Source organism: Pseudomonas sp. NPDC086581 (assembly GCF_044746165.1).
Taxonomy (GTDB): domain Bacteria; phylum Pseudomonadota; class Gammaproteobacteria; order Pseudomonadales; family Pseudomonadaceae; genus Pseudomonas.
The window spans coordinates 168935-225108 of the sequence record NZ_JBIVBR010000002.1 but is presented as its reverse complement, the minus strand read 5'-3'; the positions used below and the strand labels follow the sequence as shown (position 1 = coordinate 225108).

Annotated in this window: 48 protein-coding genes (2 of these 48 running past the window's edge); 17 read left to right on the top strand and 31 right to left on the bottom strand. The window is 65.9% G+C overall.

Annotation, left to right across the window (positions count from 1 at the left end; all coding sequences use genetic code 11):
- A protein-coding gene (locus ACIPK7_RS05190; RefSeq protein ID WP_401085991.1) for an OprD family porin crosses the window boundary here: on the bottom strand, nucleotides 1–684 show its 5' portion. 567 nt of this gene lie to the left of the window's left edge; 684 of the gene's 1251 nt are visible here — the first part of the coding sequence; it begins with the start codon at nucleotides 682–684; its stop codon lies beyond the left edge, outside the window.
- Nucleotides 685–1201: 517 nt separating this feature from the next.
- Here ACIPK7_RS05190 and ACIPK7_RS05185 point away from each other — a divergent pair.
- Complete coding sequence (locus tag ACIPK7_RS05185; protein WP_401085988.1) at nucleotides 1202–2086, top strand: DMT family transporter; 885 nt, start codon at nucleotides 1202–1204, stop codon at nucleotides 2084–2086.
- 48 nt (nucleotides 2087–2134) lie between these two features.
- Here ACIPK7_RS05185 and ACIPK7_RS05180 read toward each other — a convergent pair whose 3' ends face one another.
- A complete protein-coding gene (locus ACIPK7_RS05180) occupies nucleotides 2135–2953 on the bottom strand; it encodes a helix-turn-helix domain-containing protein (RefSeq protein ID WP_401085985.1) in 819 nt (272 codons plus the stop codon).
- 168 nt (nucleotides 2954–3121) lie between these two features.
- On the opposite strand from ACIPK7_RS05180, the gene ACIPK7_RS05175 reads away from it, so the two are divergent.
- Nucleotides 3122–4564, top strand: a complete 1443-nt coding sequence (locus ACIPK7_RS05175) for an alanine/glycine:cation symporter family protein (protein ID WP_401085982.1) — start codon at nucleotides 3122–3124, stop codon at nucleotides 4562–4564.
- Nucleotides 4565–4653: 89 nt separating this feature from the next.
- On the top strand, nucleotides 4654–5643 hold the full coding sequence (locus ACIPK7_RS05170) for an asparaginase (protein WP_401085979.1): 990 nt from the start codon (nucleotides 4654–4656) through the stop codon (nucleotides 5641–5643).
- Nucleotides 5644–5676: 33 nt separating this feature from the next.
- Here ACIPK7_RS05170 and ACIPK7_RS05165 read toward each other — a convergent pair whose 3' ends face one another.
- A complete protein-coding gene (locus ACIPK7_RS05165; protein WP_401085977.1) occupies nucleotides 5677–6303 on the bottom strand; it encodes a response regulator transcription factor in 627 nt (208 codons plus the stop codon).
- Nucleotides 6304–6585: 282 nt separating this feature from the next.
- Here ACIPK7_RS05165 and hpaC point away from each other — a divergent pair, with 282 nt between their 5' ends.
- Nucleotides 6586–7107, top strand: a complete 522-nt coding sequence (hpaC, locus tag ACIPK7_RS05160; protein ID WP_081519852.1) for a 4-hydroxyphenylacetate 3-monooxygenase, reductase component — start codon at nucleotides 6586–6588, stop codon at nucleotides 7105–7107.
- A 33-nt stretch (nucleotides 7108–7140) separates the two neighbouring features.
- A complete protein-coding gene (gene catA, locus ACIPK7_RS05155) occupies nucleotides 7141–8073 on the top strand; it encodes a catechol 1,2-dioxygenase (protein WP_401085973.1) in 933 nt (310 codons plus the stop codon).
- A 255-nt stretch (nucleotides 8074–8328) separates the two neighbouring features.
- Here catA and fhuB read toward each other — a convergent pair whose 3' ends face one another.
- The 5 genes from fhuB to ACIPK7_RS05130 all read right to left on the bottom strand — a co-directional run bounded on the left by fhuB (nucleotide 8329) and on the right by ACIPK7_RS05130 (nucleotide 16997).
- Nucleotides 8329–10338 (bottom strand): Fe(3+)-hydroxamate ABC transporter permease FhuB, encoded by a 2010-nt coding sequence (gene fhuB / locus ACIPK7_RS05150; protein WP_401085971.1) that lies wholly within the window; start codon nucleotides 10336–10338, stop codon nucleotides 8329–8331.
- Nucleotides 10331–11236: an ABC transporter substrate-binding protein gene (locus ACIPK7_RS05145; RefSeq protein WP_401085968.1), complete on the bottom strand. Its 906-nt coding sequence runs from the start codon at nucleotides 11234–11236 to the stop codon at nucleotides 10331–10333. The genes fhuB and ACIPK7_RS05145 overlap by 8 nt, the downstream gene beginning before the upstream one ends.
- Nucleotides 11237–11362: 126 nt before the next feature.
- Entirely contained in the window at nucleotides 11363–13759 is a 2397-nt protein-coding gene (locus ACIPK7_RS05140; RefSeq protein WP_401085966.1) for a TonB-dependent siderophore receptor, read from the bottom strand.
- A 162-nt stretch (nucleotides 13760–13921) separates the two neighbouring features.
- Nucleotides 13922–15610, bottom strand: a complete 1689-nt coding sequence (locus ACIPK7_RS05135; RefSeq protein ID WP_401085963.1) for a cyclic peptide export ABC transporter — start codon at nucleotides 15608–15610, stop codon at nucleotides 13922–13924.
- A gap of 352 nt (nucleotides 15611–15962) precedes the next feature.
- Complete coding sequence (locus ACIPK7_RS05130; protein WP_401085961.1) at nucleotides 15963–16997, bottom strand: FecR family protein; 1035 nt, start codon at nucleotides 16995–16997, stop codon at nucleotides 15963–15965.
- A gap of 126 nt (nucleotides 16998–17123) precedes the next feature.
- Here ACIPK7_RS05130 and ACIPK7_RS05125 point away from each other — a divergent pair, with 126 nt between their 5' ends.
- From ACIPK7_RS05125 to fhuF, 4 genes are all read left to right on the top strand, one after another.
- Nucleotides 17124–17630, top strand: coding sequence for a sigma-70 family RNA polymerase sigma factor (locus ACIPK7_RS05125; RefSeq protein ID WP_401085958.1), 507 nt, complete (start codon nucleotides 17124–17126; stop codon nucleotides 17628–17630).
- Between the two features lie 335 nt (nucleotides 17631–17965).
- On the top strand, nucleotides 17966–19300 hold the full coding sequence (locus ACIPK7_RS05120) for a lysine N(6)-hydroxylase/L-ornithine N(5)-oxygenase family protein (protein ID WP_192431308.1): 1335 nt from the start codon (nucleotides 17966–17968) through the stop codon (nucleotides 19298–19300).
- A 98-nt stretch (nucleotides 19301–19398) separates the two neighbouring features.
- Nucleotides 19399–20385 (top strand): GNAT family N-acetyltransferase, encoded by a 987-nt coding sequence (locus ACIPK7_RS05115; RefSeq protein ID WP_401085955.1) that lies wholly within the window; start codon nucleotides 19399–19401, stop codon nucleotides 20383–20385.
- Between the two features lie 31 nt (nucleotides 20386–20416).
- On the top strand, nucleotides 20417–21172 hold the full coding sequence (fhuF, locus tag ACIPK7_RS05110) for a siderophore-iron reductase FhuF (protein WP_401085952.1): 756 nt from the start codon (nucleotides 20417–20419) through the stop codon (nucleotides 21170–21172).
- A gap of 48 nt (nucleotides 21173–21220) precedes the next feature.
- On the opposite strand, the gene ACIPK7_RS05105 is transcribed toward fhuF, so the two are convergent.
- Nucleotides 21221–21988, bottom strand: a complete 768-nt coding sequence (locus ACIPK7_RS05105) for an ATP-binding cassette domain-containing protein (RefSeq protein WP_401085949.1) — start codon at nucleotides 21986–21988, stop codon at nucleotides 21221–21223.
- 166 nt (nucleotides 21989–22154) lie between these two features.
- On the opposite strand from ACIPK7_RS05105, the gene ACIPK7_RS05100 reads away from it, so the two are divergent.
- A complete protein-coding gene (locus ACIPK7_RS05100; RefSeq protein WP_401085947.1) occupies nucleotides 22155–24131 on the top strand; it encodes a UvrD-helicase domain-containing protein in 1977 nt (658 codons plus the stop codon).
- A 15-nt stretch (nucleotides 24132–24146) separates the two neighbouring features.
- Here ACIPK7_RS05100 and ACIPK7_RS05095 read toward each other — a convergent pair whose 3' ends face one another.
- The 3 genes from ACIPK7_RS05095 to gcvA all read right to left on the bottom strand — a co-directional run bounded on the left by ACIPK7_RS05095 (nucleotide 24147) and on the right by gcvA (nucleotide 26621).
- On the bottom strand, nucleotides 24147–24488 hold the full coding sequence (locus ACIPK7_RS05095) for an FKBP-type peptidyl-prolyl cis-trans isomerase (RefSeq protein WP_192431313.1): 342 nt from the start codon (nucleotides 24486–24488) through the stop codon (nucleotides 24147–24149).
- Nucleotides 24489–24575: 87 nt separating this feature from the next.
- A complete protein-coding gene (locus ACIPK7_RS05090; protein ID WP_401085943.1) occupies nucleotides 24576–25592 on the bottom strand; it encodes an SLAC1 anion channel family protein in 1017 nt (338 codons plus the stop codon).
- Nucleotides 25593–25709: 117 nt separating this feature from the next.
- Nucleotides 25710–26621, bottom strand: coding sequence for a transcriptional regulator GcvA (gcvA, locus tag ACIPK7_RS05085; RefSeq protein ID WP_401085941.1), 912 nt, complete (start codon nucleotides 26619–26621; stop codon nucleotides 25710–25712).
- Between the two features lie 139 nt (nucleotides 26622–26760).
- Here gcvA and ACIPK7_RS05080 point away from each other — a divergent pair, with 139 nt between their 5' ends.
- Nucleotides 26761–27576: an aminotransferase class IV family protein gene (locus ACIPK7_RS05080; RefSeq protein WP_401085938.1), complete on the top strand. Its 816-nt coding sequence runs from the start codon at nucleotides 26761–26763 to the stop codon at nucleotides 27574–27576.
- An 85-nt stretch (nucleotides 27577–27661) separates the two neighbouring features.
- On the opposite strand, the gene ACIPK7_RS05075 is transcribed toward ACIPK7_RS05080, so the two are convergent.
- A complete protein-coding gene (locus ACIPK7_RS05075) occupies nucleotides 27662–28438 on the bottom strand; it encodes an NAD(P)H-dependent oxidoreductase (RefSeq protein ID WP_192431317.1) in 777 nt (258 codons plus the stop codon).
- A gap of 90 nt (nucleotides 28439–28528) precedes the next feature.
- On the opposite strand from ACIPK7_RS05075, the gene ACIPK7_RS05070 reads away from it, so the two are divergent.
- Nucleotides 28529–29422, top strand: a complete 894-nt coding sequence (locus ACIPK7_RS05070; protein ID WP_401085935.1) for a LysR family transcriptional regulator — start codon at nucleotides 28529–28531, stop codon at nucleotides 29420–29422.
- 262 nt (nucleotides 29423–29684) lie between these two features.
- Here the strand turns inward: ACIPK7_RS05070 and ACIPK7_RS05065 are convergent, their stop codons facing one another.
- From ACIPK7_RS05065 to ACIPK7_RS05035, 7 genes are all read right to left on the bottom strand, one after another.
- Nucleotides 29685–30575 (bottom strand): alpha/beta hydrolase, encoded by an 891-nt coding sequence (locus tag ACIPK7_RS05065; RefSeq protein WP_192431319.1) that lies wholly within the window; start codon nucleotides 30573–30575, stop codon nucleotides 29685–29687.
- A 16-nt stretch (nucleotides 30576–30591) separates the two neighbouring features.
- Nucleotides 30592–32826: a TonB-dependent siderophore receptor gene (locus ACIPK7_RS05060; RefSeq protein WP_192431320.1), complete on the bottom strand. Its 2235-nt coding sequence runs from the start codon at nucleotides 32824–32826 to the stop codon at nucleotides 30592–30594.
- Nucleotides 32827–32898: 72 nt separating this feature from the next.
- Nucleotides 32899–34275, bottom strand: coding sequence for a sensor histidine kinase (locus ACIPK7_RS05055; RefSeq protein WP_192431321.1), 1377 nt, complete (start codon nucleotides 34273–34275; stop codon nucleotides 32899–32901).
- Entirely contained in the window at nucleotides 34275–34976 is a 702-nt protein-coding gene (locus ACIPK7_RS05050) for a response regulator transcription factor (RefSeq protein WP_401085930.1), read from the bottom strand. Before ACIPK7_RS05050 ends, ACIPK7_RS05055 begins: the two co-directional genes overlap by 1 nt.
- A 96-nt stretch (nucleotides 34977–35072) precedes the next feature.
- Nucleotides 35073–35522, bottom strand: a complete 450-nt coding sequence (locus tag ACIPK7_RS05045; RefSeq protein WP_401085929.1) for a methyltransferase family protein — start codon at nucleotides 35520–35522, stop codon at nucleotides 35073–35075.
- A 65-nt stretch (nucleotides 35523–35587) separates the two neighbouring features.
- Nucleotides 35588–36238 (bottom strand): glutamine cyclotransferase, encoded by a 651-nt coding sequence (locus tag ACIPK7_RS05040; protein WP_401085927.1) that lies wholly within the window; start codon nucleotides 36236–36238, stop codon nucleotides 35588–35590.
- A 41-nt stretch (nucleotides 36239–36279) separates the two neighbouring features.
- Nucleotides 36280–37476, bottom strand: coding sequence for a helix-turn-helix domain-containing protein (locus tag ACIPK7_RS05035; RefSeq protein ID WP_401085924.1), 1197 nt, complete (start codon nucleotides 37474–37476; stop codon nucleotides 36280–36282).
- 95 nt (nucleotides 37477–37571) lie between these two features.
- Here ACIPK7_RS05035 and ACIPK7_RS05030 point away from each other — a divergent pair, with 95 nt between their 5' ends.
- On the top strand, nucleotides 37572–38321 hold the full coding sequence (locus tag ACIPK7_RS05030) for a DUF899 domain-containing protein (protein WP_401085921.1): 750 nt from the start codon (nucleotides 37572–37574) through the stop codon (nucleotides 38319–38321).
- Between the two features lie 3 nt (nucleotides 38322–38324).
- Here ACIPK7_RS05030 and ACIPK7_RS05025 read toward each other — a convergent pair whose 3' ends face one another.
- From ACIPK7_RS05025 to ACIPK7_RS04995, 7 genes are all read right to left on the bottom strand, one after another.
- On the bottom strand, nucleotides 38325–39017 hold the full coding sequence (locus ACIPK7_RS05025) for an amino acid ABC transporter permease (RefSeq protein ID WP_401085918.1): 693 nt from the start codon (nucleotides 39015–39017) through the stop codon (nucleotides 38325–38327).
- Nucleotide 39018: 1 nt separating this feature from the next.
- Nucleotides 39019–39732 carry an amino acid ABC transporter permease gene (locus ACIPK7_RS05020; RefSeq protein ID WP_192431328.1) on the bottom strand — a complete coding sequence of 238 codons (714 nt, stop codon included), beginning with the start codon at nucleotides 39730–39732 and terminating at the stop codon, nucleotides 39019–39021.
- A gap of 80 nt (nucleotides 39733–39812) precedes the next feature.
- Entirely contained in the window at nucleotides 39813–40619 is an 807-nt protein-coding gene (locus ACIPK7_RS05015; RefSeq protein WP_192431329.1) for an ABC transporter substrate-binding protein, read from the bottom strand.
- 581 nt (nucleotides 40620–41200) lie between these two features.
- The gene (locus tag ACIPK7_RS05010; protein ID WP_401085914.1) at nucleotides 41201–42151 is read right to left on the bottom strand and encodes a sulfonate ABC transporter substrate-binding protein; all 951 of its coding nucleotides are present in this window, start codon (nucleotides 42149–42151) and stop codon (nucleotides 41201–41203) included.
- Nucleotides 42135–43178 (bottom strand): L-glyceraldehyde 3-phosphate reductase, encoded by a 1044-nt coding sequence (gene mgrA, locus ACIPK7_RS05005; protein WP_401085912.1) that lies wholly within the window; start codon nucleotides 43176–43178, stop codon nucleotides 42135–42137. The genes ACIPK7_RS05010 and mgrA overlap by 17 nt, the downstream gene beginning before the upstream one ends.
- Before the next feature lie 47 nt (nucleotides 43179–43225).
- Nucleotides 43226–44548, bottom strand: a complete 1323-nt coding sequence (locus ACIPK7_RS05000) for an LLM class flavin-dependent oxidoreductase (RefSeq protein ID WP_401085910.1) — start codon at nucleotides 44546–44548, stop codon at nucleotides 43226–43228.
- Nucleotides 44549–44648: 100 nt separating this feature from the next.
- Complete coding sequence (locus ACIPK7_RS04995; RefSeq protein WP_401085908.1) at nucleotides 44649–46907, bottom strand: TonB-dependent receptor; 2259 nt, start codon at nucleotides 46905–46907, stop codon at nucleotides 44649–44651.
- A gap of 232 nt (nucleotides 46908–47139) precedes the next feature.
- On the opposite strand from ACIPK7_RS04995, the gene ACIPK7_RS04990 reads away from it, so the two are divergent.
- The gene (locus tag ACIPK7_RS04990) at nucleotides 47140–48180 is read left to right on the top strand and encodes a LacI family DNA-binding transcriptional regulator (protein ID WP_192431334.1); all 1041 of its coding nucleotides are present in this window, start codon (nucleotides 47140–47142) and stop codon (nucleotides 48178–48180) included.
- A gap of 58 nt (nucleotides 48181–48238) precedes the next feature.
- Here the strand turns inward: ACIPK7_RS04990 and ACIPK7_RS04985 are convergent, their stop codons facing one another.
- The 4 genes from ACIPK7_RS04985 to ACIPK7_RS04970 are packed head-to-tail and all read right to left on the bottom strand — an operon-like array spanning nucleotide 48239 to nucleotide 52593.
- Complete coding sequence (locus tag ACIPK7_RS04985; RefSeq protein WP_401085906.1) at nucleotides 48239–48880, bottom strand: phosphoribosyltransferase; 642 nt, start codon at nucleotides 48878–48880, stop codon at nucleotides 48239–48241.
- A 19-nt stretch (nucleotides 48881–48899) separates the two neighbouring features.
- On the bottom strand, nucleotides 48900–51107 hold the full coding sequence (locus tag ACIPK7_RS04980; RefSeq protein ID WP_401085903.1) for a xanthine dehydrogenase family protein molybdopterin-binding subunit: 2208 nt from the start codon (nucleotides 51105–51107) through the stop codon (nucleotides 48900–48902).
- The gene (locus tag ACIPK7_RS04975; protein ID WP_192431337.1) at nucleotides 51104–52090 is read right to left on the bottom strand and encodes a xanthine dehydrogenase family protein subunit M; all 987 of its coding nucleotides are present in this window, start codon (nucleotides 52088–52090) and stop codon (nucleotides 51104–51106) included. Before ACIPK7_RS04975 ends, ACIPK7_RS04980 begins: the two co-directional genes overlap by 4 nt.
- Entirely contained in the window at nucleotides 52087–52593 is a 507-nt protein-coding gene (locus tag ACIPK7_RS04970) for a (2Fe-2S)-binding protein (protein ID WP_192431338.1), read from the bottom strand. Before ACIPK7_RS04970 ends, ACIPK7_RS04975 begins: the two co-directional genes overlap by 4 nt.
- 160 nt (nucleotides 52594–52753) lie before the next feature.
- Here ACIPK7_RS04970 and ACIPK7_RS04965 point away from each other — a divergent pair, with 160 nt between their 5' ends.
- From ACIPK7_RS04965 to ACIPK7_RS04955, 3 genes are all read left to right on the top strand, one after another.
- Nucleotides 52754–55303 (top strand): EAL domain-containing protein, encoded by a 2550-nt coding sequence (locus ACIPK7_RS04965; RefSeq protein ID WP_192431339.1) that lies wholly within the window; start codon nucleotides 52754–52756, stop codon nucleotides 55301–55303.
- 384 nt (nucleotides 55304–55687) lie between these two features.
- Nucleotides 55688–56080 (top strand): response regulator, encoded by a 393-nt coding sequence (locus ACIPK7_RS04960; RefSeq protein WP_192431340.1) that lies wholly within the window; start codon nucleotides 55688–55690, stop codon nucleotides 56078–56080.
- Nucleotides 56081–56141: 61 nt separating this feature from the next.
- Nucleotides 56142–56174: the beginning of a hypothetical protein gene (locus tag ACIPK7_RS04955; RefSeq protein ID WP_192431341.1), read on the top strand. 141 nt of this gene lie beyond the right edge of the window; 33 of the gene's 174 nt are visible here — the first part of the coding sequence; it begins with the start codon at nucleotides 56142–56144; its stop codon lies beyond the right edge, outside the window.

Below are 56174 nucleotides of genomic sequence, written 5' to 3'. Positions count from 1 at the left end.
GATGTCCTTTAGTTGCGCATTCCACAGACCAACCAGCGTGCGGTCGCCGTTGAAGCGGTACTCGCCGCCGGCGAAGTTGAAGCGATCCGAGGTGAAGGCCGGGCGGTTGAACAGTGCCATGTCTTCCATGCTCGCGTCGTTGCGCGGGCTGTTCTGGCGGAACTGGCCTCCGTAGAGGGTCAGGCCGTTGATTTCCTTCGAGGTGACCTGCGCGCCCTGGAAGGTCTGCGGCAGCGAGCGGCCGTCGTCCGAGCGCAGGATCGGCAGTACCACCATCCATTCACCAGCCTTGAATTCGGTCTTCGAGACCTTGGCCTTGCCGGCGACCGCCAGGCGACCGAAGTCGTCGGCGGGGCTACCGTCGCCGTGGGTTGGTAGCAACTGGGTGCCGGCGGTGCCCTTGCCGCCGTCGAGCTTCAGGCTGTACAGCCCAAGCACGTCCAGGCCCAGCCCGACCGTACCCTGGGTGTAGCCAGAGCGGGCGTCGAGGATGAAGTTCTGGGTCCACTCCTCAGCCTTGTTCTGCCGGGCTGTGCCGACGTAGTCGCGGTTCATGTAGAAGTTGCGCAGCAGCAGGCTGGTCTTGGCGTCTTCGAGAAACCCGCCTTCCTCGGCGTGGGCCAGGGCGGGCAGGGTGGGTAGAAGGCAGGCGCTGATGGTGAAGTGGGGCAGGTGGCGGAGCATGGGTGTTCCCTCGGCATTCTTGTCGTTGTTCTAGGCGAACGGGGTCCTCCGCGCGGCTCTGTCGGGAGCGGCGGATGCTGAACGATGGTGATCAGCTGGCGTGGATCAGGCGATCAGCCAGGCGCGACGGGAATGGGGGGAGGGTCGGTATGGGGGATGCACGCGCGCAGGCGTGCCAGGGAGAGCATGAGCATGTGAACGGTCCTTTCTTATAGTTGTTGGCGCCGCATCGAGGCGGCGGCTTGGACCATAGTGGTGGTCCGTGACGGCTCGCCGCAATTCACCCAAGGCTTAATTGTTCGCTGTTCGAACATGAATTAACCAAACGGAACATTTCTCCGCCAGCATTGCGGTTAGGATGCCTGCAACAACGCCGTGCGGGACTCTTATTGCCCGGCCTTCCAGCGGACCCGCGAGGTGTTCCCGGCGCGGCGTGGCGGATTCTTTCTCCGGTGCGTCCTGCTAGGCTTTCGAACTCCCCGCGCCAGCCGCATCTGCCGATTGAATCCGTGAGTCGATGAGTACCAGCCAATCGCCGCTGTCCGGCGTCCACCAGCCCTTCAAGGGCATCCTGCTCATCGTCCTGGCGACCTTCCTGTTCTCCAGCCACGACGCGCTGTCCAAGTACCTGGCGAGCATCTATCCCATCGTCATGGTGGTGTGGGCGCGCTATGTGGTGCACACGCTGCTGATGGCGGGCATCTTCCTGCCGCGCGCCGGCCTCGCGGTGCTGCGTACGCGCCATCCATTCCTGCAGACGGCCCGCGCGCTGTGCTTGCTGGGCACCAGCTTCCTGTTCACCACGGGCTTGCAGTACATCCCCTTGGCCGAGGCGACCTCGGTGAACTTCCTCGCGCCGTTGCTGGTGACGGCGCTTTCAGTGCCGCTGCTGGGCGAACGTGTCAGCGCTGGCCAGTGGGCTGCGGTGCTGGTGGGATTTGTCGGCGTGCTGATCATCGTTCACCCCGGCGGCGATCTCTTCACCCCGGCGGTGCTGCTGCCGTTCGGCTCGGCGCTATGCTTCAGCTTCTACCAGTTGCTGACGCGCAAGCTCAGCCAGGTGGACAGCCCCACCACCAGCAACTTCTTCGCTGGGCTGTGCAACACCCTGATCGTCAGCGCGCTGGTGCCGTTCTTCTGGCAATGGCCGGGGTTGGTGCATGGCCTGATGATGCTGGCCCTGGGTACCTGCGGGATGACCGCGCACCTGTTCCTGACCCAGGCCTTCAAGCATGCCGCGCCGGCGCTGCTGGCACCCTTCAGCTATTGCCAGATCGTCTTCGCCGGGCTGCTGGGCTTCGTGATCTTCGGCCATACGCCGGAGCCGTCGGCGCTGCTGGGTATCGCGGTGATCTGCGGTAGCGGTTTGGCGGCGGCGTGGTTGCAGAGTCGCAAGCGGTAGACGCGGACTTTTCCGCGATCACGCGCGTGGCCCGCTACACGGGCCTCATCATTCGATTTCGAACAACCCATGGCGGATCGGCCCGACCTGCAGGCGCTGGCGCACGTCATCGTCGATGCGCGGATCGTCCGGCTGGTACAGCTTCACCTGGCGATAGGCGCTGATGCGGTTGATCTCCGGGCCCAGGTATTCCCAGACCACGCGGGTGCAGGCCGGGGTGCGGCGGTCGCCGCTGGAGACGCCGGTCTTCAGGCCGTTGAGGCGGGTGATGCGGCTCTTGAAGCTGGGGATGAGGATGGTCTGGCTCATCTCGTTGACGGTGAGCGACTCGTAGTCCAGCAGGAAGACCCGGTCCTGCAGCTGGAAGGCCGCGCCCAGGTAGCGGCAGCGCACCCAGTCCTCGGCCTGCACATCGGTGCTGCTGGAGCGCTCCTGGCGTTCCTGGCGCTCGAAGAGGAAGTTGCCGTCCTGCTCGTACAGGTGCACCAGCGAGAGCAGGATCGAGCCCGGCACTGACATGCAGTTGGAATACTCGAAGTAGTAGCCGCAATAGCGCGACAGGTTGCCCGCGTGGTCGCGCAGCGGGCGGAGCATTTCCATCAGCGGGTCGTCGCGCTGCACGTGGGCCGTCGAGGTCCCCCGTGCGCCGATCAGGCGGGTGAACTGATCCGGCGGCAGTTGCAGCTCGTAGTCCTCCACGCCGAAGAAGTCGCCGATGCGCTTGAGGTTGTACGTGGTGGGCTGGCTCTGCCCGCTCAGGTACTTGTTGAACTGCGCGCGATTGATCGAAAGCTTGCGGCAAACCTCCGAGATAGAGCGGTAATGCGCGCACAGCAACTTGAGGTTGGGGCTGAGGTTCTCGGACATTCGTGCCAGGTCCAGGTGATGCGAGTGGAGCCATTATAGCGTCAGCTAGCATCAATTCGTAACAAGCCGCGAAATTGTTTCGAGACGCTTCGGGCGCAACCATGCGCCCCCAGTGAGCGGGCCAGCCCCAGGTCCGTGCTCCCACAATAACAATCGAGGCCCCAGCACATGCTCGACGCGATCAACGATTTCCTCTCCGGGAAAGTCCTCATCGTCCTCATCGTAGGACTCGGTGCTTACTTCACCATCCGCTCCCGCTTCGTCCAGTTCCGCCATTTCGGCCATATGTTCGGCGTGTTCAAGGAGTCGATCCGCGGCCAATCCGGCCAGCTGAGCTCGTTCCAGGCCTTGATGCTGAGCCTCGCCGGCCGCGTGGGCGCTGGTAACATCGCCGGTGTCGGCATCGCCGTGACCTTGGGTGGTCCCGGTGCCGTGTTCTGGATGTGGGTCACCGCGCTGGTGGGCATGTCCAGCAGCTTCTTCGAGTGCACCCTGGCCCAGGTCTACAAGCGCAGCGACGGCGACGGCCTGTACCGTGGCGGCCCGGCCTACTACATCCAGCACGGTCTGAAGCTGCGCTGGATGGCCATGACTTTCGCTGTCCTGCTGCTGGTCACCTACGGCTTCGCCTTCAACGGCCTGCAAGCCTTTACCGTGACCCACTCGCTGCAGAACGCCTTCGACATCCCGGTCCTGTACTCGGGCATCGCCCTGGCCGTGCTGCTGGCCGTGGTGTTCTTCGGCGGCATCCAGCGCATCGCCGCCGTGTCCGACCTGCTGGTACCGGTCAAGACCTTGGCCTACATCGCCGTGACCCTGTACGTGATCGTCACCCAGATCGAACTGGTGCCGGGCATGCTGACCACCATCGTGAAGAGTGCCTTCGGCCTGGAACCGGCCTTCGCCGGACTGCTGGGCGCGGCCATCGTGATGGGCGTGAAGCGTGGCGTGTTCGCCAACGAAGCCGGCCTGGGCAGTGCGCCGAACGTGGCTGCCGTTGCCGCCGTGCGTCACCCGGCGTCCCAGGGCGTGGTCCAGGCGTTCAGCGTGTTCCTCGACACCTTCGTCATCTGCACCTGCACTGCGCTGCTGATCCTGCTCTCGGGCTTCTACACCCCCGGCTTCGAAGGCGACGGTATCACCCTGACCCAGAACTCGCTGGCCGCGGTGGTCGGTGACTGGGGCCGCATCTTCGTCAGCGTCGCGCTGTCGCTGTTCGTGTTCACCTGCATCACCTACAACTACTACCTCGGCGAAAACGCCCTGCAGTTCATCGTCGGCCGCAGCCGTTCGGCGCTGATCGCCTTCCGTGTACTGGTGCTGGGCCTGATCCTCTGGGGCTCGATGCAGAACCTGGGCACCGTGTTCGCCTTCGCCGACATCACCATGACCTGCCTGGCCTTCGTCAACCTGGTGGCCCTGGCGATGCTGATCAAGACCGGCCTGCGCGTGATGCGCGACTACGACGAGCAGCGCGCCGCCGGCGTCGAGCGCCCGGTGTTCGACGCCAGCAAGTTCGCCGACCTGGACATCGACCACGATGCCTGGCGCGATGCCCACAAGATCAACTCGACCGCTCCGGCCCACGGCAGCCTGCCGGCCCAGGGCTGATCCCTCTCGGACCAAGGTCTGACACGCGAGGCCGGGACTTCTCCCGGCCTCGCGGTTTATCCTGTGAACTTTCCTACAAGAGCACTGGCATGCGTCGAGTGAAGAACCTCTTCGTCCTCTATACCGGCGGCACCATCGGCATGCTGCAGACCGCCGAAGGCCTGGCGCCGGCTGGCGGATTCGAAGCTCGCATGCGCGAACAGCTGCAAGGCCACACCGAGATTCGCCTCGACTGGTCCTTCGCGGAGCTGCAACCGCTGCTCGATAGCGCCAACATGACCCAGGCCAACTGGCTGGCGATGCGCGACGCCATCGTCCATGCGGTGGAGCAGGGCGGCCATGACGGCGTTCTCGTGCTGCACGGCACCGACACCCTGGCCTACAGCGCCGCGGCATTGTCGTTCCTGCTGCTGGGGCTGGATGTTCCGGTGATCCTGACTGGCTCCATGCATCCCATGGGCGCGCCGGGCAGCGATGCACCGGGCAACCTGCTGGGCGCACTGAAGGCGCTGGAAACCGGCGTCGAGCCGGGTGTATGGCTGTATTTCAACGGCGAGCTGATGCATGGCGCCCGCGTCACCAAGCTGCGCAGCGACGCCTTCGATGCTTTCGCCGTGCTGCCGCGCGAGCGCAAGGGTGCGCATGCAGAGTCGCTGCCCGGCGAACTGAGCTATCGCCAGCCGCGCCAGCCGGTGAATCTCGCGGTGTTGCCGCTGTTCCCAGGCCTGCGCGCCGAGCACCTGCGTGCGCTGCTGGGCAGTGGCGTTCAGGCACTGCTGCTGGAGTGTTTCGGCAGCGGCACCGGCCCTTCGGACAACGAAGACCTGCTGGCTGCGCTGCGCGAAGCCCACGCCCGCGGCGTGGTGCTGGCGGCGATCAGCCAGTGCCCGCAGGGGCATGTGGCATTCGACGTGTATGCCGCTGGCAGTCGCCTGCGTGATGCCGGGTTGGTGTCTGGTGGCGGCATGACCCGCGAAGCGGCGCTCGGCAAGCTGTTCAGCCTGCTGGGTTGCGGCCTGCCGGCTACGGAAGTGGAGCGGCTGTTCGCCCTCGATCTGTGCGGCGAGCGCGTCGACTGATCGACTGATTGATCGAAACGGAACGCGCCCCGCTCAGGGGCGCGATTCTTCCAGCGGCACGTTGAGCACCTCGCGCACCAGCATGGCGATGCTGCTCACGCCCATCTTTTCCTTGATCTTGGTGCGGTGCACATCGACCGTCTTGACGCTGATGTTCAGCTCGCGGGCGATGACCTTGCTGGCCTTGCCGTCCACCACCATCATCAGGATTTCCCGCTCCCGCCCGGTGAGCAGGTCGAGCTTGTGCTGCAGGTTCTGCTTCTGCTCCTGGCCCGCGTGCACCTGCACTGCGCTTTTCAGCGCCGCCTGGATGCGGTCCAGCATCTGCTGCGGGTTGTAGGGCTTCTCGACGAAATCCAGCGCGCCGTTCTTCATCGCCTTCACCGACATCGGGATATCGCCGTGGGCGGTGACGAAGATGGTCGGCAGGTTGATGCCCTTGTCGTTGAGCATCTCCTGCAGCTGGAAGCCGCTGGTCTCGGGCATACGCACGTCGAGCACCAGGCAGGCGGGGAGTCTGGGGTCGTATTCGCTCAGGAACTCCTCGGCGCCGCCAAAGCAAAGCGATTCGATGCTGACCGATTCGAGCAGCCAGGCGAGGGAGGTGCGCAGGTCCTTGTCGTCGTCGACGATGTAGACCACGGGTTTTCTAGCTTCCATCAGGCGTTGCCACTTTCTTTCTTATCGTTGTGAAGCTGCACGTAGGCCGCGTACGCCGGGCTTTTGCCGCGGTCGTCGGAATGGCATGACCCGGAGCATACCCATAGTCGCCGGTGCTGACGATAAAGAAACCACCTAGATGACTAGCGGCCCGCCCCCCCAAGCGTGGTGATCGTCTGAATATGGCGCGCCGCCGCGCTGCCCTACGCTGGCCCCATACAAGAAAGGCCGGGCGTGCCGGCCACTCCAGCACATGCCACTCCGGCAAATAGGAGCGAATAAATGGCCAACACCCTCAGCCAGACCCAGATCGACTTCCGCAACGCCATGGCGCAGCTGCCGGCGGCGGTGAACATCATCACCACCAATGGCCCGGAAGGCCGCTGCGGCATCACCGCCAGCGCGGTCTGCTCGGTCACCGACTCGCCGCCCACCGTGCTGGTCTGCGTCAATCGCGGCAGCGCTACCCACGATGTGTTCCGCAGCAACGGCCACCTGTGCGTCAACGTGCTGTGCGGCGAGCAGGAAGAGCTGGCCAAGCACTTCGCGGGGATGACCAAGGTGTCCATGGAAGAGCGCTTCACCTGGGACCTCTGGGACGACGGCTATGCCGGCCTGCCGGTGCTGCGCCAGGCGCTGGTCAGCCTGGAAGGGCGGATCAGCGACTGCAAGGAAGTCGGCTCGCACACCGTGATGTTCGTCGAGCTGGAAAAGGTCGCGGTGCGCGAGCGCCAGGACAGCCTGGTGTACTTCAACCGCGTGTTCCACCGCGTTGACCGCGAGGCCGTGCGCTGCGCCAGTTGATCCTTATCTAACAACAAGAACGAGGTAATCACCGTGACCCTGAAGATTTCCCAGACTGCCGACATCCAGAAGTTCTTCCAGGAAGCCAGTGGCGCACTCAATGACGCCGGCAACCCGCGTGTGAAGCAGTTGATCCTCCGAGTGCTGCAGGACACCGCCAGGCTCATCGAAGACATGAACGTCACCCCCGACGAATTCTGGAAGGCGGTGGACTACCTCAACCGTCTTGGCTCCCGCCAGGAAGCCGGCCTGGTCGTCGCCGGCCTCGGCGTCGAGCACTACCTCGACCTGCTGCTGGACGCCCAGGACGCGGCTGCCGGTATCGGCGGCGGTACCCCGCGCACCATCGAAGGCCCGCTGTATGTGGCCGGCGCGCCGCTGTCCGAAGGCGAAGCGCGGATGGATGACGGCAAGGACGCGGGCACCGTGATGTTCCTTTCCGGCCGCGTGTTCGACCCGCAGGGCAAGCCGCTGGCCGGCGCCGTGGTCGACCTCTGGCACGCGAACACCCGGGGCACCTACTCGTACTTCGACAGCACCCAGTCCGAGTTCAACCTGCGCCGGCGCATCGTCACCGACGCCGAAGGCCGCTACAAGGCCCGCAGCATCGTGCCCAGCGGCTACGGCTGCCCGCCGGACGGCCCGACCCAGGAGCTCCTCGATCAGCTTGGCCGCCACGGCCAGCGCCCGGCGCACATCCACTTCTTCATCTCCGCGCCGGGGCATCGCCACCTGACCACGCAGATCAACCTCGCCGGCGACCAATACCTGTGGGACGACTTCGCCTATGCCACCCGTGACGGACTGATCGGCGAGGTGCGTTTTGTCGAGGATGCTGCTGCCGCCAAGGCGCGCGGTGTGGAAGGGCGCTTCGCCGAGATCGAGTTCGACTTTCAGTTGCAGCAGGCGGTTTCCGCCGATGCCGAAGACCGCAGCAACCGTCCTCGCGCACTGCAGGAAGCCTGATTCCCGCCAACGCTCCGGCCTTGCCGGTGACCCCGACGTAGGATGGGTGGAGCGGAGCGATACCCATGCTGCCGGCGCACGGATTGATGGGTATCGCTGCGCTCCACGCCATCCTACTCAGAGCGCCCGGATGCTCCGCAGCTCGGGTTGTCGCAGGCATGGCCAGCTCCTACAAGAGAAGTCCCGCGCTCCTTGTAGGAGCGAGCCATGCTCGCGAACAGCGGACAAAGTCCGCTGTATTCGGAAACGCTCAGTTCAGCCTTGCCGCTCCCGATGCATCAGCCAGAGGAAGTACGGGCAACCGATGAACGCTGCCAGCAATCCCGCCGACACAGGCCAGGGATAGGCGATGTTCCGTCCCAGCCAATCCGCCACCACCATGATCAGCGCCCCGGCCACCGCGCTCAGCAGCACTTGCGGCGCGGCGCGGCGCACGCCGAGGTGGCGGGCGATGTGGGGGCCGATCAGGCCGACGAAGCTCAGCGGGCCGACGATGATGGTCGCGGTGGCGGTGAGCACCGCGGCAGTGAGCAGGATCGCCAGGTGGCTCAGGCGCAGCCGCAGCCCCAGCGCTGTCGCCGTGCCATTGCCCAGCGTCAGCAGGTCCAGCGGGCGCGTCAGCAGCAGGCTGACGCCAATCATCACTGCGCCGACCAGTAGCCCGGTGCTCGCCGAGACCACGTCCACCTGATAGGTCGAGCCGGTCATCCAGCTCATCATCGCCGTCATGCGCGGGTCGCCGCTGGCCAGCAGCAAAGTGCTCAGCGAGTGCAGCAAGGTGGTCAGGCACACGCCGGTGAGCAGCAGCCGCTCGGCGTTGAAGGTCTTGCGCCAGGCGAACCACAGCAGCAGGCCCAGCGTCAGCAGCGCGCCGATGCTGGCCGCCGGCACCATGTAGGCCTGCGGCTGCGGCATCACCAGGAACAGCACCAGCACGGCGATCGCCGAACCGGACGTGGCCCCCAGGACTTCCGGGCTGGCCATGGGGTTGCCGGTCAGGCGCTGCACCAGCAGGCCGGCCACGGCGAGCATGGCGCCGGCAGCCAGCGAGCCGAGTACACGCGGCAGGCGCCATTGCGCGATGGCATCGTTCAGGCCGGCGTCGCCCCAGTGCCAGCCATTGGCGTCCACTGCGAAGAAGACCGCCGGCAACGTCAGCAGGCCAAGCAGGATCGCCGCGCCGACGATCAGCCGCCACGGGTGTTCGCGCTGCGGCCTGGCCGGCGTCGGACGCGGGACGATGCCGCCGCTGCGCTGGCGGCTGAGCAGCCACAGTAGCAGCGGTACGCTGAAGATGCCGGTGAGGATGCCGGCGGGAATTTCCCCGGCGAAACGCGACAGTTCGCGGGCGATCTGGTCCACCACACAGAGCAGCGCGGCGCCCAGCAGTGGCGCCCAGATCAGGCGTTGCTTGAGCGTGCGCGCACCGCACAGCCGCGCAATGGCCGGCGCGGCGAGGCCGACGAAAGCCAGCATGCCCACTGCGCTGGTGACGAACGCACTCAGCGCCACAGCCACGGCCAGACCCATTACGCGGGTGCGCAGCAGGTTCACGCCCACCGCCGCGGCCCCTTCGTCTTCCAGCCCCAGCGCGGCCAGCGGGCGCACCATCAGCAGCGCGATGACCATGGCCACCGCCAGGCGCGGGGCGAGGTAAAACGCGCCGTCCCAGCCACTCTGGTTCAGCGAGCCGGCCTGCCAGAGCAGCAGGTCGATCAGGTAGTCGTGGTTGAACAGCACCAGCAGCGCGTTGAGCGAAACGCAGTAAAGGCTGATGACCATGCCGGCGAGGATGAAGCGCAGCGGCGACAGGGTGCGGCCCCAGGCGAAGGCGAACAGCAGGCAGGCCGCCAGGGTCGCGCCGGCCAGGGTGACGGCTTCCAGGCCGTGCACCAGCAGGGTCGGGGCGAAGATGGTGGCGGCCGACAGGGCGAGGTTGGCGCCGGCGGACACGCCGAGGGTCACCGGTTCTGCCAGTGGGTTGCGCAGGATCTGCTGGAACAACGTGCCAGCCAGGGCCAGGGCGGCGCCGGCCATCAGGCTCACCGCCAGGCGCGGGAAGAAGCTGAAGTGCAGCAGCACCTGGCGCACGTCGTCCAGGTCCGGTGACCACAGTGCCTGCCACCAGAGGTCGCGGGGAAGGGCGACTTGCAGGCCATGGAGCACCAGCAGGCCAGCGAGAATCGCCAGCACCAAGGTGCAGATCGCGGGGCCAAGGCCCAGGCCACGGCGAGGGGCGACGAGGCCGAGCGTCGATTCAGACATGGGCGACCTCCGTGGCGTTGTCCAGGTAGGTCGCGATGCGCTCGGCAAGATCGAGCACCGAGGCGGCGCCGGCATAGGGATAGAAGCGTTGCAGCGTCAGCGTGTGACCCCGACGCACGGCGGGCAGATTGGCCCATAGGTCGTTGGGCTGCCGCAAGCTCTGCAGGCGCGCCGAGGTGGTGGGGATGTCGACGTAGACCAGGTGTGCATCGGGGCGCTCGGCCAGGCGCTCGATGCTGACCATGGCCAGTCCGACCGGGCCCACCGGGCCTTGCCAGGCATTCTCGACGCCGAGGCGGTCGAGCACGTCCTGCACCATGCTGTTCTTGCCGTAGACCGCTGCGTGACGGCCATCCTGGTTGAGCACCGCAACGCACACCGGCGGCAGCGCGTGGCCCGCCAGCTTCGCGCGCAGTTCAGCGAGGCGCTGCTCGCCGGCGGCGATGTAGTCGGCGGCAACCTGTTCGACGCCGAGTCGGCGGGCGAGATTGCGCATGAACTCGGTGGTGGCGCGCCAGGCACCGTTGGCGGCCGGGTAGATGGCCACGCGCTCGGTGGGCGCGATGCCGTTCAGGCGGCGCTCCAGGGTTGGAGTCATGGGGTCGCTGAGGATCAGTTGCGGTTGCAGCTGCTGGATCAGTTCGAGGTTCGGTTCCCAGTAGGGACCCACGTCACGCACGCTCTCGGGCAGCGGCTGAGTAGGCATACGCACCCGGTAGTAGCGGTCGTCGGAGATCGCCAGGGGCGGTACGCCCAGGGTCAGCAGCGTCTCGGCGGCCACCCAGTTGAGCGCGATGATCCGCGTCAGGCGCTCGCCAGCGAACACCGGCAGGCCGGAAGCGCAGGCCAGCCCGCCGATGGCGAGGCCCTGCAACAGGTGGCGACGGGTGAGGGACATGCACTACTCCTCGCGTGAAACAGGCTCTTGAAACAACACGCCTTTGAAACGGCAAAAGGGCTCCCTGCGAACAGGGAGCCCGGAAACAGCAGGCGGAAGTAGCGCACGGCCGCCTCCGCCAGCGGCTTACCAGCTGTACTTCACGCTGGTCATGACGGTGCGGCGCAGGCCTGGGTAGCAGGAGATCGGGCTGTCGCAGGTCGCGGCATACTCCTCGTCCAGCAGGTTCTGGGCGTTCACCGAGAGGGTCACGTTCTTGTTCAGCGGGTAGCTCACGCCAGCGTCGAACAGGGTGTAGTTGTCGACGTGGTAGGTGTTGGCGTTGTTGCCGTAGAGCGAGCCGGTGTAGCGCACGCCGCCGCCGATGGAGAGGCCGTCCACCGCACCTTCGTGGAAGGTGTAATTCAGCCAGCCGTTGGCCATGTGCTCGGGCACGTTGGCCGGGCGGTTGCCCTCGTTGGCGTCGTTGCTCTTGGTGATCTTGGCCTTGGTGTAGGTGTACGAGGCCAGCAGGTCCCAGTTCTGGTCCAGCTTGGCTTTGAGTTCGGCCTCGATGCCGCGCGAGCGCTGCTCGCCGGTGGCCTCGCTGAAGCCAGTGGGCACGCCGTTGGCGTTCAGCTGGTTGGTGAGGATGTTTTCCTTGGTCAGCTCGTAGGCGGCCAGGGTGATCAGCAGGGTTTCGTCCGGCTGAAACTTCACGCCCGCTTCGTACTGGTGGGCCTCGCTGGCCTTGAAGGCGCCGCCGTCGGAGGTGATGCCGGTGTTAGGCACGAACGACTCGGAGTAGCTGACGTAAGGCGCCAGGCCGAAGTCGGTCAGGTAGGTCAGGCCGACACGGCCGGTGAAAGCGTTGTCCTTCTGCATGGTGTGGGCGCCCACGTGGTTGTCCAGGTCATTGCGCACGTAGTCGTAGCGGCCGCCGGCGGTGAGGATCCAGTGGTCGTCGAACTTGATCTGGTCCTGCAGGTAGGCGCCGATCTGCTCGATGTTCTGGTCGTAGTCGATGGCCTGACCGGCGAGGGTGGTGTCCTTGGTCGGCCGCGGAACGCTCTGGCCGTAAACCGGGTTATCCAGGTTCAGCGACGGGCCGAGGGTACGCCAGCGGGCGATATTGGCGTCCTGCCAGCTGTAGTCTGCGCCCATCAGCAGGGTGTGCTTGATTGCGCCGGTATCGAAGTTGGCCTGCAACTGGTTGTCCAGGTTGAAGGTGTCCATGTGCTGGTCGAAGCGGTCCGCGGTGCGGATGATGTTCCTGCCGACCTGCAGCTGCGGCAGCAGGTTGGCGAAGGTCAGGTCGACCTGGCCGTAACGCGCGTTCTGGCGGAATTCCCAGATGTCGTTGAGGCGATGGCGAAACTCGTAGCCCAGGGTGTACTGGTCCTGGTCGAAGTGGTTGTAATTGTGGTCGCCGAGCAGAGTGCCGGTGGGGTGGCCGTTGACGCTGTAGTCGAAGATCGAGCCGGAGTTGCGGTCGCGCAGGAAGTCGGTGAGCACGGTCAGACTGGTGTCTTCGTCCGGCGCCCAGGTGAAGGACGGGGCGATGTAGTAGCGGTCGTCCTCGACCTCGTGGCCGTCGTCGTACTCGGCCTGGGTGTTGGCGTCGCGGGCCAGGCCCACCACGCGGTAGAGAAATTGGTTCTGCTCATCCAGCGCGCCGCCGAGGTCGAACTGGCCCTGCTTGCGGTCATGGTTGCCGCCAGTCAGCTCGACTTCGTTGACGTGGTTGGCCGTGGGCTTCTTGCTCACGCGGTTGACGATACCGCCGGCATCACCCAGGCCGAACAGGCTGGAAGACGGGCCACGGACCACGTCGATGCGCTCGAAGGCATAGGGCTCGCTGCGAAAGAAGGCGTAGCTGTTGTTCTGCTGGCGCAGACCGTTGAGGTAGTCGCTGGTGGCCTGGGCGTTGAAGCCGCGGATGTACATCCAGTCGAAGCCTTTCGGATCGAGGCCGTAGGCTTCCACCTTGACGCCGGGCACATAGCGCAGCGCTTCGGTTACGGTCTGCGCGCCCTGGGCATCCATCTGCTTGCGGGTGACCACCGAGATCGACTGGGGGATTTCCAGCAGCGGGGTATCGGTCTTGCTGCCGCTGTTGGAGGTGCGCGGCACATAGCTGTCTTCGCCTTCGACGGCGCCGGTGATGACCTGGGCGGACATGTTCAGGGTGTCGCCACTGGCGGAGTCGGCGCCAAGCAGGGTCACGCGGCTGCCTTCGACCTGATACTTGATGCCGGTGCCCTGCAGCAGGCGTTCCAGCGCCTGGGCGGGCTCCATCTCGCCGCGCACGCCGGGTGCGCGCAGGTTCTGCACCTGGCTCTGGTTGAAGACGATCTGCAGGTTCGACTGCGCGCCCAGGCTGGTGAGCGCGGAAGCCAGGGACTGGGCCGGGATGTCGATGCGGACCGGAGCAGCCTCGACGGCGGAAGCCGCCAGGACCATCCCCAGGGCGGTGGCGCGGACCAGACGGGCCAGGGGTTTCACCTTGTGCCGGGTTTGCAGCGCGGTACGGGTGCGACTCACTTGTTTAGCTCCTTTAACCTTGAAGGCATGATCTTGTAATGCAGTTTTTAATAAGAATGATTCAGCTTTATGTGACGCGCCGGTTGGAAAAAACCGGAAAAATCCGTTCGATCTTTTTTTGTTGCTGAGCGACGACCGGGTGAAAGGTCGGCCACCGGGCCGTCAGTGCATGGCTATACCGGAACCACCTCGTGACGCTGCAGTGCGGTGGTCCTCGATCTCGACGATCTGCCCGGCGCGCATGCGCAGCAGGCGATCCGCGACGTCGAAATAGCGGTCGTCGTGAGAGATCACGATCAGTGTCTTGCCCTGGGCACGAAGCTCGGGCAGCAGCTCGGTGTAGAAAATCCGGCGGAATTCCGGGTCCTGGTCTGCCGCCCACTCGTCGAACACCAGCACCGGGCGCTTCTCCAGCCAGGCCTGTACCAGCGCCAGGCGCTTGCGCTGTCCGGTCGAGAGGTCGGTGGTGGAGAACTCCTGGCCTTCAAGGCTGACCTTGTGGGCGATCTCCAGGCGTTCGAGGTAGCGGCCGGCCTCGACCGGGATGTCCTGGCTGCCCTTGAGCAGGTCCTCGAAGAGGAAGTAGTCGGCGAAGATGGTGGTGAACAGCTGTCGGTAGTCGTCGCGGCTGGAGTCGGTCACCACCTCGCCGTTGAGCAGCAGCTCGCCGCCACGCGGGGCATAGAGGCCGAGCAGCAGCTTGATCATGGTGGTCTTGCCGCAGCCGTTCTCGCCGGCAATAAAAAGGATTTCGCCACGGCTGACCGTGAGGTTCAGCGGGCCGACGGCGAAGCCAGGGGAACCGTCGTCGGTGGGGTAGTGATAGGTCAGGTCGCGCAGTTCGATGGACTGGAAGTCCAGCGGCTGGCGACCGTCATCGGCCAATAGAAGGTTCGGCTCCGGTGAGGAGAAACGCACCGACAGCTCGGCAATGCGGCGGAACGCGACCTGTGCGCGGGTCACCACTGGCAGTTGGCCGATCAGGCCTTCCAGTGGCCCCTTCATATACAGCAGCACCAGGATGAAACCGGACAGGGTGGCCTGGTCGGTGCTCGGCCACAGCGACTGGTAGGCCAGTGCCACGCCGATGACGATGAAGAACAGCGTCGAGCCGAAGCCCTTGGCGACATTGAACAGGTTGATCGAGCGCAGCTGGATGTCACAGATTTCATCGGCGGTGCCCTGCAGGCGCTCGCTATAGTGCTGGAAGCGGCGCGGGCGGCTGATGCGCAGTTCCTTGGCGCCCTCGGCGATGGCGCGGTAGTGCTTCTGCAGCTCGTCTTCCTTGTCCCGCGCCTCGAAGAAGCCCTTGATGCCCTTGGCCCGCGCGACGTATTGCACGGCGCTGCCGACGACGATGGCGATGGCGGTCGCGAGGAACATCGGCGGCGACAGCCACGCCAGGTAGCCCAGGCAGCCGAGCGTGGTGGTCAGCGCGACCGCCAGCGGCGCGAAGGCGAAGGCGAAGTCGCTGATGGTGTCGATGTCGTGGGTCAGCACCGGGATCAGCCGGTGGCTGCGGTAGCGCTCGATCTGCTCGATGGGCGCGGAGATGATCTTGCTGCCCAGGTCCTTGCGCAGCCGCGCGATCACATGCTGGCCGACATAGTTGGTGCCCATGTCGGAAATGATCGAGCCCAGCAGCGCCAAGGTGCAGAGCCCGGCGAACCCCAGCAGCAGGCCGGCCGGCATGCCGCCTGGCGAATGCAGGCTGTAGTTGATGGTGGCGAGCAGCGCGGTGATAGCAGAGCCACCGAGAACTCCCAGCAGGGTGGCGGCGGTCAGCGGCAGCCAGTGTGGCCGCAGCAGTTTGAGCATCTCGCGAAAGGCGCTTGGAGCGGGAGTTTGCATCGTCTTTTCCTGGACCGGGCCTGCCAGGGGGCAGGCCGCACAACGGGGCGAGACGGTGCGCGAATCAGGAAATCATCGGCAAATCCGAATCGTTCCTATCAAGACGAATGAAGCTGGAAAAAACTGAAGAGAATTTGCGAATTTCTCGCAAATAAGAAATGGCTGGCTGGCGAGGGCTGCTCGCCGGTGATCTCGAACTCCGCCGCATAGGAATTTGCGAGCAAGGACTGGGCGTCCCCCTCGGTCCTACGAAGAGCATTCCGAGGTCGGAGGAGCGAGCTTGCTCGCGAACCCGCACGGCACGCCAGGGACGTAGGGCGGATAACCCGGAACAGGTTATCCGCCAGCCCGGCTAGAGCGGAACGTACCGACTGGCCAGCACGATGCGGCCCTGGCTGTCCGTGTTCAGCTCCACCGGCAGCACCTTGGGCAGCGAGTCCACCAGCGCCTGCAGGTCGTCGGTGCGGTAGATGCCGCCGATGCGCATCGCCGCTGCGGTGGTGTCGCCGACGAATACCGGCTGCCGGAGGTAGCGGTTGATCAGCGGCAGGGCGGCCTGCAGGGTGAGGTCATCGATCACCAGCTTGCCCTCGATCCAGGCAATGGCGCCGGCGGGCGCGACCTGGGCCAGTTCGATGCGCTGGCTGCCCTGGCTGTAGCGTGCCTGCATGCCCGGCGTGAGCTGGGCGCTGTTGCCGTCTACGCTGTCCGGCGGGCTGACCACCACCGAGCCTTCGAGCAGGGTAACCAGCATCTGGTGCGGGTCGGTCCAGACGTTGAAGCGCGTACCGGTGACCCGCACGCTGCCGTTGTCGGTGTAGACCGAGAAGGGTTGCAGGGTGTCGTGGGTCACCCGGAAGTACGCCTCGCCGCCGCTTTTCAACCAGGCGCTGCGGCGATCGCGGAAGTCGGCGAAGTACAGTTGCGAGTTGCTGTTGAGCTCGACTTTCGAGCCATCGGCCAATTCCACCTCGCGTGCGCCGGGCTGCGCGGCGTAATAGCCAACCTTCGAAGGCAGCCAGCCGGCTGACCAACCTGCCGACCACACGGCGCCGATGGCCACCAGCACTCCAGCGGCCACAGCGGCGATGCGCTTGCCGCTGCGAGGGCGGCGAGCGGTGCTGCTGCGGCGGCCGCTCAGTGGCGCTGGTGCTGGCGTTGCCATGGGTGCGGGTGCGATTCGCGGAGTTGGCGTCAGCAGTTCCGAGAGCTGCCAGATTTCCAGCATCGCCTGGTATTCGACCTCGTGCCGTGCGTCGAGCGCGAGCCATTGCGCGAACCCGGCGCGCTCGGCCTCGCTGCACTCTTCGTCGTGCAGACGCGCGCACCAGTGCGCAGCTTCGGCGCTGATGCGGTCATCGTCGAACGGGGAAGGGGAGCTGGTCATCGGGAATCTCGGTAAGGCCATTTGCGGCCGATATCACACTTTCTTTTCGCGTTGATGCGAGTGATTATAAATAAGCCTGACTCGGACTGTCAGTAGGCGCCTACAGCCTCGACTGTTTTTCATAGGATGCCCGACGGGGTGGAAAGCGCGTTCATCCGGTATTACAAGGAGCTGGTCCTGTACCTCAATCGCAGCCTTGGCGACCGCCAGACGGCTGCCGATGTGACGCAGGAGGCCTTCCTGCGCCTGCTCGACCGCAAGGGTGGCGAGCATATCGAACAACCCCGCGCATTTCTCTACCGCACGGCGGTCAACCTCAGCATCGACCTGCATCGGCGAGGCCGCGTGCGCCGCGCCGAAGAGCTGGAAACCCTCGACCGCGAAGGCTGCATCGACGAGCGCTGCCCGCAGGAAGAAGCCAGCCATCAGCAGCAACTGCAATTGCTCCAGCGCGCCCTTGGTGAATTGCCCGAGGCTTGTCGCCGCGCCTTCGTGCTGCGCAAGGTCGAGGGCTGCAGCCATGTCGAGATCGCGCAGGCCATGGGTATTTCTCGCGATATGGTGGAGAAGCACATCGTCAACGCGATGAGGCATTGCCGGCTGCGCCTGAAAGCCTGGAGCGGGCAGGGCTGACAGCGGTTGTTGTTCGTAGGCGACTGCGAGCCGCATTTACATACACAGACGCATGGCATGCACCAGGATTTAGTCCCACGTGGCCTGCGCACCGATTCCTGCCGTTTACGCCCGCTCGTCACTCTGAAATTTTCATGACTTAGTGAGAATCATTCTAAATTTCGCCAGACCTGTCTCGTCTTTCCAGATAACGCGCTATCGACAGCGCAAATCATGGGCGACACGCAGGAGCGAGCGCCAACCGCCGGCTGGCGGGGCGCTCCAGGCAGAGCAGTAAGCCGCCGACTCCTGCGTGGCCACGCCCCACGGCCATCGCGATACAGGACATTGGCACCATGACCCAGATGATCACCCCGACCTACGACGTGCTCGGCATCGGTTTCGGCCCCTCCAACCTGGCGCTGGCGATCGCCCTGCAGGAGCAGGCGCGACGCGAGGGTCGCCACTACCACGCACTGTTCCTCGACAAGCAGGCCGACTACCGCTGGCACGGCAACACCCTGGTGGCGCAGAGCGAACTGCAGATCTCCTTCCTCAAGGACCTGGTGACCCTGCGCAATCCCACCAGCCCGTACAGCTTCGTCAACTACCTGCATGCGATGGGCCGGCTGATCGACTTCACCAACCTGGGCACCTTCTATCCGTGCCGCATGGAGTACAACGACTACCTGCGCTGGGTCAGTGAGCAGTTCGCCGAGCAGCGCGTCTGCGGCGAAACCGTCAGCCGCGTCGAGCCGGTGCAGGGCCCGGACGGCATCGAGTTGGTCAAGGTGCTGTCCACTGATGCCCGTGGCCATGAACGCTTCCGTCTGGCGCGTAGCGTGGTGGTGAGCACGGGCGGCACGCCGCGCTTCCCGTCGGCCTTCAATCACCTGCGCGACGACCCGCGGGTGTTCCACCACGCCCGCTACCTGGAATGCATGGCCGAGCAGCGCTGCAACCAGAACGAGCCGATGCGCATCGCGGTGATCGGCGGCGGCCAGAGCGCGGCCGAAGCCTTCATCGACCTGAACGACAGCTTCCCCTCGGTGAAGGTCGACATGGTCCTGCGCGCGGCGGTGCTCAAGCCGGCCGACGACAGCCCCTTCGTCAACGAAATCTTCGCCCCGCGCTACACCGACCTGGTGTTCAACGAGCCCAAGGCCGAGCGCGAGAAGCTGATCCAGGAATTCCACAACACCAACTACTCGGTGGTGGACCTGGACCTGATCGAGCGCATCTACGGCATCTTCTACCGGCAGAAAGTGGCCGGCGTGGATCGCCATGCCTTCCTCTGCCGCCGCAATGTGGAGGCGGCCAAGGCTGACGCCGACGGTATCGAGCTGACCCTGCGCGACAGCGCCACCGGTGCGGTGGAAACCCATCGCTACGATGCGGTGATCCTCGCCACCGGCTACGAGCGCAAGTCGCACCGCGAACTGCTCGCGCCGCTGCAGGAGTACCTGGGTGACTTCGAAGTGGGCCGCGACTACCGCGTGTTGGCTGACAAGCGCCTGCATGCCGGCATCTACCTGCAGGGCTTCACCCAGGACAGCCACGGCCTGAGCGATACGCTGCTGTCGGTGCTGCCGATGCGCGCGCAGGAAATCGCCGCGTCGATGTTCGAGCACCTGCCGCCGCACGAGACCGCGCACAAGCCGACGCGCCCGCTGACTGCGGAAAGCGCCTGACCCGCAAGGCCCGGAATCGATGTCCGGGTCGAGTAAATTTCTGCCTACCCTGCTCGTCATACGAGCGGGGTCGTTGCATTCACGAAAGGGAACCCACCATGACGCCCAGTTTTTCCCTGCCGCTGCCCGATGGCCGCAAGCTCTCCGCCGATCTCGGAACCCATGGCCTGACCCTGCTGCTGGACGGCCAGCCGTTGTTGAGCGCGCAACGCGAAGGTGAGTGCTGGCAGCTGAGTTCAGCGCCAACCACGGAGGCGCTGTGGAAGCTGGCCTACTGGACCTTCGCTGGCGATACACAGAGCGATCGCGTGCAATTCGCTGCCGCCAATGTCCCGGTCGAAGCTTTCGAGCAAGGCCTGGTGAGCCTCGACGACGTTGGCGGGCGCCTGCAGATCGAGCGTTCCGCGTTCTGGCAACTGCCCGCCGCCTGGCACAGGGGCTTGGCCAGCGCCAACTATCCGCAGGTCTATCGCATGAGCGGCGGCCGCCGCCATCCGCTGCGCGCACCCAAGCCGCAGGGTGAGGTCTATCGCCGCTTCGACGCGAAGCTGGGCCAGTGGATTTCCCTGCGCACCCTCGACATCGAACTGGACCTGGAACGCTTCAGCCGCTGGCAGAACAGCCCGCGCGTGCTGGAGTTCTGGCAGGAAGGCGGCACCCTGGAGCAGCACCGCGCCTACCTGGAAAAAGCTGCCGCCGACCCGCACACCACCACCCTCATCGGCTGCATCGACGACGAGCCGTTCGCCTACTACGAAGCCTACTGGGCCAAGGAAGACCGCATCGCGCCGTTCTACGACGTGGGCGACTACGACCGCGGCATCCATATGCTGGTGGGCGAGGAAAGCCACCGTGGTCCGCACAAGGTGGAAAGCTGGATGACTGCGCTGGTGCACTACCTGCTGCTGGACGACCCGCGCACCCAGCGCATCGTCGCTGAGCCGCGCGCCGACAACGCGAAGATGATCGGCCACATGCAGCGCCTGGGCTTCTGGTGCGAGAAGGAATTCAACTTCCCGCACAAGCGCGCCGCGTTGATGGTGCAGAGCCGGGAAACCTTCTTCGAGCGTTGCGGCCTGTGCTGACAGCGGTTCGTTGCGTGCCTGAGGGCTCCCGGTGATCGCAGCCCTCGCTCCCCTGTATTTCGGTGAGTTCGCCAGCTACCGCGAGGTGCTGGTGACTCGCGACGATCCCCGGCCATCGATCCCGGCGTGTGCCTTGCTGGAACGGGAGATGCTCGACAGCGTGCTGCGCCGTTTCGACCCACCCCACGCCGATGGCGACCGCCGCGCGCTGGCTTCGCAGTGGTCCAAGTGGTACCTGGTGCGCCTCATTCCACCGGTGGTGGCTGCCGCGCTGGTGCTCGGTCGCACACTGCCGCTGGGGTTCGATGAGGTGGAAGTGGTATTGGATGCCCAGGGCATTCCTGAGGCATTCAAGTTGCCGGGCGAGGGCGGGCCTTTTGCCGCGCCGCCAGGCGATCCGTTCCAGCGCTTTGCCCATCTGCTGGAAGGGCACCTGCAGCCTTTCATCCATACGCTGGCAACGGAGGCGCGGCTCTCGCCCAGAGTGCTCTGGAGCAACGCTGGCAACTACTTCGAATGGTTCATCGGCGAGATGGCCAAGCTGCCGCCCCTGGCCTCGATGCTCGGCCACGGCCGCGAGCTATTGGAGACCGAGCGCCGTCCGGACGGCATGCGCAACCCGCTGTTCAAGCCGATCCAGTATGTCGAGGTTTCGTGCGAGCAGCGGGCCAACGGGCTTTGGCGGCAGCGGCGGACCTGCTGCATTCGCTATCGGCTGGGCACCATCGGCCATTGCGACAACTGCCCGCTGATCGACGAGCCGCCGCCGGAGGTGAGCGATCTGTAACGCACCCTGCGTCGGCGTCGCACGCGTTTACCTGTAGGAACGCCGATATCAGTGCAGAAAACTGATCGGCGACCCATCCACCGGGTTGCTCAGCACGCCCATGGGAATCCCGTAGATATCCTCCAGCGTCTCCCCGCGCATCAGTTCCGCTGGCGAGCCCTGGGCCAACAGGCGGCCGCCGTGCAGGGCGATCAGGTGGTCGCAGTAGCGCGCCGCCATGTTGATATCGTGCAGCACTACCAGTACGCCCAGGCCCAGTTCGCGGCTGAGTTCGTGGACGCGGGAGAGCACCTCGACCTGGTGGGCGATATCCAGCGCCGAAGTCGGCTCGTCCAGCAGCAGGTAGCGGCTGTTTTGCGCCAGCAGCATGGCCAGCCAGACGCGCTGGCGTTCGCCGCCGGAGAGCAGGTCCACCGGGCGATCGGCAAAGGCCAGGGTGTCGGTGAGGTCCAGCGCGCGATCGATCTGCTGGCGGTCCTCGCCGGTGAAGCGTCCCAGTGCGCCGTGCCACGGATAGCGGCCGAAGGCGACCAGCTCGCGCACGGTCAGGCCGTCGGTCTGCGGCAGTTGCTGCGGCAGGTAAGCCACCTGGCGCGCGAAGTCGCGGTTGCCCCAGTCCTGCAGCAGCTTGCCGTCCAGGCGGATGCTGCCGCCGCTGGCTTGTTGCTGACGGGCCAGCAGCTTGAGCAGGGTGGACTTGCCCGAACCGTTGTGACCGATCAGGCCGATCATGTTGCCGTCGGCCAGCTGCAGGCTCAGCGGTTGCAGAAGCGTGCGACCGGGGACGCTGAAACTGACATTTTCCAGTTCGAACATGGGGTCATCCGTAGTGGCGGCGTGGCCAGGAAAAGCGGGAGCCCGACTCTAATCCAATTGCTAATGGTTATCAATTTTCCAGGGCGCTGCGGAACCGTCGGATTGATTGCCTGTCACTGTCGCAAACCGCTTATGATTCAACGCTATAACTGATCTGGTAGGGCCCATGGAGTCTGCTGTCGAACGCTACAAGCGGCTGGTTGCCGAAGCCCTTGCGCGTTATTTCCCCCGTACCACCGAATACCTGCGCGCCGAGCGCGAGGCGGCGCAACCCAAAGCCGGCGCGCGCAGCAAGGCGAAGGGCAAGGCAAAAGGTGCGAGCAAGGCGCCGGCCAAACGCAGCCCCAAGGCGAGGAAAGACGGCGACGCGCCTGCGCCCAAACGCCCGCGCGCCCAGGCGGCTGCCGGTATCTACGGCACCGCCAGCGCTCCGGATGAACAGCACGCCTTGGACATGCGCCAGCGCGTGGCCCAGGCCGCTGCCCGCGGAATTCTCAGCCTGCCATCGGAAGAGCAGTGGGCGATGATCCTAGCGCCGGAACCGCTGACCCGCATCTTCGCCGGCGCCGGTTCCGGAAAGTCCACCACGCTGGTGTTGCGGGTGGTCTACATGCTCTGCCACTTGGGGATAGATGCCGAGAAGGTGACGGTGATTTCCTTCACCAACGCCTCCTGCGCACAGTTGCGCGAGCAGTTGGTGAAGGTGCTCGGTTACTGGGGGCATCCGTTCGATGCCGCGCGGGCGAGGCAGTGTGTACGGACCTTCCATTCTGCCATGGGCACCCTGGCGAAGGTCGCGCTGAAGAACCCGCGCTGGTTCGAGCAACTGGACGAGCGCACCCCGGCGGACGAATTGGACAATCCCTTGCTCGCCGGCCGCCTGCGCTCGGCGCAGCAGCGCCTGCTCAAGCAGGTCTACCAGCAGTGCTACGCCGATCAGCCAGCGTTCCGCGTTCTGGTGCACCAACTGCTGGAGCTGCCGCTACCGCCGGAGGCAGGCGAAGACGGCAGGCCGCCGCGTGTCGGCAAGGCGCCACTGGATGCTTTCAAACTGCCGGGCGAATTCATCGCGCTGCCGCTGTTCGAAGCCTTCTATGCGCAATCCGGCTTCATCGAGAGCATCGGCCTGCGCATCGACCAGTTACAGCCGCAGAAACTCGCCTGCCCTCCGCGTGAGCGCCAGTTCATCGAGGCACTGCAGATGTTCTGGGCGGCCTTCGATGCCGCCTTGCAGGAGCAGGGCCTGCTGACCTTCAACCTGGCCTTCCAGCGTCTGACCGACCAGCTCGGTGACGGCAAGCTGCCGGCCGAAGCGCTTGCGCCGTTCCAGCATTTGCTGATCGACGAGTTCCAGGACGTCTCGCCGCAGATTGTGCAATGGCTGCAGGCGCTGCACCGCGACCTCGCCAAGCGCGGCGAGGCCGTCAGCCTGATGGCCATCGGTGATGACTGGCAGTCCATCTACGCCTGGCGCGGCAGCTCGCCGGAGCTGTTCATGGACTTCGACCGGCATTTCCCCAGCAAGGGCCGGCTCAAGAGCCGCGTGCTGCTGCTGGAGACCAACTACCGCAGCATCGACCCGGTGATCCGCGACGGCGAGCGGGTGCTGGTGGGAGTGACCAACAAGCAGGCCAAGACCTGCCGCGCCTTCAAGTCGGCAGAGGCGGGCGACCACGGGGTGAAACTGGTGCAGCGCTTCGACGCGCGCAACAGCTTGCCACTCCTGCTGGAGGAGATCCGCAAGCAGTGCGAACACGTCGCCGCGCGCGGCTCGCGGGAGAAAACCGCCGTGCTGCTGCTCAGCCGGCGCAATGAAACGTTGCAGACCATCCTCGGCGAGCTGGACCGCAAGCTGCCGGTGAAGGGTATGACCATCCACCGCGCCAAGGGCCTGCAGGCGGAAGTGGCGATCATCGTCGACGACTGCGCGCCGCCGGAGAAACACCCGCTGCGCAGCGCGCTGTACGCGGCCTGCGGGTTTTTCGCCAGCAGCTACGACCAGGCCCAGCAGGACGAGCAGCTGCGCCTGGCCTATGTGGCGATCACCCGTGGCGTGAGCCGGGTCTTCTGGTTCACCCGCAAGGCCCGGGGGCCCACGGCGATCCTGGCGCTGCGGCGCAACGTGGAAACCGCGCCGGCCTGAGTCCGAAGAGGCCGATCACTCGTCGCGGGTGAGGACTTCCAGCAGCTCGATCTCGAACAGCAGGTTGGAGTTGGGCTGGATGTGCGCGCCGACCTGGCGCTCGCCGTAGGCCAGGTGCGCGGGCACGAAGAGCTTGCGCTTGCCGCCGACCTTCATGCCCATCAGGCCGATATCCCAGCCCTTGATTACCCGGCCGGTGCCGATCACGCACTGGAACGGGCGGCCCTTATCCCAGGACGAATCGAAGACGGTGCCGTCCTCCAGGGTGCCCTTGTACTGGGTGGTGATCAGGGCGCCCTTGACCACGGTCTTGCCGTCGCCAACGACGATATCTTCGATCTGCAGTTCGCTGCTCATGGCTTTCTCCGATGATGCGGGTGCGGCACGAGCGCCGCGAGGGCGTGCGTTTTCGCAGGATTCGTCGGCAATGGCAAGCCGCGCGACTCAGGTGGCGAGGTTACGCAGCTGGCCCGTCGCCACGCCGATCAGCGTGCGCAGGCCCATGCCGAGGATGACGACCGTTGCGGCGGCCAGCAGGAACAGCGCCACGCCGTTGGTGAAGGGCCCAGGCGCATGACCCGCGTAGCGCAGAGCGCAACCGGCTGCGGCGGCCAGCGGGAAACCGACCGACCACCAGGCCAGGCGGAACGGGCAGTTGCGCGCCAGGTGGCGCAGGCGCCCGGCGAGCACCGCCAGCATGAACAGGGTGAGCATGTACAGCGCGCTAGCGAAGCGGTCGATCTCGCCGACGATGCTGACATAGGCGGAGAAGCCAACCGCGAAGGGCGCCAGCAGGATCAGCAGGGAAGGTTGCAGGCCGACACCCAGCGGCTCTTCGAACAGCAGTCGCGAGAGGATCAGGGTGAACAGCGGCACGGCAAAGAACAGCGCCACTGCCAGGGAAAAGAAGGCGACGTCGGCCGCGCCCGGCCATTGCAGCAGCGGCACCGCCAGCGGGATATCCGCCAGGCCCACCACCGGGACAATCCACGCCGGCGTGGCGTGGGCTGCCTGCTGGCGTTGGCCGAGCCAGCGGGAAATGATCAGCCAGGCGAACGGCAGCATGCCGGCCGTGCCGATCAGCCAGCAGGCGCGCGCCAGGAACAGGCTGTAGTCGACCAGGGGAATGGGCAGCAGCAACAGGCTGATGAACAGCGTGCCGAACAGGTTGCCGGCGATGGGGTGGAGGAATTCCGCCTTCACTGAATGGGGGCCGGTGACGGCCTTGATGGCGTAGCCGATGCCGACGGCGACGAAGGCCAGCAGCGCCAGCAGGCCGATAGCTTGCGACACCCACTGTGGCGCAGCGTAGATGACCGTGGCCAGCTTCCAGGCCGAAGACAGGCCCGCAAGCCCCATCACCGAGCCGAACAGGGCGACTGGCAGGTAGCCCAGCCGGCCTTCCCGAGCGGTTTCCTTGGGAGCACCAAAGGCGGCAGCGGTATCGATGTTTTCTGTCATAGGTGAATCTTCCCTATCGGTACGCTGAGCAATCCGAGTCCGTGGACTCCGTCGTCGCACAGCGTAGACGGGAAAGATCCTGCGGCAATACCTCCGTGGGTGAATGGCGCAGCGGGCCTAGACCGCCATCTCCCCGAGAATCCATTCGCGGAAGGCCTTGACGCGCGGCTCGTCCGCGCTGGCCTGCGGGTAGACCAGGTTGTAGGCATAGTCCTCGGCAACCCGCACGCCCAGTTCGAACGGCTGCACCAGCAGGCCCTGTTCCAGCTCGCGGGCGACCATGGCGTGGTCGGCCAGCCCGACCGCACCGCCTTCGAGCACCGCCTGTACCACGTGGCTGGTGTCCTCGAAGGTGACGCAGCCGCTGGCGTCGAAGTCTTCCACGCCGGCCGCCGCCATCCAGCGCGACCAGTCCGGCCAGGGCGCGCCTTCGGTTTCGCAAACCACGTGGCACAGCGTGTGGGCCTGCAGGTCACGCGGTTCGTGCAGCGGCGGGCCGTCTACCAGCAGGCTTGGGCAGCACACCGGGACGATCTGCGTATCGAACAGCCGCTCCGCCAGCAAGCCGGGATAGCGACCGCTGCCGAAGCGGATGGCGAGGTCGATGTCGTCGACGGCGAAGTCGCGCAGCTCGTCGCTGACGTCGAAGCTGAGCTTCAGCCCCGGATGCAGCGCGCGGAATTTCGGCAGGCGCGGCAGCAGCCAGTGGGTGGCGAAGCGCGCGGTGAGCGAGACCCGCAGTTGCTCCGAAGTGCGCGCCAGCCGCCGCGCCCGCACGGTGGCGCGATGCAGCAGGCCGAGGGATTCCGCCGCCGCTTCCAGCAGCAAGGCGCCCGCCGGGGTCAGCTGGATGCTGCGGCTGGTGCGCACGAACAGGCCGAGGCCGAGCTGGTCTTCCAGCTCCTTGATCTGGTGACTGACCGCCGCTGGCGTGAGGCCGACCTCTTCTGCGGCGCGGGTGAAGTTCAGGTGACGGCCGGCAGCCTCGAAGGTGCGCAGCGAGCGGATACCGGGAAAGGAACGGCTCATCGATCTTCAAATCCTGTTTGATGATTTATCGAGAAATACTCGTTTCTCCTGGCTTCGTCAAAGGCCGATAGTGATTCCACTTGATGCTGGATATGCAGATGTCCAGGCAGTGAAACACCGAGCAGAGGAAGCCAAAGCCATGTCAGTCGCCATTCATCCCTACATCACCCAACGCAACGCCCGTCCCGCCAGTGCCGACGATCTCGCACCGCTGGCCTTCGCCGGCTATGCCCATTTCACTGCCATGCAGGTGCGCGGCGGCGGCATCCGTGGTCTGGACCTGCACCTGGAGCGACTGCGCAATGCCTCGCTGCGGCTGTTCGGCCGGAGCCACACCGACGAGGAAATCCGCGCTGCCTTACGTGCTGCGCTGGAACAGGCGCCTGCGGAGACTTCGCTGATGGCGACGGTGTACTCGCCCGCCGGGGAGTTCACTGTCGCAGGGCCCGAGCACCGGCCCGAGCTGCTGGTGCGCACCGCGCCGCCGTCGGATGGCCCGCAGGGCCCGTTGTCGCTGGCCATCGCCGGGCACGAGCGGGTGCTGCCGGAGATCAAGCACGTCGGCGAGATCGCCAAGACCTGGTACCTGCGCGAGGCGGTGGCTGCCGGTTTCGATGATGCGGTGTTCACCGACCACCGTGGTCGCTTCAGCGAGGCGACCATCTGGAACCTGGCGTTCTGGGACGGCGAAACGGTGATCTGGCCGCGGGCGAGGATGCTCGCTGGCACCACCATGGGCATCCTCCAGCGCCAGTTGGACAGGCTCGGCGCGCGCCAGTCATCGCTGAGCATCGATCAGCAGGACCTGCCGCGCCTGGCCGGCGCGGTGGTGATGAACTCCTGGACGCCGGCGGTGCCGGTGAGCCGCATCGGCGAGGTGGAAATTCCCCCTGCGCCGGAGTTCGTCGAGTTGCTGCGCAGTGCCTTCGAAGCGGAGCCGCGGGTTCGTCCCTGAGTCCGCTGTTGGGCAGTTCGCGAGCAAGCTCGCCCCTACGAAGAGCCGCGCTGCTTGTAGGAGCGAGCTTGCTCGCGAACCGCATTCACTCCAGATGCGCCGCAAATCCACTGGCCTGCGGATCGATCTCCTCGCGCAGGGTCAGCGCAGGGATGTCGTAATCACCGCCGTTCTGCCGGCGGAAGGGGATGGGCGCGGTGGTCTGGAGGTTGTCCAGGCGCTCGCCCAGCTCCTGCTCGATCTGCGCGTAGCGCAGCGCATCCACCCGGCTGGTGCGGTAGACCAGGTAGGGCGGCAGTACGTCGAAGCCGGGGTAGTGCAGCACGCCGTGGTGGATCGGGAACAGCAGATCCTCGATCGGCCCGTTGATGCCGCGAGCGCTGTAGTGCGACTCCCAGCCGCCAGTGGTGACCATCAGCATGGCGCGCTTGCCGGCCAGATTGCCTTCACCGTAGCGGTCGCCCCAGCGGGCATCGGAGTGCTCGCCGACGCCATAGGCAAATCCATAGGCGTAGACCCGCTCGAACCAGCCCTTGAGGATCGCCGGCATGGTGAACCACCAGAGCGGGAACTGCAGAATCACCGTGTCGGCCCAGCGCAGTTTTTCCTGCTCGGCGGCGATGTCGCTGCTCTGCCGGCCGGCGGCGTAGGCACGTTTGGAATCCTGGGACGGATCGAAGCGCGCCTCGGGATCGCGGTCGAGGCTGTCGGAGGCGTCCAGCGTGGCTTTCCAGTTCATCGCATAGAGGTCGGAAACTTGTACCTCGTGGCCGGCGGCCTGCAGGCGGCGCACGGCGAAGTCCTTCAGCGAACCATTGAGCGAGCGCGGTTCGGGGTGGGCGTAGACGATCAGTACGTTCATGGAGGCGGTTTCCATATGAGAGGGGGTGTGCGCAGGATGCGATTGCCGCAGGTATAGTGGAAATGAATATCCGGTATCCCAGGTATATGAATGAATAATCTGCGCAGGCTCGACCTCAACCTGCTGGTGACCCTGGATGTGTTGCTTTCCGAGCACAACGTGACGCGCGCTGCGGAGCGGCTGAATTTCTCGCAGCCCTCGGTGAGCGTGCACCTGGCGAAGCTGCGCGACATCTTCGACGACCCGCTGCTGCTGCCCGGCCCGCGCGGCATGCGCCCGACGGCGCGGGCCGAATCCCTGCGCGAACCGTTGCGCATCGCCCTGGAAGCGCTGGAGCAGGCGGTGGCGCCGTCAGCGCCCTTCGACCCGGCGCAAGCGGACAACACGTGGCGCATCGCTGCCACCGACTACGGCGAATCCACCATTCTGCTGCCGGCGTTGAGCGCCATTCGCGGCAGTGCGCCGGGCGCCCGTCTGGCGCTGCTGGAGCTATCACCGCCGCGCATCGCTCGACAGGCGGAGCAGGGCGAGATCGACCTGGCTTTCCACACCACCGAGGGCAGCCCACCAGGCATGCGTCGACGGACATTGTTCAGCGAGCGCTATGTACTGGCCGGGCGCGCCGGGCACCCGAAACTGAAGCGCAAGCCGAGCCTGGCGCAGTTCTGCCAGCTGGAGCATGTGATGGTCTCCCCCGACGGAGGCGGCTTCAGCGGCGTGACCGACGAGGCGCTGGCGGCGGTCGGCCTGAGCCGGCGGGTAGCGCTATCGGTGCCGCACTTCCTCGTCGTCATCTCGGTGCTCGCCAGGAGTGACCTGGTGGCCATGGTGCCGGCGCGGCTGGTGCGGGACAACCCGGCGTTGCGGGTGGTGGAGGCGCCGGTGGAGGTGCCGGGTTACGAGATGTCGATGCTCTGGGATGAGCGCTCGCACCGCGACCCGGCGCATCGGTGGTTGCGCGAGCAGATTGCCGGCGCGGTGTGACCTGTAGGAGCGCCCCATGGGCGCGATCGCGGGCATGGCTCGCTCCTACAGGTTGCCTCCGGAGCTGGGCGGGTTCGCGAGCAAGCTCGCTCCTAAAGGAGGGGAACTGGCGCTGGGCTAGCCCTCACCCTAACCCTCTCCCAGAGGGAGAGGGGACCGTTCGGAGCAGGATGAAGCCGTCGCGTCAGCCGGCACGGACTGCTCCCTCTCCCTCTGGGAGAGGGCTGGGGTGAGGGGATTCAGCCTGCGGTGGAATATCCAGTCAGTCCGCGAACTTTGTCCGCAACAGGTACTTCAGCGAAGCGGCCAGCGTCTGCCCATGGCTCAGGCCGTCGAAGGCATGGAACCGCGCCTGCATGCCGGGCACCTTGGCGACATCTTCCACCAGTTGCTGGGCGGCGCGGGGCGCGCTGGGAGTAATGCCTTCACGCGGCCGGAAGGGTTCCTCGCCGCCGCGCATCAGCAACAGTTGCGCAGAGTGGCCGGCCAGCCGCTGGGCGAAGCCGTCCTGCTCCTTGAGGATCGCGCCGTCGCCCCACCACAGTGAAGGGCTCGCCGGAGCGTAGAAGCTGAACTGCTGCGGCCGGGTGAGCAGCGCGTGGAGCGTCAGCAGGCCGCCGTAGGAATGGCCCCAGAGCGTCTGTTGCGAGCGGTCGATGGGCGCCTGGGCGGCTACCGTCGGGAGCATCCGGTCGCGCATCAGATCGAGGAAGGCGTCGGCGCCGCCGCTGGGATCACCAGTGAGCGGGTCTTTCTGCTCGGCAAGCTGCGGGCGACGCGGGGTGTAGTCGCGGGTGCGGCCGCTGCGATCGATGCGCAGGGGCGTCTGGTAGCCGACGGCAATCAGCAGGGGGGCCTTGCCGTCGTTCAGTTCGCTCAGCAGTTTCTCGTCCAGCGCGCCGATGGCGGCGTTGCCATCGAGCATCCACACCACCGGGTAGCCGGCGGCGGGGGAAGGGTGGTTCGGGCGGGCGATCCACAGCTGGTAGTGACGCTGGCCGTCGGCGGAATCCAGCTTCAGCTCGCTGAAGCGGTACGCCAGGTCGTTGCGTTGCAGCAGATGGGTGTCCATTTTCTGGTCGGGGGCAGGCGCGGCGTGCGCTGCCAGCCCCGGCACGGCGAACGCCAGTGCCAGGAGGAGGCGAAGTCTCATCAGGTTTTTTCTCTAATCAGAACGACGCGGTGAGGCTGGTGTACAGCGTGCGGCCCGGTTCGTTGTAGGTGGCGGCGCCGGCGCCCTCGATGCCGTTCACGCCCTGGGCGTTGCCCTCGCGGAACAGGCGCTTGTCGAAGACGTTGTCCACCCCGGCGGTGAAGCTCAGGTTCTTCGTGAACACATAGGTGCCGCTCAGCCCGGCGATGGCGTAGGGCGAGAGCTGGTTGTTGGCGCTGCCGGTGACGCGGTCGCCGTGGTAGTCGTACTTCTTCGGCGTCTGCTTGCCGTACCAGGCGACGCTGGCTTGCAGCGACAGGGCGTCGGTGGCCTGCCAGTCGAGCATGGAGTTCAGGGTGTACTTGGGCGTCACTGAGAGTACGTCGCCGGTTTCCTTGTTTTTCGACTGCAGCATGTAGGTGAAGTTGTTGCTCCACTTCAGCTGCTCCATCAGCGGGATGGTCAGGGTGCCTTCCAGGCCCTCGACCAGCGCCTTGGGCACGTTCTCCCACTGGTAGATCGCCGCGTTGGCGTAGCTGCCGTTGCCGCCGCTGGCCTGATCGATGGGCGACAGGCCCGACTCGATCTTGTTCTTGTAGTCATTGCGGAAGTAGGTCAGGCCGGCGATCAGGCCGTCCTTCTGGAACTCGATGCCCAGCTCCTTGTTGACGCTGGTTTCCGCCTTGAGGTCCTCATTGCCCTGCAGGTAGCAGCTGGTGCTCTGGCCGTAGCAGCCCTGGCCACGGCTGTAGAGCAGGTAGTCGGGGTTGAGCTGGTAGAGGTTCGGCGCCTTGTAGGCGCGGGCGATGCCGGCCTTCAGGGTGACGGTATCGGTCAGCGCGTGGGACAGGTTCAACGACGGGCTGAAGTTGTCGCCGACCATGCTGTGGTGGTCCCAGCGCAGGCCGGGAGTGAGCATGGTGCCGGGCATCAGCTCGATGTTATCTTCGGCGAACAGCGAGAAGATCTGCGCCTGCGAGGTGGTGTCACGGTTGCTGCTGGTCAGACCCGGCACCGAGCCGCCTTCGCTGGTGGTCTGGGTGTTGGCGCTGGGGTCGTCGAGTTTCTGCTGCACCCATTCGCTGCCCAGGGTCAGGGTCTGGTCGCGCCAGGCGTGCAGCGGCAGGTTCACTTCGCCGTGGGCGGTGAGGTCGCGCAGGGTGGCGGTGTAGAAATCGGTGTTGCTGAAGATGCCCTCGGTGCCGCCGGCCAGGCCTTCGTTGATGCGGCTGTTGCGGGTCTTCTCGTACTGCAGGTAGGCCATGGAGCTGCCGAAGTCCCACTCACCGCGATGGGTGATCGAGTAGTTCTCGCGGTACATGCGGTTGGTCTCGTGACCGAGCATGGACTTCACGTTGGCGTTGCTGTTGGTGTTCTGCGTATCGCCGGTGTAGATGTTGCCCTGGCGGCTGAAGCCGGCCTCGAAATCCAGCGTCTGCTCGGGCGTCAGGTGCCAGCTGAGCAAGCCGTTGACGTCCTTGTTGCGCACGCCTTCACGTCCGGCGGGGAGGGTGCCGGCCTGGTTGCCGGTGCGGTTGGATTCGTGGCCGGCGTTGATGTCCCAGTCGTCCGAGTCGGTCTTGGCGACGTTTCCGTACACGCGGTAGCTGAGGGTATCGGTCAGCGGGCCATTAAGGCCAAAGGTCATGCGCTGAGTGGCGCCTTCGTCGCTGTGCTGCGGGAAGTTGCTGTAGACGGTGACGTCGCCGTGGGTTTCCTTGCCCGCCTGCTTGGTGATGATGTTCACCACGCCGCCCGCCGCGCCGTTGCCATAACGCGCCGCCGCCGGGCCGCGCAGGACTTCGATGCGTTCCACCTGGTCGGCCGGCACCCAATTGGTGTCGCCGCGCGAGTCGCGCTCGCCACGCCAGCCGTAGCGCACGGCGTTACGGCTGGAGACCGGCTTGCCGTCCACCAGGATCATGGTGTTTTCCGGGCCCATGCCGCGGATATCGATCTGGCGGTTGTTGCCGCGCTGGCCGCTGGTGGAGTTACCGGTCAGGTTGACGCCCGGCATGGTGCGGATGATCTGCGACAGGTCGCTGGCCGGCGGGCGCTTCTTGATGTCTTCGGCGGTGATGATCGACACGCCCGGCATCTGCTTGGCTTCCTCGGCGGCGGTGGCGACGATGGTCTCGCTGTCGAACTCGACGACATCGGAATCGGCGCTGGCGGCCTGTACGGCGAAGGACAGCAGGCAGCTGGACAGCAGCAGGAAGGGTGGAAGGAACTGCGTCGGACGGGACGGCATCGGTGATCTCCGGCAACTGAAAGATCGCCAAATGATAATTACTGCTATTTGCAAGTAAAGCGCATTAACTTTCTAAACACTTGCGCCGTTTTGTTGGGCCGTAACGGCCGGTAGCAACAGGTGCAGGCAGAGACCGGCCTTACCATCGTCGCAGCCGTTCTCGGCCCACAAGCGCCCGTCCGCCAGCTCGACGCCGCGCCGGGCGATGGCCAGGCCAAGGCCGAATCCGCTGGACTCCGACGGCTGCAGCCGCTGGTAGGGCTGGAAGATGCGTTCGAGGTCTGCTTCGGCGACGCCGGGACCGTCGTCGCTGACGCACAGGTGCCAGAATGTGCCCTCGCGCCAACCGCCCAGGCGCACGCTGCCACCGCGCGGGGAGTGGCGGATGCCATTGCGCAGCAGGTTTTCGATGGCCTGGGCGAAGCTGTCCAGGTGTACCTGCACCACGCAGTCGGTGCCCAGCGAGCAGGGCAGCCGCTCGGGCTCCCAGCCACTTTCGAAGCAGGCGTCCTCGCGCAGCGCTTCCCAGACCGACAGCACCAGTACCGGCTCGCGTTCCAGTTGCGGGCGCTCGGTGTCCATCCAGGCGAGGTCGAGGGTGTCTTCCAGCAGGCGCTGCATGTCCTGGATCTCGTGGTCCAGGCGCTGCCGCAGCTGGTCCGCCGGCAGGTCGCTGTCATGGGCAATGCGCAGGCGCGCCAAGGGTGTACGCAATTCGTGGGACAGCGTGCGCAGCAGCAGGCGTTGCTGTGCCAGGCTGTGCCGCAGGCGGTCAGCCATGTGATCGAAGGCCAGCGCCAGTTCGCCCAGCTCGTCGCGGCGATGGGCCAGCGGGGTGCCGGGGCCCTCGCGGTCGAGATCGTCCGCGCGCAGGGCATCGGCGCGGGCGCGCAGGCGATTGAGCGGCAGCACCAGGTGGCGATAGATCAGCAAGCCGAGGAGGGCGGCCAGCAGGGTCGGCACTACGCCGTGGCTGAACAGGTGCGTCCAGGGCGTCAGGCCGCCCGGAAGCAGGCGCTCGGGCAACTGCATGACCAGCCGGCCGCGCTCGGGATGTCGGGGGAATTCGATGCTGACGTAGGGCAACTCGTCCTGCAGGCGCCGGCTCATCGGCCAGTCAAGCTTGCGCATGAAGGTGAGGTGGCTGGATTCCTCCGCCGTCAGCGCCGTGCTTCCCAGGCTCTGCAGGTGTGAACCGATCACCGCGACCCAGGTGTCTTCGGCGGCGGACAGCTGCTGGCGGAAGCGTTCCACGCCCTCGGCGCCCTGGTGCTCCCAGACCGTTTCCGCTTGTTCTGCGTAGCGTGCCAGGTAGTCGCGGTCCTCGGTGCCGAGGAAATAGGTGCTGCGCTCCAGCGACAGGCCCCAGGTCCAGATCAGCCAGGTCAGCAGCAGGCAGAAGCCGACCTGCAGCGCGGCAATCTTCCACAGCAGCGGGTGACGGCGCATCAGTGACGTTCCGCATCCACCAGGATGTAACCCTGGCCGCGCACGGCCTGGATCTGCACCTGCTGCGCACCGATGGCGGCAAGCTTGCGGCGCAGGTTGCAGACGTGCACATCCAGCCCCCGGTCGAGGCGCGTGTAAGTGCGGTGCAGGACGCTCTGGTAGAGAAAGCTCTTGCTCAGCGCTTCGCCGGCATGGGCGCTCAGCGTCGCCAAAAGGCGGTACTCGGAATTCGTCAGGCCGGCGTGTTCACCGTTGCGGGAAACGTCCTGCAGTTCATCGTCGAACTGCAAAGAGCTGTGCCGTTGAGGCTCGCTCTGCGCGGTGCGGGCTCGATCCAGGTTGGCCCGACGCAGCAGCGCATCGATTCGCGCATCCAGTTCCGCCAGGCTGAACGGTTTGGGCAGGTAGTCGTCGGCGCCGCGGGTGAAGCCGGTGATGCGGTCCTGTTCCGCGCCCAGGGCGGACATCAGCATCACCGGTGTAGTGCGCGCGTTGCGCAGCGTATCCAGCAAGGAAAGGCCATCGACGCCGGGCAGCATGATGTCCAGCAGGACCAAATCGAAATCGTTCTGGTGGACGGCCACCAGCCCCTGGTCACCGTTCGCGCAAGTAGTGACGGCAAAGCCGCGCTGACAGAAATGACGTTCGAGGTCCAGGCGAAGACGGGAATCGTCTTCCACCAGCAAGAGCGAAGGGGACACAGCAGGCCTTGATGAGAATATTTACTATTTGCAACTATCTCACCCATTTCTGTCAGAAGGCAATGGCGATCTGCCGTGCACCTGCCAGAAATGGCCTCAGACCCAGCGTCGCACTCGGCCGCAGTAAGCGTCGAATTCGGAACCGAACAGCTCGCGCAGGGCACGTTCTTCCGGGCGGATCTGGAAGCGCCCGATGAACAGCACGAAAGCCGCGACGCCAAGCACCGCCAGCGCCGAACCGAGGAACACGCACCACCCCAGCAGGACGATCGCGAAGCCCAGGTACATGGGGTTGCGCGTATGCCGGTAGATACCGGCGACCACCAATGAGGAGGCCGACTCCGGCTTCAGCGGGTTGACTGTGGTGCGCGCGCGGCGAAACGACGCGACTCCGGCCAGGCAGACCGCGACCCCGGCCAGCATTACCAGCAGGGCCAGCCACAGCCGGCTGCCCAGCGGATCAATCGGGCGCACCGCGAGCCACATCAGCACGGCGGTAATGATCGCCACCAGGGGCGGGGGAATACGGTGTTCCAGCCAATCCATGCTCGGTCTCCGGGCCAGTGCAGCCTTCTCCAGTGAGGTGCGTACACTAGCCCAGATTGCCGTTTTCAGCGCGGCCGGCGTACCGCCCGAACCTTGCCGCTGTTGCCGCCACCACAGTAGAAGCGCTCGCCGCCGTCGGTCTCCAAGCCGGAAACATGTACGCCTTCGGGCATGTCCAGTTGCTCCAGAACCGCGCCGGACTGCGGGTCGATGCGGCGTAGCTCGCTGTAGGTCGATTCCGGCTCCCAGGTGCCATGCCAGAGTTGGCCTTCGACCCAGGTCACCCCAGTGACGAAACGATTTGAATCAATCGTACGGAGGATTTCGCCGGTTTCCGGGTCGATCTGATGAATCTTCCGGGCGCGGTACTCGCCGACCCAGAGCGAACCTTCCGCCCAGGCCATGCCGGAATCGCCGCCATTGCCCGGTGCGGGGATGGTCGAGAGCACCTTGCCGCTGGCGGGGTCGATCTTCTGGATGATGCTTTCTCCGATCTGGTACAGGTGCTTGCCGTCAAAGGCGGTGCCGGCGTGGGCCGGAACCGGGATCGACGCTTCCAGCTGACCGCTTTGCGGGTCGAGCCGGCTCAGACTATCGCCGGTGGCGATCCAGACGTGCCGGCCGTCGAAGGTCACACCGGCGACGGTTTCGACGCCGGGGAACGGACCGTACTCCTCCAGCACCTGCGCGGGAGATTGCTTGTAGTGGGTAGTCATGGTGTTGCCCTGCACGTTAAGGGGGGGAGCCTTCAGCCTATTCAGACACCGAAGGGAGCGGGGAGTAACAAGGTCGTCGCGAATCCCGGCGCTGGCGGCAGCATCCAGCGTCGGGCGCGCCCTTGCCCGAGGGCCTGCACCAGGCCGGCTTCGGCCAGCGTTTCGAGGGCGCGCTGCACGCTGCGCTGGCTGGTATCCAGCGCCAATGCCAGGGCCGAACTGGACCAGGCCTGGCCGTCACTGAGCAGCGCCAGCACTTCAGCGTTGGCTTCCTCCAGCGGAGGCGCAAGGACCACCGGATTGGCGGCGACCAGCCGATAACCGCGAGGCGTCGACTCGATACCGGCCAGGGGTTGCAGCAGGCGCCGCAGGCGGCCGATTTCCACGCGCAGGCGTGCCCGGTGGGTTTCATCCGGGTGACGGGTGCGGAACACCCGGCCGATCAGCTCGGAACGCGCCATGTCATCGGGCCAGGCCTCGGCCAGTGCGCGGGCAAGGGCAAAGAGCACCGGGCGGCTGCCCAGTGCGAGGCTGCCCACGCGGTTGCGACAGGCGTCCACCACCAGGGCATCGGAGCGCAGCAGGTTTTCCACTTCATCCAGCGACAGCAGGCGCGTGTGCGGGGGACTGATCTGCCGGGCCGCCGGCGCATCGAGGATGCGCGCCGCCTGGTCGACCTCCGCACGCAGGGCGGGAATACCCGAAGCGGCAGCAGCCTCGGCGGCTTTGCGCAAAGCGCTCCGAGCCTCATGCGCGTGCAGCCGGCGAACGGCGATGCCGGCCGAAATCAGCCAATGCACAGCACGTAGCGGCGCGGGTAGTGATTCGGGCTCCAGCTCGGTGAGGGCGGCTTGGGCTTGATCGAGCTGGCCGATGAGCAGCGCGCGGCGAATCAGCAGGTAATGGGCATGGGCAGCGTTGACCCTGTCGCCATGGAACTGCAGCACCCGCGCCGCCTGCTCCAGCGGCTCCGTCGGCCAGTTCAGTTCGCGGCTGGCCAGCGCCACTTCCGCTTCGGCCACGAGGCAGCGGGCGCGCTCCCTCGGTTCGTGGGCGCCAAAGGTGCGGGCGGCGCGGCGAAGCAGGGCGCGCGCACGCGGAAAATCGCCCAGCTGGGCCATGGCGATGCCGCGCAGGGCCAGCGCCGGCGGGTCTTCGCGCAGCGCCACGCGGTTCAGCGCGCCCAGCGGGTCGCCCGTGGCCAGGGCACGAGCTGCTGCCGTGATCAGCGAATCCATGGAAATCCCGCCACCTTTGTCACTCCCTTCGCTCCCGGTCCGATGCCTAGTCTAAGTCATGCCCACCGAACCGCCGCTGGCGGAGGAGAACTGCCATGACTGCTCATCCCACCGCTACCCGCGAAGAATGGCTGGCCGCGCGCCTGGAGTTGCTGGCCGAGGAAAAGGCCCTGACCCGACGCAGCGACGAACTGGCGCGCAAGCGCCAGGCGCTGCCCTGGGTGCTGGTCGACAAGGACTACCGCTTCGACACCGAGCAGGGCCCGGCGAGCCTTGCCGACCTGTTCGCCGGCCGTTCGCAGCTGCTGGTCTATCACTTCATGTTCGGCCCGGACTACCGTGCCGGCTGCCCGTCCTGCTCGAACATCGCCGATGGCTTCGATGGCTACGCAACTCACCTGGCGAACCATGATGTGAGCCTGCTGGCCGTCTCCCGAGCACCGCTGGAGACATTGCTGGTCTACCGTCGGCGCATGGGCTGGAGCTTCCCGTGGGCGTCATCCCACGGCAGCGGGTTCAACTATGACTTCAATGTGTCTTTCACCGAGGCGCAGCAGCGCGGGGGGGAGGTCGACTACAACTTCCGCCGCGAAGGCCCCGCTGCAGGTCCTGCGCCGGCGCCTGTGGTGGAAATCGCCGCCTGCTGCGGCACCGACGTGGCGACCTTCACCCGCGACCTGCCGGGGATGAGCAGCTTCGTGCGTGAAGGCGACAACATCTATCACTGCTACTCCACATACGCACGCGGGCTGGACGCGCTCTGGGGGCTGTTCCAGTGGCTCGACCGTGCGCCTTTGGGGCGCAACGAGCAGGGCATCTGGTGGCGCCGGCACGACGAGTATTAAGTCTCACACCGCCTTGCGGTAATCCGGTCGCAGCCTTGCCAGCAGTGCTGCGGCCAGGTCCAGCGCCGAGCACAGCAGGAAGTAGAGTAGGGCGACGAACAGGAATATTTCCGTGGGATGGACCATTACCCGGTTGCTCACCTGGGTGGCGACGAAGGAGAGCTCGCCGACGCCGATCACGTAGGCCAGCGAGGTGTCCTTGATCAGCGAGACCCATTGATTCAAGAAGGACGGCAGCATGACCGGCAGCGCCTGCGGCAGGATCACCAGGGTGAGCACCTGCCACGGGCGCAGACCCAGCGCGCGGGCGGCGTCCCACTGGCCCTTGGGCAGGCTTTCGATGCCGGCGTGCACCGAGTGCGCCAGATAGGCCCCGCCGATCAGCGAGAGCGCGCAGACCACCGTACCCAGCGCCGGCACGTCGAAGTGGAAGACGATGGGCAGTAGGAAGTAGGTCCAGAAGATCAGCATCAGCACCGGGATCGCGCGGAAGAAGCCGAGGAAGGCCACCAGCAGCAGGCGCGGTTTGCCGCCCAGCACTGACAAGGCAATGCCCAGCGCAAGGCCGATGACCGCAGAGACGATGCCGGAGGCCAGCGCTAGCAGGATGGTCAGCGCGGCGCCGCCCAGCGGGCCGTCGGGGTAGGCGCCGACGAGGAAATAGGAGAGGTTGTCGTGGATGACGGAGAAGTCCATGTCAGGCTCCCTGGCGGTAGCGGCGGGTCTGCTGCAGCGCCTGGCCCAGCGCCTCGATCAGCGCGATGGCGCCGATGTAGAGCAGGGTGGCGACACCGAACGCCTGGAAGGTCTTGAAGGTCTGCGTCTCCACCTGGCGCGATGCGTAGGACAGCTCCGCCAGCCCGATGGCCATCGCCAGCGAGGAGTTCTTCAGCGCGTTCATGTATTGCCCCATCAGCGGTGGCAACGCGGTGCGCAGCGCCTGCGGCAGGATTACCCAGCGCCACACCTGGATTGGGCGCAGGCCCAGCGCCATGCCAGCGTCGCGCTGCTGCTCGCTTACCGAGGCGATGCCGGCGCGGAATTCCTCGGCGATGAACGCTGTGGTGTAGAGCGTCAGGCCCCAGGCGGCGGCGAGGAATTCGAACGACGGCCACGCCAGAGCGCCCAGCTCATGGGGCGTATTCAGCCAGAACACGAAGTCCTCCGGGAGCAGCGCCGGCACGCCGAAGTACCAGAAGAACAGCTGTACCAGCAGCGGCGTATTGCGAAACAGCGCGAGATAGGCCCGCGCCGGCCACGACAGCCAGCGCGACTTCGCCTGCCGGGCAATCGCCAGCGGCGCGCCGAGCAGGGTGGCGACCACGCAGCAGAACAGGGAAATACCGAGGGTGAGCAGGAAGCCGTCGAGCAGCCAGCTCAGGTAGGTCGGGGCGAGCAGTTCGCCGAACATCGTGAAAGTCCATCAGAAGGCAGGAATGGCAACGCCCCACGGGTGTGGGGCGTGCGGTGGTGCGTTGCGCGGGGCGGGGATCAGCTCTTGTCGCCTATCTTGTACAGGCGCGCCAGCGGCGTCTTGGTGGTCGGGCCGAACCAGGTGTCGTAAATCTTCTGCGCCTGCCCGTTGGCTTCCAGCTCGGTGAGGCTCTGGTTGACGAACTCGCCCAGGGCTTTTTCACCCTTGGGAATGCCGACGCCGATCAGGTCATTGGAAATGGTGAAGGGCGGCACCTCGTACTTGTCCTTGTCCGGCACGTTGGCCAGCAGGCCGATCAGCTTCGGGCCGTCCTGGGTGATGGCCTGGACCTGGCCGTTGCGCAGGGCGGTAAAGGCGAAGGGCGTGTCGTCGTAGGCGATGACCTTGGCGCCGGGGAATTTCTCGCGCAGCACGCCTTCATTGACCGTGCCCTTGTCGACGCCCACGCGCCATTTGTTCAGGTCTTCCGGCGACTTCAGGCTGCCCTTGCGCACGATGAACTGCTGCCCGGATGAGAAGTAGGGGATGCTGAAATCCACCTGCTCGGCGCGCTCGGGGGTGATGGTGAAGTTGGCCAGCACCAGGTCGACCTTGTTTGCGGTCAGCAGCGGGATGCGGTTGGCAGGGTTGGTCGGCAGGACTTGCAGCTTGACGCCGAGCTTGTCGGCCAGGGCCTTGGCGTAATCCACGTCGAGGCCTTCGATCTGCTTGCTCTTGCCGTCCACGAAGCCGAACGGCGGGTTGCTGTCGAACGCGGCGACGCGCAGCACGCCGGCTTTCCTGATGTCTTCCAGACGGTCGGCATGGGCCAGTCCGGAGAGGACGGCCAGGGCGAGGGCGGTAACGGCAGTGAGTTTCTTCATGAACATCCAGCTCCTTCTCGGGCCCCGTTCGTGCGACGGGTTCCCGTGATGATCGATTACGCGCCTTCGAGGGTGTCAAAGGCCCGTTCCAGAGCGGCGGGGATGGCCCACCGGCGGTGCCGAGTGTGGCAGCGCAGCGGTGGCGGGGAGAAGGAATGAATTCGTCTAGCTAATAACCTGAAGAAATATAAAGAAAGAATTTAGATAACCGTTTTGCAGTGATTGCACCGCCACTGTCAGGAGCAACCCTCTAGGAGCGAGCTTGCTCGCGAACCGCATGGCTCGGGATTTGTTCGCGAGCCAGATTCGTAGAGTGCATAGCGCGCCAGCGCGATCCGCCGCGAGGAACGAGTCAATCGGCGGATAACCCGTTCCGGGTTATGCGCCCTACGGTCTAGTCCTGCGCTCGGATCAGCCCTCTCCCAAGGGGAGAGGGGTACCGTTGGGTGCAGGATGAGACCGCAGCGTCAGACGTCACGATCTGCCCCCTCTCCCTGAGGGAGAGGGCTGGAGGGAGGGGAAAGCACAGCACGAAATTTCCGGGGAAAGACAGTTGCTCCTACGTGACCGATACCCTTGGTTCAGGGTTTCCAGCGCGCAGCGCTGATATCCACCGCGCGCGGCAGGATGCGCTCTGCTAGGAACAGGTCGGCCGTGCGCTGCTGCGCGGCGATATCCGCATCACCCACCGGCTGAATGGGCGAGGGCGGGCGGTGCTTGAAGGTTTCCTCGATCACCGCCGGCGCCAGCCCGGTCACGCGCGCCATGATCGCCACGCTGCCGGCTTCGTCGCTGCGGGTCAGCGCCTCGGCTTCGTTGAGAGCGTCCAGTACCTTGTGAATGAACGTCGGGTTGGCGCCCGCGTACTCGCGGCTGGACAGGTAGAACGGCCCGCTCAGGCCGACTGCCGAGCCGTCCGCCAGCAAGCGCGCATGGCCGTCCAGCAACAGCGCCGAATACCAAGGGTCCCAGATCGCCCAGGCATCCACCCGCCCGCTCTCGAACGCGGCGCGGGCATCGGCGGGCGTCAGGTACAGCGGCTGGATGTCCTTGAAGCTCAGACCTTCCTTCTGCAGCAGGCGCAGCAGCAGGTTGTGCGAGCTGGAGCCCTTCTGGAATGCCACGCGCTTGCCCTTGAGATCGGCGACGCTGCGGATCGGGCTGTCCTTGGGCACCACCACGGTTTCCGCCTGCGGCTTGGGCGGTTCGACGCCGACGTAGAGCAGGTCGGCACCGGCGGCCTGGGCGAAGATCGGCGGGATGTCGCCGGTGGAGCCGATATCCAGGCTACCGACGTTCAATGCTTCGAGCATTTGTGGCCCGGCGGGGAATTCGATCCACTGGATCTGCGTCTGCGGGAAGTGCTTCTCCAGCAGGCCGTGCTCTTTGGCCAGCACCAGGCTGACCGAGGCCTTCTGGTAGCCGATGCGCAGTTGCGTCTGGTCCTGCGCCTGGGCCGTGCCGGTCGCAATCAGCAGCAGAGCGGCGAGCAGTCGATTGAACAGTCTCACAGGCTCAATCCTTCCAGTCATGGGAAGGTTTCTCCCAGAGGTTGATCCCGCCTTCCACGGCGTAACGATCGATCTCCGCAAGCTCCTCGGCGCTGAACACGAGGTTGTCCAGCGCGGCAACATTCTCGACGATCTGTTCCGGCCGGCTGGCGCCGATCAGCGCGGAGGTCACACGGGCATCGCGCAGCACCCAGGCCAGCGCCAGTTGCGCCAGGCTCTGGCCGCGGCGCTGGGCGATTTCGTTCAGTGCGCGGGCACGGCGCAGATTGTCCTCGGACAGGTGCTCCGGCCGCAGCGAAGCGCCGCCCGGCTGGTTGACCCGCGCATCGGCCGGTACGCCGTGTAGGTAACGGTCGGTGAGCAGCCCCTGGGCCAGTGGGGTGAAGGCGATGACGCCCGCGCCCAGTTCGTCGGTGGTAGCCAGCAGGTCCTTTTCCACCCAGCGATTAAACAGGTTGTAGGCCGGCTGGTGGATCAGCAGCGGCACCTTCCATTCCTTCAGTAGCGCGGCGAGTTCGGCGGTCTTGCCGGCGGAATAGGATGAGATGCCCACGTACAGCGCCTTGCCCTGCTGCACCGTGCTGGCCAGCGCGCCGGCGGTTTCTTCCAGCGGCGTGTCCGGGTCGAAGCGGTGCGAGTAGAAGATGTCCACGTAATCCACGCCCAGCCGCTTAAGGCTCTGGTCGAGACTGGAGAGCAGGTACTTGCGGGAGCTGCCGCCCTGGCCGTAGGGGCCGGGCCACATGTCCCAGCCGGCCTTGGTGGAAATCACCAGCTCGTCGCGGTAAGCGGCGAACTCTTCACGCAGCAGGCGGCCGAAGTTGATCTCGGCGCTGCCATAGGGCGGGCCGTAGTTGTTCGCCAGGTCGAAGTGGTTGATGCCCAGGTCGAAGGCGGTGCGCAGCAGGGCGCGCTGGCGGTCCAGCGGTACGCTGTCGCCGAAGTTGTGCCACAGGCCCAGGGAGAGGGCGGGCAGCACCAGCCCGCTACGGCCGACGCGGCGGTAGGGGACACGCTGGTAGCGGTCGGGGTGGGCGCGGTAAGTCATGAAAACTCCTTGGTAAACGGGCCGCAGAGGGGGCGGCCGGTGAATCGTCAGATGCTGTAGCGGTTGGCTGGGCGTTTGAGCCCGAGGTGGTCGCGCAGGGTGCTTCCGCTGTACTCGAGGCGGAACATTCCGCGTCGCTGCAGCTCAGGCACGACGTAGTTGGCCACGTCTTCCAGGCCCCCGGGCAGGTGCGGCACCAGCACGTTGAAGCCGTCGGCGGCGGCGCCTTCGAACCAGGCCTGGAGCTCGTCGGCGATCTGCGCCGGCGTGCCGATCAGGCTGTAGTGCCCGCGACCGCCAGCGATGCGCCGGCCCAACTGGGCAAGGGTGAGGTTCTCGCGCCCGGCCAGTTCGGTGAGCAGCAGTTGGCGGCTGCGCTGTCCGCTGTCAGTGAGCGGTAGCTCGGGCAACGGGCCATCCAGGGGGTAGGCGGAGAGGTCGAAGTTGCCGAGCATGCGCGACAGCAGCGCGACGCCGACCTGCGGTTCCACCAGCTCCTGAAACTCCTCGAACTTCTCCTGCGCCTCGGCCTGGCTCTGGCCGACCACCACGAACACACCGGGCATGATGCGCAGCTCATCCGCGCTGCGGCCGAAGCGCGGCAGGCGGCCTTTCAGGTCGTTGTAGAAGTCGCGGGCGGCGGCCAGCGAGGTCTGCGCGGTGAATACCACTTCGGCAGTCTGCGCGGCCAGCTCGCGGCCGGCCTCGGAACTGCCAGCCTGGACGATCACTGGGCGGCCCTGTGGCGAGCGCGCGACGTTCAGCGGGCCCTGCACGCGGAAGTGTTCGCCCTCGTGGTTCAGTACATGCAGCTTGGCCGGGTCGTAGTACTGCCCGCTGGCCTTGTCGCGAGTGAAGGCGTCGTCTCCCCAGCTGTCCCACAGGCCGGTGACCACTTCGTGGAATTCCCGCGCGCGGGCATAGCGCTCGGCGTGGCCGAAGTGTTCCTGGCGGTTGAAGTTCAACGCCTCGGCGGCGGCGTCGGAGGTCACCAGGTTCCAGCCCGCACGCCCTTCGGAGATGTGGTCGAGCGAGGCGAACTTGCGCGCCACGTGGTACGGCTCGTTGTAGCTGGTGGTCACGGTGCCGATCAGGCCGATGCGCTCGGTCACGGCCGCCAGTGCCGAGAGCAGGGTCAGCGGCTCGAAGTGATCAGAGCGTGCCATGCGGCTGGCGATGTCGCCGGTGGGCGCGGCAACGCTGTCGGCGACGAAGACGGCGTCAAACTTCGCCGCTTCGGCCACCTGCGCCAGGCGCTTGTAGAGGCGGAAGTCGAGGCCGCCGTTGGCCGGCACGTCCGGGTGACGCCACGCTGAGACGTGGTGCCCGGTGGCCATGAGGAAGGCGCCAAGGGAAAGGGTGCGTGTCATGTCGGTTTTCCTGTGTGTCCGTCGGGTTGTTGGACGCAAGGCGGCGTGGGTGTTGTTGTCGGCGGCGCCGGGGCGAGCCGGCGCCGCTTGCTGCAAACGATCAGAAATCCTTGCGCAGCTCGACGCCGAAGTAGCGGCCGTCGTCGCGCGGCACCATGCGATAGACGTAGCTGCCGCCGGTGGCCAGCAGGGGCGAATAGGACTTATCGGTGAGGTTCTTGCCCAGCAGGGCGACGCGCCAGCCGTCGTTGTAGTCGGCCAGGGCGATGCTGGCGCCCCACAGGCCGTAGGCGCCCTGGATGGTGTCGGGGTTCTGGCTGAGGTCGTACTGCACCTTGTCCTGCCAGCTGTAGTCGGTGCCCAGTTCCACATCCAGACCGTTGTCTAGCGGGATGCTGTAGTCGGCGCGCACGTAGCTCTTCCAGTCCGGCGAGAAGGGCAGCGGCTTGCCATTGACGTTGCATGCCGCCGCCGCGCCGGCCGGGCAGGCGAAGCTGTCGATGCGCGCCTTGGTGTAGGCGACGGCGCCGGAGAGCTTCAGCTGGCGGGTGGCCTGGTAGCTGAAGTCCAGCTCGGCGCCCTCGGTCTTCACCTTGCCGGCGTTGATCAGGCGCGTCACCACCTGCCCGGCGACGGTGTCGTAGAAGTTCGCCTGGTAGTTGTCGTAGACGGTGTGGAATACCGCGAGGTTGGCGGTCAGGCGATTGTCCAGCGCGGTGGCCTTCAGGCCCGCTTCCCAGGAGTTGGACGTCTCCGGCTTGAGCGCCTCGGTGTCGCGCGGCTGCATGTTGAAGAACACGTTGTAGGCCGGGCCCTTGTAGCCGCGCGAGTAAGTGAGGTAGCTGGTGAGCTGCTCGCTGAGGTCGTACTGCAGGCCCAGGCGGCCGGACCAGCCGTCCTCGTCGGTGGAGCCGGAGCTGGAGGTGGACGGCTGGATGCCGGTTACCGCCGTGGCCGAGGTGGAGCGGCGGCGGTGGTCGTACTCCAGCTCGTCGTGGGTATAGCGCAGGCCGGCGATGCCGCGGAAGTCGTCGGTGAAGTTCAGCGTGCTCTCGCCGAAGATCGCGTAGGTGTCGCTGCGCGTGCCGTAGTCGGCCACGCCGGTGTTCTGCGCGGTGGTGGAGGTCACCACGCGGCGATAGGTCTCGTCGTCCACGGCGTGCATGTAATAGAGGCCGCCGACGTATTCGAGGAACTCGCCCTTGGGCGAGGCCAGGCGCAGCTCCTGGGAGTACTGGTCGTAGTTGAGCTCGCCCTTGTCGTGGGAGCTGGGGATGCTCGCGGTGACCTGGGAGAGGCGGTCGCCATCCTGCCACTGGGTGTTGTCCCAGCCGCGCCAGGCGCTGATGGAGGTCAGGGTGTAGTCGCCCAGGTTCCAGTCCAGCTGCGCCGACAGGCCCTTGTTGGTGTCATCGACATGGGTGCGGTAGTCGCTGTTGATCTTGCGGTTGTCGCTGTCCGGCGTCACCGGGCGAAGCGCGTTGGCGAAGGCCGGGCTGGTGGTGCTGGTGATGACGCCGCTGGGACTGTCGTCGTTGCCGTGCATGTAGTCGGCGATCAAGGTGACCTTGAGGTCGTCGTTGGGGGTGAGCTCGAACTTCGTGCGCGCGCCAGCGCGGTTGTAGCCGTTCACCTCATGACCGTTGTAGACGTTGTCCACATTGCCGTCGTAGCTGCCCAGCAGGGTGGTGACGCTGGCCTTGAGCTTGCCAGGGATCAGCGTGCCGCCGATGCCGAAGCGGGTGCGGTTCTCGTTTCCGCCGCCAAAATGCGAATAGTCGATGTAGCCGCTGGTTTCGTCCGGTACCTCGCGGGTGACCACGTTGAGCACGCCGGCCGAGGCGTTCTTGCCGAACAGCGTGCCCTGCGGGCCGCGCAGCACTTCGATGCGCTCGACGTCGAGCAGGTCCAGGGTCGCCTGGCCGGGACGGCCGAGCACCACACCGTCGATCACTGTGGAGACGCTCGGCTCGACGCCGGGGGAAGTGGAGATGGTGCCCACGCCCCGGACGAACAGCGAGGTGTCCTTGTTCGAGGCGCCGGTGCGGAAGTTCAGGGTCGGCACCTGCTGGACGATGCTCGACACGTTATTGCGGTTGTCGCGCTCCAATTGCTCGCCATCGATCACCGAGACGGCCACCGGGACCTTCTGCAGCGACTCCTCACGGCGCGTGGCGGTAACGGTCACCGCTTTCAATGTCGGTGCAGAGTCTGCGGATTGGCCGTCGCCATTGGCGGTTTCGGCTGCCTGCACGCTGCAGGCCAGTGCGCCGATCACGCTGGCGATGCCCAGGGCCAGCGCGCTGCGCCGACCAGTGTAATGCGGACGGCCGAGCGTCCCCCGATGTTGCGATTGCATAGCCACTCCTTCGTGCCCTGGTCCGCCCTCGGTTCGTGCCGGGGCGCTCTTTATCTGCGGGACTGTCACGAGCGCTCGCTCGTGCGAGTGGCTGGATTCGTTGCGGACAGTTTGTGTTGTTAGCGCTAACATCGGTGAGTATCCTGAATCGCCAGATAGATCGTCAAATAATTAAAAATTACGTTTATATTCCTTAAGTAGAATTCCAGCACCGAGCAGCAGGAGAGCCGCGTTGGCCAACCAGACACCCCGCAAACGCCGTGGCGCAGGACGCGTGACGCTGACAGCGGTCGCCGAACTCGCAGGCGTTTCCGCCATCAGCGTGTCGCGCTACTTCAACCAGCCGGCACAATTATCGGACGACCTGCGCGAGCGCATCGGTGCAGCGGTGAAGGAGCTGGGCTACGTGCCCAACCAGGTGGCTGGAGGCCTGGCTTCGGCGAGGGGCAGGATAGTGGGAATGGTGGTGCCGAATATTTCCGGGCCGATCTTCGCCGACACCATCCAGGCCTTCAGCGACACCCTGGCCGCCCACGGCTACCAGTTGCTGCTGGCTTCCAGCTACTTTTCCGAGGACAAGGAAGAAAACGCCGTGCGCGCCTTCCTCGGCTGGAACCCGGCGGCGCTGGTGCTCACCAGCCACTTTCACAGTGCCGCAACCGAGAAGCTGATTGCCGGCGCGGACATGCCGGTGGTGGAGGTCTGGGACTACCAGCCCGGGCGCGCGCCGATCCAGGTCGGGTTTTCCCACCACCAGGTTGGCGTGGACGCAGTGCGCTACCTGCACGGCAAGGGCTACCGGCGAATCGCCTTCGTGCAGAACAGCGCGCCCGGCGACTTCAGCGCGCTGGATCGCCGCGATGGTTACGCCGATACCCTGCGCGAGCTGGGCGGCGCCCCTTGGATGTTCGTGCCTACCGAAAGCGCGCCCTTCGACGCCGGTCGGCAGGCCATGGAGGCGTTGATGGCGCGAGGAGTGCAGCGGCCGGAGGCAATCATCTTCGCCAACGACAACCTCGCCGCCGGCGGCCTGCTTGCCGGCCAGCGCGCCGGGCTGAAGATTCCCGAGGATTGCGCGGTGTTGGGCTTTGGCGACTATCCCTTTGCCCCGATGCTGCTGCCGAGCCTATCGACCATCAAGCCACCGGCCCGCGAGATCGGTGAGATCGCCGCGCTGCGCGTGCTGCAGTCGATCGGCGTGTTGCCGCTGGAGGGCGCGGTGGAGCGCTTGAACCTGCTCGGCTGCCGGGTGCTGGAGCGCGAGAGCGGCTGATAACCTGATGCCCCTGTAGGAGCAAGCTCGCTCCTACAAAAAAGCCACACGGGCTGGGTTACTTCGTCAGCAGGTCGATCACTTCCTGGTCGCTGAGCTGATGGAAATCGCGGTAATGGTCGCCCACCGCGCGAAACGGCGATGGGGTGTCCAGGCAGACCAGCGCATCCACCTCATCGCGTAGCTTCTGCACCGTTTCCGCCGGCCCCACCGGCACGGCGAGCACCACCTTGTGCGGATGCTGTGCACGCAGGCACTTGAGCGCGGCGCGCATGCTGCTACCGGTGGCCAGCCCGTCGTCGACCACGATCAGGTCGCGGTCCTCCAGCTGCGCCGGGGCCCTCACGCCGCGGTAGAGGACGCGGCGGCGCTCCAGCTCGCGGATCTGCTCCAGCACCTGCTGCTCGAACCATTCCGGCGGCGGGTCGAAGCGCTCGATCATCTGCTCGTCCACCACCCAGTTCGGTTCGGGGCCGTCAACGATGGCGCCAAGGGCGAACTCCTCGTTGCCCGGCGCGCCGATCTTACGCACCAGCAGCACGTCCAGCGGGGCACCGAGGATGCGGGCGATCTCCTTGGCAACGGGTACGCCGCCACGGGGCAGGGCAAGGATCAGCGGGGCGACCAGGGGCATGTCGCGCAGGACCATCGCCAGGGCGATTCCGGCGTGGCGACGGTTGGTATAGCGCGGACTGGGCATCTGACCCTCCTTTCGCGAGTCACAGCAACTTGTCCAGGGTGATGGGCAGCTCGCGGATGCGTTTACCGGTTGCATGGTAGACGGCGTTGGCGACCGCTGCCGCCACGCCGACAATGCCGATTTCGCCCACGCCCTTGGAGCCCAGCGGGTTGACCACGGCATCCGGCTCGTCGACGAACAGCACCCGGATATCGCCGATATCCGCCTGCACTGGAAGGTGGTATTCGGCGAGATTGTGGTTCATGAAGCGCCCCAGGCGATGATCCATCAGGCTGGCCTCGTGCAGCGCCATGCTCACACCCCAGACCACACCGCCGAGGATCTGGTTGCGCGCGGTTTTCGGGTTGACCACCCGGCCCGCCGCGATGGCACTGACCACGCGGCGCACGCGCACCGTGCCCAGCGCTTCGTCTACCGCGACCTCGACGAACACCGCCGAGTGGGTTGCCGTGGCGTAGCGTTGGCGCAGGGGCGACGGGTGCGCAGTAGCGCTGACCTGCAAGCTGCCGTAGCGCTGGAACAGTTCGGTGAAGCTGACACGGTGCTCGGCGGTCTTCGCCTGCAATTGGCCGTCGCGGCACTGCACCTGGCCGTCGGAGAAATGCTGGAAGGGGCCGCAGGGCAGCTGTCGCGCCGCATCCAGCAGGTTCTGCCGCAGCGCCAGGCAGGCGTCGCGCACCGCGCTGCCCACCGACGACACGGTGAATGAGCCGCCCTGCAGCGGTGCCTGCGGCAATGAGGAATCACCCAGCACGAAGCGCACCTTCTCCGGCGGCAGGCCGAGGGTTTCGGCGGCGATCTGGGTCATGGCGGTGTAGGTGCCGGTGCCAATGTCGGTGGTGGCGCTGGCGACCACCACGCCGCCGTCGGCTGCCAGGGCGGCGCTGGCGCTGGCGGACATCTGCAACGCCTCCCAAACGCCAGTGGCCATGCCGAAGCCGATGCGCTGGTCGCCTTCGCGCAAGGTGCCGGGTGCGGGCATTTGCGCCGGCCAGCCGAACTGCCGAGCACCCTCGCTGTAACAGTCGCGCAGCGCCTTGCTGGAATAGGGCTTGCCGAGGTTCTGGTTGGTGTCGGTAAAGTTGATCAGGCGCAGGTGCAGCGGATTGATCCCGGCGGCCCAGGCCAGTTCGTCCATCGCGCATTCCAGCGCATGGACCCCCTCTGCAGCACCGGGAGCGCGCATATCCAGCGGTGTGTAGACGTCCAGTGGCACCAGTCGATAAGTGAGACGAACGTTGTCGCAGCGATAGAGCATCCCCGACCACTCCGCGACATGCGCGGTGAACTGCTCGAAGCGCGAGGTCTGCCCCGTCACCTGGTGCACCAGGCCCAGCAGCCGTCCGGTTTCATCCGCGCCTAGCGTCAGGCGCTGGACGGTGCGCGGGCGGTAACCGAAGGTGAAATGTTGCTGGCGGGTCAGCACGACACGTACCGAGCGTTTCAGCTTGAGCGCTGCCATGGCCGCCAGCGGCAACTGGTACTGAGGGCGCAGACCGGAACCGAAGGCTCCACCGACGAAGGCCGCCTGCACCCGGACCTGCGAGGGCGCAAGCTTTAGCACGTGGCACAGATAGCTCTGGCTGTTCTGCGCGCCCTGGGTCTTGTCGTGCACCAGCAGGCTGCCGTCGCTCTGGACGATCACCGTGGAAGCGTGCGGCTCCATGGGATTGTGGTGCTCCACCGGCAGCTCGTATTCGGCCTCGATGCGTACCGGCGCGCTACACAGCACACCATCGGCATCACCGCGCGGCCCCGGCAGCTCGGCAGGTGCGGGAATGGCTTCTGCCTGGTTCTTGCGCAGATCGGTGGAGTGAGGCTGCGACTCGTACTCGACCTGCACCAGCGCGGCGGCATGCCGGGCGGCCTCCAGGTTGTCCGCCACGACCAGCGCCACCGGCTGGCCGTTGTACAGCACGCGGTCGTTGAACAGCGGGCGGAAGGAGGAGCCGTCGGCGGAATCCTGGTCTTCATAGCTGTCGTCATCGGCGGCCAGCGGCGGCCGGTTCAGGTGCGTCATCACCAGCTGCACGCCGGGCACGGCGCTGGCGGCCTGGCTGTCGATGGCGAGGATGCGGCCACGGGTGATGCTGCTGCTGACCACCGCGCCATGCAGCAGGCCATCTGCGAGGTACTCGGCGGCGTAGCGCGCGGCGCCGGTGACTTTCAGCGGGCCGTCGACGCGATCCAGCGGCATGCCGATGGGGCGGGGCAGTGGGCTGTTCATTGCGCACCTCCGGCTGCCTGCTGCAGCGTGCGGACGATGCTGCGCCGCGCCAGTTCCACCTTGAAGGCGTTGTCGCTCAGCGGTTTGGCCTTGCGCAGAAAGTGCTCGGCGCAGCGCTGGAAGTGCGTCGTCTCGGGAGGGTTGCCCAGCAACAGGTCCTCCGCCTCGGCATCGCGCCAGGGTTTGTGCGCCACGCCGCCCAGGGCGATGTTGACCTGGGCGATGCGCCCGTCGCCGTCGAGCAGCAGGCCAACCGCCACCGACACCAGCGCGAATGCATAGGAGGCGCGATCACGCACCTTGAGGTAGGCGCAGTGCTGCGCAAAGCCTTCGCCGGGCAGTTCGATGCCCAGCACCAGCTCGTCGTCGGCGAGGATGTTGTCCTCCTGCGGGCGGCTGCCGGGCAGACGGTGGAACTGCTCGAAGGACAGGCAGCGCTGCGCCTGCGGGCCGCGCACGTGGACCACGGCATTCAGCGCGGCCAGTGCCACGCACAGGTCGGACGGATGCACCGCCACGCACTGCTCGCTGGCGCCGAGGATGGCGTGCTGGCGATTCAGGCCGTCCTTCGCCGGGCAGCCGCTGCCGGGCTCGCGCTTGTTGCAGGGAACGGCGCGGTCGTAGAAGTAGTGGCAGCGGGTGCGCTGCAGCAGGTTGCCGCCGGTGCTGGCCATGTTGCGCAGCTGCGGCGAGGCGCCGGCGAGAATGGCGCGGCTGATCAGCGGGTAGCGCTCGACCACCTGCGGGCTGGCAGCGAGCGTGGCGTTGTCCACCAAGGCGCCGACGTAGAGGCCGCCGGCCTCCGTGTCACGCAGTTCGCGCAGGGGCAGGGCGTTGATGTCGATCAGCCGCTCGGGGCGTTCCACCCCTTCCTTCATCAGGTCCACGAGGTTGGTGCCGCCGGCGATGAAGCGGCTGCGCGGGCCGGCCAGTGCCACGGCCTCGTCGATACCGGCGGGGCGGCTGTAGGCGAAGGGAGTCATAGGTCCTCCAGGCGGCTGGCGGGCAGGGCATCCTCGATGGCGTCGAGGATGTTCGGGTAGGCACCGCAACGGCAGAGATTGCCGCTCATGCGCTCGCGCAGGTCGTCGCGGTCGTGGGGCACCGGTTCCCTGGCCAGGGCGACCGCCGAGCAGATCTGCCCTGGCGTGCAGTAACCGCACTGGAAGGCGTCGTGGCGGATGAATGCGGCTTGCATCGGATGCAGTTCGTCATCGCGAGCCAGGCCCTCGATGGTGGTCAGCCGGTGGCCGCCGAGCATCACGGCCAACAACAGGCAGGCGTTAACCCGGCGGCCGTCCAGCAGCACCGTGCAGGCGCCGCACTGGCCGTGATCGCAGCCTTTCTTGCTGCCGGTGAGTTGCAGCTGCTCGCGCAGCAGGTCGAGGGTGGTGGTCCAGGGCAGCACCTGAAGCTGCCGTTCCTCGCCGTTGAGGATCAGGCGAATACTCTGTGCCGCCATGGACGGTGCGCGATTCCCAGTCATGGAGCCTCCAAAGGATGGGTGGCTTGCCTGGGCTGTGAGTGAGGGGATGGCCGATGGTTCGGAAATTCCGCGCGAACGGTCGGCGCGCCGTCGCTCCTTCGGTTTGAACATCGGCCCGCCCCGTTACTCCTAGTGGTAAGTCCTCCCAGAAGAGACGCCGATGAATACCCACGTCACCCGGCACGCCGCGCCACGCGAGATATCCGCCCAGCGCACCGTCACCTGGCACCTGACGCTGTTCATCCTGATACTGATCGGGGCGCTGGGAGTAAGCGGCGCGGTGATGGGGCGCATTGCCTCGCTGCAGGACCAGATGGCTCGCGAGCAAACGCGCTTCTACGCTGGCAAGGCATTGCAGAACCGCATCGCCGCATCTGAATCGCTGATCCGCACCTACGCCTTCTGGAACGATGCCTACCGCTACCTCAATCCGCCGCTCAACACCGACTGGGCCTACCGCGAGGACAACGTCGGCCCGCTGCTGTACACCGCCAACGAGTACGAACTGGTCTGCGTACTCAACCAGGCGGGCGAGGAGTACGTGATGCTCGACGGCCAGCCGACTCGCAGTCACTGCGCCGGCGAGATGCCGGTGAACCTCGATGAACTGCGCGAAGCCGCCACGGAGGCCGCGCGGCATGATGCGGTGGTAACGCGTTACGTGACCCTGGGCGGTCAGCCAGCCATTGCCACCGCTGCGCTGGTCCGACCGACCCGAGCCGACCCGCCTCTGGACGGTCCGTTGATGATCTTCGTCGACCGGCTCACCCCCGCCAAACTTCAGAAAGTGGCGCGGGATTTCGGCCTGGCCGTACTGGAGGTACGCGCCGACGACGCGCGGATCAGCGACGGCAGTGCCGTCAGCCTGGGTAATTCGGGCTTCGAACTGAGCTGGCACACACCCACGCCCGGCAGCGACATGCTGCAGCGCCTGGCCGGCAGCTGGGCGGTGGTGGTACTGCTGCTGTTGGTTTTCCTGGTCTGGCTGGTTCGCGCCTCCATGGCCAATGCCCGGGTGGTGGATCATTACCAGCGCAGCCTGAAGGCCAGCAACCAGGCGCTGGAGACCAGCGAGCAGCGCTTCAAGGCAATCGCCGAGGCGAGTTCCGACTGGATCTGGGAAATCGACGAGAACTTCCGCCTTAGCTATCTTTCCGCGCGCTTCGAAACTCTCACCGGCTACCGCATCAACGACTGGCTGGGCCGACGCATTGACGATCTGATCACCTGCGACACGACGAGCCTGGTCGCCTGGCTGGAGAAAGTCCCCCAGCAAGGCCATTCCACCACCCTGACCTGCGGGTTCCGAGACGCCCACGGGCTGCGGCGCATCTGCAAGTTCACCGCCTCCGGGGCGGGCGGGCTCGGTTATCGCGGTACCAGCGCGGACATCACCCATGAGGTCGAGGCCCACGCGCGCATCCAGCACCTGTCGCTTCACGATGCCCTGACCGGGCTGCCCAACCGCGCCAAGCTCGCCAGCTTCATGGATGACCTGCTGGGCAGCGGTCGCGAGGAACAGCTGGCGGTGCTGATGCTAGACCTGGATCGCTTCAAACCCATCAACGACACGCTCGGCCACCCGGCGGGCGATGCCGTGCTGCAGATAGTTGCCGAGCGCCTGCGCGACTCGATTCGCGGCGAGGACCTGGTGGCGCGCCTGGGTGGCGACGAATTCGTCATCGTCGACAGTCAGTCCCAGGGGCGCGCTGACGCCGAGGCTTTCTGCCGGCGCCTGGTGGACATCATCAATCAGCCCATCGAATACAACGGCAACCTCCTGCACATCGGCACCAGCATCGGCATCGTGCTTTCGGGCGACGCCCATGGCGATGCCCAGAACCTGCTGCGCTGTGCGGACGTGGCGATGTACGAGGCCAAGACCGCCGGACGCAACGCCTGGCGCTTCTATTCCGAGCACATGGACCTGCAACTGAAGGCGCGCAAACGCAGCGAGACCGAACTGCGCGAAGCCCTTCGCGAGGGGCAGTTGGAGCTTTACTACCAGCCGCGCTACCGGGTTGGCGACCTCGCGATCGTCTCCGCCGAAGCGCTGCTGCGCTGGAATCACCCTGCGCGCGGGCTGGTGGGGCCGGATGAGTTCATCAAGCTGGCGGAAGAGAGTGACCTGATCGTCGATATCGGCGAGTGGGTCTTGCGCGAGGCTTGTCGCGAAGCCGCCGGCTGGCCCGAATCGATGCTGGTGTCGGTGAACATCTCGCCCAGTCAGTTCACCCACGCGGACATCGTCAGCCAGGTGAAGGGGGCGCTGGTGGATTCCGGGCTGGCTGCCGAACGGCTGGAGTTGGAGGTCACCGAGAACACCATGCTGGGCGACGTGGAAGGCGCGTTGCTGACCATGCAGGCGCTCAAGGAACTAGGGGTGAAGCTGAACATGGACGACTTCGGCACGGGTTACTCGTCCCTGGGCTACCTTCGCGCCTACCCGTTCGACAGCATCAAGATCGACCGCCGCTTCGTCGCCACCCTCGATACCACCGGCCGAGACCGCTCCATCGTCCAGGCCATCATCGGGCTGGGCAGGGCGCTGAACCTCGCCGTCACCGCCGAAGGGGTGGAAACCCAAGATCAGCTGCGCATCCTCGAAGACGAGCAATGCGGCGAAGTGCAAGGATTCCTGTTCAGCGAAGCGGTTGACCGGAAAAGCCTGGCTCGCCTGCTGGTGAAAACGCCGCCAGCGGCGGGTTAGGGCGCACAGTGTGGAAGGCACGGAAGATTGTATCGGCAGGATAAAAAAGGCCCCGTCGAAAAGGGACCAGGGGAAAATCTGGAAAGTGCCTTTACCCTGACAGCCTGCGCTGTCGCGCCAAGCAACTCGTGGCGATAGACCGTTTCAGTTGAGGGCATATGTTCCGTCAAGCTTGGCAATGCCTTGCCCGGAAATCAGCCCGCTCCGACCGGGCATTCTGCATCGAGCCAAACCCCTCATTCGGGCTTTCTGCTGCTAGCACCGTGCGATCACCCTGCCCGCGAACAGCTCTGCGCCGGGCCTCTGGCCATCAGTGCCAGACAGGCGCGGAACTTGCTGCATGATCGACTCCGAAAGCCCGCACTCGAAAAGGGAGAGCACGATATGCAAACACTCGACAGCAAGATGGTGCTGGTCCTCGAGGAAAGGCCCGAGCAACTCCAGCGACTGGAAGATCATCTGCTCGGCCAGGGGCATGCGGTGCTCAGCGCCCTCAGTGAAGAAGAAGCCATCGAACACCTGGTGTCGTCCTCGGTCATCGATCTGTTCCTGATCGACGAACAACTCACCGGGCCGTTGTCCGGAGCCGCGCTGATCGAAGCCTGCCTTCCGCTACGGCCGCGCATGCGCGTGCTGGTGCTCTCGCCCTGGGCGGAGAAAGGCGAGGAGGGCGCACCGTACCCCGTGCTGCCAAAGTCGGCGGACCTTGACGAACTGCAAGGCGCCATTCAGCGCACGTTGCTCAGCCCGCCCGTACAACCGTGGATGCTGAACTAGACTCTTGCGCCAAAGGCCGTCCGATCAGCGGAATGGCCGTCTTAACCGGGGAGGAAGCACCATGCATGCATACCTGATCCGTTATAGCCGCAAC

Excerpts from the sequence above, each read along its gene's own strand:
- ACIPK7_RS05185 (WP_401085988.1), top strand. The coding sequence starts at position 1,202 with ATGAGTACCAGCCAATCGCCGCTGTCCGGCGTCCACCAGCCCTTCAAG.
- ACIPK7_RS05180 (WP_401085985.1), bottom strand. The coding sequence starts at position 2,953 with ATGTCCGAGAACCTCAGCCCCAACCTCAAGTTGCTGTGCGCGCATTAC.
- ACIPK7_RS05175 (WP_401085982.1), top strand. The coding sequence starts at position 3,122 with ATGCTCGACGCGATCAACGATTTCCTCTCCGGGAAAGTCCTCATCGTC.
- ACIPK7_RS05170 (WP_401085979.1), top strand. The coding sequence starts at position 4,654 with ATGCGTCGAGTGAAGAACCTCTTCGTCCTCTATACCGGCGGCACCATC.
- ACIPK7_RS05165 (WP_401085977.1), bottom strand. The coding sequence starts at position 6,303 with ATGGAAGCTAGAAAACCCGTGGTCTACATCGTCGACGACGACAAGGAC.
- hpaC (WP_081519852.1), top strand. The coding sequence starts at position 6,586 with ATGGCCAACACCCTCAGCCAGACCCAGATCGACTTCCGCAACGCCATG.
- fhuB (WP_401085971.1), bottom strand. The coding sequence starts at position 10,338 with ATGTCTGAATCGACGCTCGGCCTCGTCGCCCCTCGCCGTGGCCTGGGC.
- ACIPK7_RS05145 (WP_401085968.1), bottom strand. The coding sequence starts at position 11,236 with ATGTCCCTCACCCGTCGCCACCTGTTGCAGGGCCTCGCCATCGGCGGG.
- ACIPK7_RS05135 (WP_401085963.1), bottom strand. The coding sequence starts at position 15,610 with ATGCAAACTCCCGCTCCAAGCGCCTTTCGCGAGATGCTCAAACTGCTG.
- ACIPK7_RS05130 (WP_401085961.1), bottom strand. The coding sequence starts at position 16,997 with ATGACCAGCTCCCCTTCCCCGTTCGACGATGACCGCATCAGCGCCGAA.
- ACIPK7_RS05125 (WP_401085958.1), top strand. The coding sequence starts at position 17,124 with ATGCCCGACGGGGTGGAAAGCGCGTTCATCCGGTATTACAAGGAGCTG.
- ACIPK7_RS05120 (WP_192431308.1), top strand. The coding sequence starts at position 17,966 with ATGACCCAGATGATCACCCCGACCTACGACGTGCTCGGCATCGGTTTC.
- ACIPK7_RS05115 (WP_401085955.1), top strand. The coding sequence starts at position 19,399 with ATGACGCCCAGTTTTTCCCTGCCGCTGCCCGATGGCCGCAAGCTCTCC.
- ACIPK7_RS05105 (WP_401085949.1), bottom strand. The coding sequence starts at position 21,988 with ATGTTCGAACTGGAAAATGTCAGTTTCAGCGTCCCCGGTCGCACGCTT.
- ACIPK7_RS05100 (WP_401085947.1), top strand. The coding sequence starts at position 22,155 with ATGGAGTCTGCTGTCGAACGCTACAAGCGGCTGGTTGCCGAAGCCCTT.
- ACIPK7_RS05095 (WP_192431313.1), bottom strand. The coding sequence starts at position 24,488 with ATGAGCAGCGAACTGCAGATCGAAGATATCGTCGTTGGCGACGGCAAG.
- ACIPK7_RS05090 (WP_401085943.1), bottom strand. The coding sequence starts at position 25,592 with ATGACAGAAAACATCGATACCGCTGCCGCCTTTGGTGCTCCCAAGGAA.
- gcvA (WP_401085941.1), bottom strand. The coding sequence starts at position 26,621 with ATGAGCCGTTCCTTTCCCGGTATCCGCTCGCTGCGCACCTTCGAGGCT.
- ACIPK7_RS05080 (WP_401085938.1), top strand. The coding sequence starts at position 26,761 with ATGTCAGTCGCCATTCATCCCTACATCACCCAACGCAACGCCCGTCCC.
- ACIPK7_RS05075 (WP_192431317.1), bottom strand. The coding sequence starts at position 28,438 with ATGAACGTACTGATCGTCTACGCCCACCCCGAACCGCGCTCGCTCAAT.
- ACIPK7_RS05070 (WP_401085935.1), top strand. The coding sequence starts at position 28,529 with ATGAATAATCTGCGCAGGCTCGACCTCAACCTGCTGGTGACCCTGGAT.
- ACIPK7_RS05065 (WP_192431319.1), bottom strand. The coding sequence starts at position 30,575 with ATGAGACTTCGCCTCCTCCTGGCACTGGCGTTCGCCGTGCCGGGGCTG.
- ACIPK7_RS05060 (WP_192431320.1), bottom strand. The coding sequence starts at position 32,826 with ATGCCGTCCCGTCCGACGCAGTTCCTTCCACCCTTCCTGCTGCTGTCC.
- ACIPK7_RS05055 (WP_192431321.1), bottom strand. The coding sequence starts at position 34,275 with ATGCGCCGTCACCCGCTGCTGTGGAAGATTGCCGCGCTGCAGGTCGGC.
- ACIPK7_RS05045 (WP_401085929.1), bottom strand. The coding sequence starts at position 35,522 with ATGGATTGGCTGGAACACCGTATTCCCCCGCCCCTGGTGGCGATCATT.
- ACIPK7_RS05040 (WP_401085927.1), bottom strand. The coding sequence starts at position 36,238 with ATGACTACCCACTACAAGCAATCTCCCGCGCAGGTGCTGGAGGAGTAC.
- ACIPK7_RS05035 (WP_401085924.1), bottom strand. The coding sequence starts at position 37,476 with ATGGATTCGCTGATCACGGCAGCAGCTCGTGCCCTGGCCACGGGCGAC.
- ACIPK7_RS05030 (WP_401085921.1), top strand. The coding sequence starts at position 37,572 with ATGACTGCTCATCCCACCGCTACCCGCGAAGAATGGCTGGCCGCGCGC.
- ACIPK7_RS05025 (WP_401085918.1), bottom strand. The coding sequence starts at position 39,017 with ATGGACTTCTCCGTCATCCACGACAACCTCTCCTATTTCCTCGTCGGC.
- ACIPK7_RS05020 (WP_192431328.1), bottom strand. The coding sequence starts at position 39,732 with ATGTTCGGCGAACTGCTCGCCCCGACCTACCTGAGCTGGCTGCTCGAC.
- ACIPK7_RS05015 (WP_192431329.1), bottom strand. The coding sequence starts at position 40,619 with ATGAAGAAACTCACTGCCGTTACCGCCCTCGCCCTGGCCGTCCTCTCC.
- ACIPK7_RS05010 (WP_401085914.1), bottom strand. The coding sequence starts at position 42,151 with ATGACTGGAAGGATTGAGCCTGTGAGACTGTTCAATCGACTGCTCGCC.
- mgrA (WP_401085912.1), bottom strand. The coding sequence starts at position 43,178 with ATGACTTACCGCGCCCACCCCGACCGCTACCAGCGTGTCCCCTACCGC.
- ACIPK7_RS05000 (WP_401085910.1), bottom strand. The coding sequence starts at position 44,548 with ATGACACGCACCCTTTCCCTTGGCGCCTTCCTCATGGCCACCGGGCAC.
- ACIPK7_RS04995 (WP_401085908.1), bottom strand. The coding sequence starts at position 46,907 with ATGCAATCGCAACATCGGGGGACGCTCGGCCGTCCGCATTACACTGGT.
- ACIPK7_RS04985 (WP_401085906.1), bottom strand. The coding sequence starts at position 48,880 with ATGCCCAGTCCGCGCTATACCAACCGTCGCCACGCCGGAATCGCCCTG.
- ACIPK7_RS04980 (WP_401085903.1), bottom strand. The coding sequence starts at position 51,107 with ATGAACAGCCCACTGCCCCGCCCCATCGGCATGCCGCTGGATCGCGTC.
- ACIPK7_RS04975 (WP_192431337.1), bottom strand. The coding sequence starts at position 52,090 with ATGACTCCCTTCGCCTACAGCCGCCCCGCCGGTATCGACGAGGCCGTG.
- ACIPK7_RS04970 (WP_192431338.1), bottom strand. The coding sequence starts at position 52,593 with ATGACTGGGAATCGCGCACCGTCCATGGCGGCACAGAGTATTCGCCTG.
- ACIPK7_RS04965 (WP_192431339.1), top strand. The coding sequence starts at position 52,754 with ATGAATACCCACGTCACCCGGCACGCCGCGCCACGCGAGATATCCGCC.
- ACIPK7_RS04960 (WP_192431340.1), top strand. The coding sequence starts at position 55,688 with ATGCAAACACTCGACAGCAAGATGGTGCTGGTCCTCGAGGAAAGGCCC.